Here is a 56,532-nt window from a genome sequence, read left to right on the forward strand (position 1 = left end):
GATCTCGTCACCGCGCGGCGCAACGCCTACGTCGCGGCGTTCTCGCTTCNGGCTGCCATGGGCCGGGCCGAAGCACGCGATCTGGGCCTTGCCGACGAAGGCGTGCTGTACGATCCCGTGGCCAATTACGACCGCGTTAGCGGCAATTGGTGGGACTGGAGCCGCGATCCCGATCCCGAAGCGATGAGTGCTTCGACCGTCGCGATTCCCGCTGCCGACGCGCAGGTGCCCGAGGAGCAGCCGTTCGAGACGGATGAAATGGCGCCCGAAAGAGAGTATTAAGGTCAAACGCGATTCGGCAGCCGGAGCGATTCGGAGCCCATCGCGGTTCGAAGCGGGCAGTTTCAGGGGATAGGGCAGTGCACCAACCGGGCGAACCATCGGTCGAGGAAATTCTCGATTCGATCAAGAAAGTGATCGCGCGCGACAATCGCGAAGGCGCGATCGCCCAGCGGCGCGAACGCTCGCAGTCCGCCGCGCGGCCCTCCGCAGCGCGCTCCGAACCGATCGAGCCCGTCGATGCCGAAGAGGCGGAAGAAGTGCTCGAGCTCGACGAGGACGCGATGGTTGCGGGCGCCGGGCGCGACGAGGACGAGGATACGCAAGCGCAGGATCGCGACAGCGAAGCGCCGCTCACGACCGAGGCGTTGCGCAATTCGATGCAGGCCAATTTCGCCGCTCTCGCCATGCTGGCCGAACCCGGCGCCAGCCCGCAGATCGTGCGCTCGGGCGAAACCTCGCTGGAAGGGCTCGTGCGCGAAATGCTGCGTCCGATGCTGGCGCAATGGCTCGACACCAATCTGCCGCCGATGGTCGAAAAGCTGGTAAAGGACGAGATCACGCGGATTGCGGGCAAGCGCAGCTGAGCGGTTTTGTCTTTGCCGGGTTCATCCGGCGCGGCTAATATCGCGGGCATGAACACCCTTTACAGGTCGGCGACCCGCTTCGCCCTTTTCGCTGCAGGTACCGCCACTCTCGCTCTCGCGGCACCGGTTCTGGCCCAATCGACAGACGCGGCCAGCGCCGCTCCGATGAGCGCGCAGGACCTCATCACCATGCCGCGCCTCGGCGCACCGACCGTATCGGCGGATGGGCGCATGGCAGTCTATACCGTCACCGAAACGGACCCGGCGAGCTATGCGCGCACCGGGATTCCCTATCTGCTCGACCTTACGCGCGAAGGCGCCCAGCCGGTCCGGCTCGATTTCGGCGGCCCGGTGTCGAGCCTTGCTTTCGGCCCCGACAACGCCCTCTATTTCCTTTCCGATCGCAAGCCGGCCGCTACGAGTGACGAACGCACCCGCGTCTGGCGCGCCAGCGTGACGCCTGCGGGGCGGGTCGGGACGCCCACGCTTGTCAGCAGTTTCGACACTGCCGTGGACGGTTTCTCCGTCTCTCCCACAGGAGACAAGCTCGCAGTGTGGGCCGAAGTTGCGCGCGGATGCCCGCAATTCGGCTGCGAGACCGATGGGACCGCGCATCTGACCGGTCCCGGCGACGGGCGACTCTATCAGGGCGACGAAGGCTTCGTGCGCCACTGGGATAGCTGGGAAACCCCCGGCACGGTCAGCCGCGTCTTCGTCTTCGACCTGGCGCAGGGGAAGACGACCGGCACAGGCATGGCTGTCGACGGCCCGGTCGGCGCAGGCGGGCCGAACGGCGATACTCCGACCAAACCGTTCGGCGGAGGCGAGGATATCGCCTGGGCGCCCGACGGCTCCGGCATCTATTTCGTCGCGCGCGAGGCGGACGGGACCGAGCCGCTGTCGACCAATCTCGACATCTGGTTCTCGGACCTTTCCGGCACAGCACCGGTCAACCTGACCGAGGCAAACGAAGCCTACGACGCGCTGCCGACGCCGTCGCCCAACGGCCAGTATCTCGCCTATGCCGCCATGGCGCGCCCGACCTACGAGGCGGACCGGATGGTGGTGATGCTGCGCGATGTGAAGACGGGCGTGGTCACACCGCTGACGCAGGATTTCGACCGCAGCTTCGGCACGCTCGCCTGGACGCCCGACAGCCGGTATCTGATCGCCACCGCGCAGGACGTGCTCGACACGCCCGCCTTCCGCATCGATCCGCAGACCGGCGCGATCGACAGGCTCGACCTGATGGCGGGCAATGAAGCGCATATCGGCAATGTCACGCCGCTGGTCGATGACCGGCTGCTGTTCACGCGCGATTCGATCGGAGCGCCTGCCGAACTGTTCCTTTCGCAAGGGTACGGCCAGGCCGAGCCTTTGACCGAGGTCTCCGCCCAGCGCGTGGGCGCACTCGCCCCGGTGGAGGTTGAACGATTCAGCTTCAAGGGCGCGAACGGCGATACGGTCTGGGGCCAGATCACCAAGCTCGCGGACCGGAGCGGACCCATGCCCGCAATCCTCTATGTCCATGGCGGGCCGCAGGGATCGTTCAACGATGGCTGGTCCACGCGGTGGAACCCGCGCGTCGTCGCCAGTCAGGGTTATGCCGTGATCTCGGTCGATTTCCATGGCTCCACCGGATACGGCCAGGCCTTTACCGACAGCATTCGCCGCGACTGGGGTGGAAAGCCGCTGGAAGACCTCAAGAAAGGCCTCGCCGCCGCGCTGGAACTTGACCCGCAGATCGATGGCTCGCGCGCCTGCGCCATGGGGGCGAGCTATGGCGGATACATGATGAACTGGATCGCGGGCCAGTGGCCCGACCGGTTCGATTGCCTGGTACAGCATGACGGGTTGTTCGACATGCGCAGCTTCTATTACGCGACCGAAGAATTGTGGTTTCCGCGCTGGGATTTCGGCGGTTCCTATGCCGAGCAGGCTGAGCTCTACGAGAAGTGGAATCCGGTCAATTACGTCGACAAGTGGCAGACCCCGATGCTGGTGATCACGGGCGAAAAGGACTTCCGCGTGCCCTATACGCAAGGGATCCAGAGCTTCACCGCCTTGCAGGAACGCAATATTCCCAGCCAGCTCCTCGTCTTTCCGAACGAGAACCATTGGGTGCTGAACGCGAAGAACTCGCTGCAATGGCATAACACCGTGTTCGCCTGGCTCGATCGCTGGCTGAAGCCTGAGGCCACGGTTTCCGAATGAGTCGCGACGACAAAAGCGACAAGCAGCTGCGCAAGGCGGAGCGCGCCCTGTCCAAGATCGGCGGGGAGGCGGTGGAGCGCCACATCTTTCTGTGCGCGCTCGCCGAAAAGCAGAAATGCTGCTCGCGCGAGGAGGGCAAGGCCGCCTGGAGCTTCCTGAAGACGCGATTGAAGCAGTTGAAGCTGGCCGGTCCGAAGAGGGGCGAAGGCCCGGACGCGAAAGGCGGGGTCCAGCGCACCAAGGCGGACTGCCTCCAGGTCTGTGCCATGGGGCCGATCGCGGTCGTCTGGCCGGACCGCGTCTGGTATCACTCCTGCACGCCCAGCACGCTCGAACGGATCATTCAGGAGCATCTGATCGGCGGCGTTCCGGTGGAGGAATTTCGCCTGCGTGGGCGCGACTGATTCTAACCTTTTGCAGGGCTAACGCGAAATTAACCATCATGGGCGAAACCTGTTTCTCGCAAACAGGGAGGGCCGGGATATGGCCATTGCGAAGACAGCGTCCGTCACCATCGCCGAAATGCGCGAATTCGCCAGCTTCACCGCGGCCGAACAGCGTTACATCCGCCGCAGTCTCGATATCGGGCTGGGCCGGTGCGACGCCTTTCGCGTCTGGGGCCGTAATGCGCGCGAGAATGCCGCGATCCGAAGCCAGTACGTCGCCTATCAGGAATTGAAGGCGCTGCGGCACGCGATCCCGTCCGAAACCGGCTTCGATGCGATCGAGGGCTTTATCGGCAAGTTGACGCGTGTGGCTGCCTTCGACCTGGCGCAGGAGCGAATCGACTGCTTCTCGAGCTTCCGTTTCCTCTATGAACGCCTGCTCGGCGCCGAGGCGCGGCCATGGCTTCCCAGCGCCTTCTGCGCCGCCGCCGCGCTGCCGCAGATCCAGCCCAAGCGCCGCAAGCTGCTGCTCCAGTCGTTGAGCGAAGCCGCGGCAACCGCGCCCGGCTGGTCCGACCGTGCGCCCGGTTTCTACCCCGAATATATCGCGGAGGCTGCCGCCTGAAGGCCGGGCGCCTCAGCTAAGAACGGCGCCTCAGCGATAAAGGGCGTCCAGCCGCTCGCCGTAGCGCTCCTTGATCTTGTGGCGGCGGATCTTCATCGAGGGTGTCATTTCCTCGTTCTCGATCGTGAAGGGTTCGTCCGCCAAGACGATCTGGCGAACCTTTTCGACCACCGAGAGATCCTTGTTCACCCGGTCCACCGCCGCGCGGATCGCGGCCTTGAATTCGGGCAGGTCGGCCACCTGCTTGCAGTCGAACTTCTTGCCCTGCGACTGGCACCATTCGAGCATCCATTCCGCGTCGGGAACGATCAGGCCGACGATATAGGGCCGCTTGTCGCCCACCACCATCGCCTGGCCGATCTCGGGCTGGAGCGTGAGCATGCCTTCGACCTTTTGCGGCGCGACATTGTCGCCCTTGTCGTTGACGATCATGTCCTTCTTGCGATCGGTGATGACGATGCGGCCCTTATCGTCGAGATGGCCGATATCGCCGGTGTGCAGCCAGCCATCCTTGATCGCCCGCTCGGTCTCGGCATCGTTATGCCAGTATCCGTGCATCACCAGCTCGCCGCGCACAAGAATCTCTCCGTCCTCGGCAATGCGGACTTCGACGCCGCGCATGGGCGGGCCGACGCTTTCCATCGCGATTCCGGCACGCGGGCGATTGCAGCTGATGACCGGCCCGGCCTCGGTCTGGCCGTAACCCTGAAGCAGGGTCAGCCCCATGGAATCGAAGAACACGCCGACTTCGGGATTGAGCGGCGCGCCGCCCGAGACCATGGCCTTGAGCCGTCCGCCGAATTTCTGGCGGATCTTGGGACGCAACAGCTTCTCGTAGACCAGATTGCGCGCGCCATCGCCGAGCTTGCGCTTGCCGTCCGCCCGGCGCTGGCCGAGCGCGAGCGCGCCTTCCATCAGACGCTGCGCCGCACCCCCCTGTTTCGCGATCTGCTTCATGATCCGCGTGCGCAGGACTTCGAACAGGCGGGGGACGACGACCATGATCGTCGGCCGCGTCTCCTCGATATTGCTGGCGAGCTTGTCGAGACCTTCGGCGTAATAGATCTGCGCGCCGACCGCGATCGGGAGATACTGCCCACCCGTATGTTCGTAAGCGTGGCTGAGAGGCAGGAAGCTGAGGAAACGTTCGTCTTCGGTAATGCCGAAATCCTCGAGCAGGATCGCGCCTGCGCCAGCCGCATTGCACAGGATCGCGCCGTGATGCTGGAGGACGCCGCGCGGCGCGCCGCCGGTGCCGCTGGTGTAGATAATGCAGGCCGTGTCGCCGCGCCCGATCTGCCGGAGCCGCGCATCGACCGCCGCGCGCGCCTTCGCCGCGTCCCCTTCGGTCATGGTGCTCCATCCGTGGCAGTCGAGATTGCCGCCTTGATAGCCGCGCACAGAATCGATCGGGATGATGTGGTTGGCGATGCCGGTGCGGAAGATCGCGGGGATCAGCGGCTGGGCCAGCTTATCGGTAGAAACGATGACCGCCTTCGCACCCGAATTGTCCAGGATGTGCTGGTGATCGCGTTCCGTGTTTGTTGTGTAGGCGGGAACGGTGATGCAGCCCGCCGCCATGATACCGAGATCGGCGATGCACCATTCGGGCCTGTTTTCGCTGACCAGCGCGACCCGGTCGCCACTTTCCAGGCCCAGTCCCCGCAAGTTTTCGGCGAGAAGGCACACACGCTCGGCCGCCTCGCGCCAGCTGATCGTCTGCCATGTGCCTTGCCTTTTCGCGCCGAGGAAAGGTTGATCGCCCTTCTCGTCGGCACGTTTCAGAAACAGCTCGACCAGATTGTTGGCGGCATCGATATCGTCCAGCACCAAAGGCTTCTCCCTCTCACTCGCGTACAGTGTCGAAGCGGCTCGGCCCGGGCCTGTTACCCGTTCGCGCGATCCCCCCAGCGGCGGCGGGTTTACGAAGAAGGCTGTGCGACGGCAAGGGCCCCTACGGCAGGGGCGTCGCGCGCGGTATCAGCAGGACATCTTCCAGCCGCGGATCGCGCGCCGCTTCCCAGATCGTGCCTTCGCGCTTGATGGCGCCGGCCTTAATCGGCGCCTCGCGCACCGAAATGTCCGTATGGCCGAGCGCCTGGAGTGCGGGAATGCGCCGTTCGAGCCAGCTGCCTTCTTCGACAAGGACGCTGTCGCCGAATGCCATGGTGAAGGGAAGGGCCAGCGCCTGGCGCGAGGACAGGCCGAAATCGATCACGCCGATGATGGCGCGCACGGTCGTCACCGGGATGGTCGATCCGCCTGCCGCTCCGACGGCCAGCACCGGGCGTCCTTCGGGATCGAACACGACGGTGGGTGCCATCGAGCTGCGCGGGCGCTTGCCCGGCTCGACACGATTGGCGACCGGCTTGCCGTCGATCGTTGGCGAGCGGCTGAAATCGGTGAGTTCGTTGTTGAGATAGAAGCCGTTCGCAGTCAGCCCCGAACCGAACGCGCCTTCCACGGTCGAGGTGTAGCTGATCATCGTGCCTGCCGCATCGACCGCCGCGATATGCGATGTGCCGCGTTCTTCGGGCTCGTCCCCATCGGCCAGCGCGTTCTGCGCCCCGCGCGGCATCCCAGGGCGCGCTTCGTCCATGGTCCGGTCGGGAGAGATCAGCGCACTGCGCTCGGCCAGATAGGCGCGATCGAGCAGGCCATCGACCGGGACCGAGACGAAATCGCTGTCGGCGATGTAGAGTTCGCGATCGGCATAGGCGAGGCGCTGGGATTCCAGAAACAGGTGCCATGTCACCGGATTGCCGAGACCGAGCGCGGCGAGATCGAACCGTTCGAGCTGGCCGAGGATCTGCAACACCGCCACGCCGCCCGATGATGGCGGCCCCATTCCGCAGACGCGGTAGCCGCGATAGGAACCGCACACGCCGTCACGCACTTTCGCCTGATACGCGGCGATGTCGGCTTGCGTCATGGGATCGGGACGGGGTGTCTCGCTGGCCACGGTTTCGGCGATCGCGCTTGCGATCGGCCCGCGATAGAAAACCTCGCGGCCACCCTTCGCGATCGCTTCGAAGGTGCGGGCGAGTTCCGGATTGCGCACCAGCGTTCCCGCCGGGAGCGGGCGGCCCTGATCGTCGTAGAACAGAGCGCGCCCACCTTCGTTCGCCGCGGCGCGATCGCGCGACTGGGTCAGCGATTGCGCGAGGCGGACGTTTATGGGAAATCCGTCCCGCGCCAGTTCGATCGCCGGTTCGAACAGGACTGCCCAGGGCAGCGTCCCATGGCGCGCATGCGCTTCGGCGGCGAGCGCGATATTGCCCGGTACGCCCACGCTGAGGCCGCTCAGCACGCTGTCCATGAAGGGTGGGACCGATCCATCCGCATTCAGGAACCAGTCGGGCGTCGCCCCCATCGGGGCCGTCTCGCGCCCGTCGACGGTCTCGACCGATCCATCCGCCGCGCCGCGCACCAGGAATCCGCCACCACCGATCCCGCTGCTTTGCGGTTCGACCACGGTAAGTGCGAGCATGGTGGCGATCGCGGCGTCGGTGGCGCTGCCGCCGCGTTTCAGCATCGCCATGCCTGCGGCTTCGGCGCGCGGATCGGCGGCGCTTACGCTGCCGATGAAGGGCAGGTCAGCCGGACTGGCCGCCTTCTGCGCATTCACGGCGGAAGCGCCGGTGAGAAACAGGATGGCGGCGAGGCTGCGAGTGGCGGGTTTGATCATGCCTGCTTTGCTATTCGCTTTCGACCGCTTCGGCAATCGAGGCGAATCCGTCGCGGCGCATGAGCTTTTCCAGGCCGCGCACCATTTTGCGCGCGAGGCCGGGCCCTTCGTAGACGAGTGCGGAATAGAGCTGCACCAGGCTCGCGCCTGCGCGGATGCGGGCCCAGGCGTCTTCGGCATGTGCAATGCCGCCGACGCCGACGAGCGGAATTGCTCCGCCCGTCGCCTTGCGGAAATCGCGCACGCGCTGGAGAGCGAGGTTGCGTAACGGGGCACCGGACAGGCCGCCCGTCTCTTCGCGGTGCCGCGAGACGAGATCGGGGCGCGAGATCGTGGTGTTCGATACGATCAGCGCGCCGAGGCCCTTGTCGATGGCGATTCGCGCGATGGCGTCGATATCGGCAGGTTCCAGATCCGGCGCGACTTTCAGGAAGACCGGCGGGGGCGGCGTGTCCGATCCGGGGCGGCAGACCTCTTCCCGAGCATCCATTACGCCGTCGATCAGGCCGGTGAGCGCGCTTTCGTCCTGCAATGCGCGCAGGCCGGGCGTGTTGGGGCTGGAGATATTGATCGCCAGATAGCTTGCCAGCGGAGCCATCAGCCGCGTCATCGCCGCGTAATCGCCGACGCGATCGGCGCTGTCCTTGTTGGCACCGACATTGATGCCGACGATCCCGCCGCGTGTCCGCCGCGCAGACAGACGCTGTGCCGCTTCGGCCCCGCCGCGATTGTTGAATCCCATCCGGTTGATGACCGCGCGATCCTCGGCCAGGCGGAACAGGCGAGGCTTCGGATTGCCTTCCTGCGGGCGCGGCGTGATCGATCCGACCTCCACGAAACCGAACCCCATTCCCAGCATGGCGTCGGGCACTTCGCCATTCTTGTCGAAACCGGCAGCCAGACCGACCGGATTGGGAAAGGTCAGCCCGGCGACCTCTGTCGCCAGCGGCCCGGGGGCGGGCTTGCGACCCGGCGGCAGATGTTTCAGCGCCGCCACCGTCAGGGTGTGGGCACGCTCTGGATCGAGCGCGAAGATCGCGGGGCGCAGGAGATCGAACAGCATCTCTGGCGCTATGGCGCGTTCACCGAATCGTGTCGAGACGATGCGATTCGAACATCAAAAAACCGCCAAACGATATCATTTGATACCTTGACGCGCTGCAACTTGTCGCATCTGTCCTATTCGAGCCACACACTTACGCGTAAACCGGAAATGCGACCCGAAGGGCTCGGCGCTTCTTGCGACGGGTTCTCACCTTTGAGGGGCGGCCTTCCGATTTCGGCAGGGCCGCCCTTTTTTTGGCGCTCGTCCAAATCGTTACCGTCCGCTTTCGGCTGGCCAAGACCCGCTCCGACGCGCTAGCGCCCCGGCAACGCAAGTTTTGGGAGAGTTTGACGATGGCTATTTCGACGAAACGGTCGCTGCAGGGATATCTGGCCGGTGTGTGCGCGCTGGCGCTTGGCGGATGCGCGACGGCGATGAACGAAGCGCCCGCCGCAAACGGCGCGGTCGCCGCTCCTGCCGCCCCGCGCGCGAGCGCCGATATCGGCACTTTCTTCGAAAATTACGATCAGGCGCAGCTCGCTTTGTCGCCCCTATCCAAAGCCTATCGCGGCATTCGCGACGAGGATTACGGGCGCTGGGGCGATTTCTCCGATGCTGCGACGATCGCCGAGGAGCGACTTCAGCAGACGACTGCGGCGACCATGCGCGCCGAATACGCGCCTGCAAATCTCTCGCCGCAGGATACGCTGTCCTACCGCCTGTTCGACTATCAAGCGAAGAACAGCGCGATGCTGTTTCCCTTCCGCGAGAACGGATACGTCTTCGACCAGATGAACGGCGCGCAGAGCCAGCTGCCCGCTTTCCTCATCAACATCCATTCGGTCGCCAATGCGGATCAGGCGGCGGATTACGTCAGCCGGATCGAAGGGCTCGGTGCAGTGCTCGATACGCTTACTGCCGAATCGCGCGAACGGGCGGGGGCGGGCGTGATGCCGCCCGATTGGGTTTATCCCTATGTCATCTCGGACATCGAGAACCTTCTCGAAGACGGGCGCGAGAACGCCATTCTGGAAGATTTCCGCGGCAAGGTGGAAAAGCTCGAGCTGGGTGAAGCGCAGAGCGGAGCGCTGATCGCGCGCGCCGAAACGGCCTGGAGCCAGAGCGCGCGTCCCGCCTACCAGCGCCTGCTCGCCGAAATGCAGCGCCAGCAGACGATGGCGCCGACCGATGACGGGATCTGGCGTTTCGACGACGGGGCGGCCTATTATTCGGCGCTGCTGAAGAACTACACCACCACCGATCTCACCGCCGACCAGATCCACGCGATCGGCCTGCGCGAGGTCGAGCGTATCCATGGCGAGATGCGCACGATCATGGATCAGGTCGGGTTCGAAGGCGATCTCCAGGATTTCTTCGAATACACCCGCACCGACGATCGCTTCTTCTACGATACGCGCGAAGCCTATCTGGCGGATGCGGAGGCCAAGCTGGACGCGATGGAGGCCCGCCTGCCGGACTTCTTCAATACGCTGCCGAGCGATCCGCTGGTGATCAAGCCGGTCGAAGCGTTCCGCGAAAAAAGCGCGGGCAAGGCCTTCTACCAGCGCCCCGCGCCCGACGGATCGCGGCCGGGGACCTATTACGTCAATCTCTACAATCTCAAGGACATGAGCAAGAACGAGCTCGAAGCGCTCGCCTATCACGAGGGGCTTCCGGGCCACCACCTCCAGCTCTCGATCCAGACCCAATTGGGCGATGTGCCGCCCTTCCGCCGCTTCGGCGGAGTCACTGCCTATAGCGAGGGCTGGGGGCTCTATTCGGAGGAATTGGGCAAGGATATGGGCTTCTATACCGATCCCTATTCCGATTTCGGACGGCTCGGGATGGAACTATGGCGGGCGGCGCGCTTGGTGGTCGATACCGGCATCCACCACAAGCGCTGGAGCCGCGAGCGGGCGATCCAGTACCTCACGGACAACACGCCCAACCCGCCCGGCGATATCGAGAAGGCGATCGAACGCTATATCGTCTATCCGGGGCAGGCGACCGCCTACATGATCGGCAAGCTCAAGATCATGGAACTGCGCGACCGGGCGCAGACTGCGCTGGGCGACGATTTCGACATCCGCGGCTTCCATGATGTGATTCTGAAAACCGGCCCGGTGCCGCTGGCGATCATGGAAGAGAATGTCGACGCCTGGATCGCTGAAGAAAAATAGGCGGAAGCTTTGTTTTGCGAACCCGCCTCCGCTGGGGCGAGTTTTTGTGTTTCGAAGCCACCTCCGTGGCTTCGTCCTCGGTGCTGTTCCTCCCTTCGGTCGGGCACCTGCGGGGCGGGCGCGTGCCCTTGCGGTCCGCTGGTCGCGGACCGGACCATTCCAGGCCCAAAGGCTTGGTCGCGGAGCACGGGCCGTAGGCCCGCAAGCGCGACCGCGCGTCCGCAGCGCCGATAGGCGCGAGGATTTCGCATCCCGGCGGGGATGCGAAACACAAACATAATAACGACTCGCAACAAACCGTTTTCGGTTGAAATCGGACCGCATTGCTCCGATTTGGCCAGCATGCGCCTCAGCAATCTCGCCGACTATGCCGTCGTCACCATGCACGCCGCCGCGCGTCATTGCGGTGGCGGGCGGACGAGTGCGGCGGAATTGGCGGCGGAAACCGGGCTTCCGGTCCCCACCGTGCAGAAGCTCGTCAGCAAATTGAGCGCGGCGGGTTTGCTGCGTTCGGTGCGCGGGGCGGGTGGCGGATTGCAGCTCGCGCGACCGGCCGCCGCGATCAGCGTCGCCGATATCGTCGAGGCGGTGGAAGGCCCGATCGCGCTGACCGCCTGCGTCGAAGGGCAGGATTGCACGATCGGCCAGGATTGCAGCCTGCGCCCCCACTGGCCCGTCATCAACGGCGCCCTGCGCGGCGCGCTCGCCGGAATACCGCTCACCCAATTGGCCGACGCGCCTGCCTCTCACGCGTCCAAGACACACGCTCCGAAAGAACTGGCATGACCGACACCGTAGACCTTCAGGAACCCGTTCAGGATCAGGACGCCCGCGATGCCGCGGCGCGCGCCGCCGAATACGAATTCGGCTGGCATTCGGACATCGACACCGAATTCGCGCCCAAGGGCCTGAACGAAGACACTGTCAAATATATCTCCGCCAAGAAGAAGGAGCCCGAATGGATGCTCGACTGGCGGCTGAAGGCCTTTCGCCTGTGGCAGGACATGGAAGAGCCGGACTGGGCGAAGCTCGGCTATCCCGAGATCGATTATCAGGATGCCTATTATTACGCCGAGCCCAAGGCCAAGCCGAAGCTGGAATCGCTCGACGAGCTCGATCCCGACATCAAGGCGGTTTACGACAAGCTCGGCATCCCGATCGCGGAGCAGGAAGTGCTCGCGGGCGTGGAAGGCGCGCGCAAGGTCGCGGTGGACGCGGTTTTCGACAGCGTCAGCGTCGCCACCACCTTTCGCAAGGAGCTGGAAGCGGCAGGCGTCATCTTCCGCTCCATCAGCGAGGCGATCCGCGAATATCCCGAGCTGGTGAAGAAATGGCTCGGCAAGGTGGTGCCGCAGCGCGACAATTATTTCGCCACGCTCAACAGCGCGGTCTTCTCGGACGGCACCTTCGTCTACATCCCCGAAGGTGTGCGCTGCCCGATGGAGCTCAGCACCTATTTCCGCATCAATGCGGAAAACACCGGCCAGTTCGAGCGCACGCTGATCGTGGCGGAAAAGGGTAGCTATGTCAGCTATCTCGAAGGCTGCACCGCGCCGATGCGCGACGAGAACCAGCTGCACGCCGCCGTCGTGGAACTGGTCGCGCTGGACGATGCGGAGATCAAGTATTCGACCGTCCAGAACTGGTATCCCGGCAATGCGGAAGGCAAGGGCGGGATCTACAATTTCGTCACCAAGCGGGGCCTGTGCCAGGGCGCGCGGTCCAAGATCAGCTGGACCCAGGTCGAAACCGGTTCTGCCGTCACGTGGAAATATCCCAGCTGCGTCCTCAACGGCGAGGACAGCGTGGGCGAATTCTACTCGGTCGCGGTGACGAACAATCATCAGCAGGCCGACACCGGCACCAAGATGATCCACAACGGGCGCGGTTCGCGCTCGACCATCATCTCCAAGGGGATTTCGGCGGGCAAGTCGAACAACACTTATCGTGGGCTCGTGCGCGTGGCCGCCAACGCCGACAATGTCCGCAACCGCACCGAATGCGACAGCCTGCTATTGGGCGACAAATGCGGCGCGCACACCGTGCCCTATATCGAGGTCAAGAACCCCAGCGCCCAGATCGAGCACGAGGCGACTACCTCCAAGATTTCGGACGACCAGCTGTTCTATGCCCAGCAACGCGGCCTCGGCGAGGAAGAGGCGATCGCGCTGATCGTCAACGGCTTCGCCAAGGAAGTGATGAAGCAGCTGCCGATGGAATTCGCAGTCGAAGCGCAGAAGCTGCTGGCGATCTCGCTCGAGGGGAGCGTGGGGTGATGTTTCTTTTGCTTATGAGTGTCCTGGGTATGGCCCAAGCCGCCACCGTTTCGACGGTAGAGGAAATAGAAGAGACGGAGAGCAGCATCGTCACCGTCTCGCGCTCGCTGGACGTTCCCGACGAGATCGTGCCCGCGGTGATGCCATACATGATGTGTGTCACTGCCAAGCAGTACGATACGGTACAATCCGACGGCGAGCCCATCGATCTTACTGATCAGCCAGAAAACTGCGATCAATTGCGAACCGATGCCGTTGAGTACGGAGCCGAATTGTATCGAAAGCATGGCGTCGGCGACAATGAAGAGAACAGAAGGAATCGCGTTTTAGCATTTTTGGATGAGTTCGACGATTTCCAGGCTCCTTACAAAGCTCCGATGGCTGAACCGGTGACGGAACAGGACTGATGACAGAGACCGACCGCAAGACCCTCCAGCTCCGCGATCCGTCGGAAACCGACGACACCGCTCCCGCGCTCAAGAAGAAGGGCCGTGGGTGGGAGATTTCGGACAAGCGGCTCGACGTCCTGCACGAACAGGCGCGCGAGCTGCGGCGCCATTCCTCCGAAGCGCACAAGGCGCTCGCCGAGAAGTTCGCCAAGGCGGATATGGGCCGCTATACCTTCAAGCGCTTCGCCGTGGTCGGCAGCGCGATCGTGGACTTCAACTGCCACAATCTCGGCATGGCGATCATGATCGACGAGGAGGGCGCGGATGAAGCGCTGGCGAAACGTCGCGACAAGAGCCTCGAATCGGTCGGCATCCGCGTCATGCGGATCGCCGCCTCCGACATCCTGACGGACATCGACAGCGTGCTCCAGCGCATCACGCTCGGCATGCGCAGCCGCATTGCCGACAAGAAAGAGGCCGCGCGCGCCCATGCCGCGGCCAATCCCAACCAGCATTATTCGCGGCCCCGCAAACCGGGCCCGCATCGCGACCAGACGAGATAACAGACATGCTCGAAATCAAAAACCTCCACGCCGAAATAGACGGCAAGCAAATCCTCAACGGCCTCTCGCTCAGCGTGAATGCGGGCGAGGTCCATGCCATCATGGGCCCCAATGGCGCGGGCAAGTCGACGCTCGCCTATGTGCTCGGCGGAAGGCCGGGATACGAAGTGACCGGCGGCAGCGTGACATTCGCGGGCGAAGACCTGCTCGATCTGGACCCGCACGAGCGCGCGGCGGCGGGACTTTTCCTGGGCTTCCAGTATCCGGTCGAAATCCCCGGCGTCTCCAACGTCCAGTTCCTGCGCGAGGCGCTCAACGCCCAGCGTCAGGCGCGCGAAGAAGAGCCGCTGTCGGGCGGCGAATTCCTGAAGCACGCCAAGGAACAGGCGGCTCTGCTCAAGCTCGACATGGAAATGCTCAAGCGGCAGGTGAATGTCGGCTTTTCGGGCGGCGAGAAGAAGCGCGCCGAGATGGTCCAGATGGGCATTCTCGACCCGAAACTGGCCGTTCTGGACGAGACCGATAGCGGGCTCGACATCGATGCGCTGAAGACCGTGGGGAACGGGATCAACGCGATCATGCGCAAGCCCGACAAGGGCGTTCTGCTGATCACGCATTACCAGCGCCTGCTCGATTACGTGAAGCCGGACTTCGTCCATATCCTGTCGCAGGGGCGGATCGTGAAGACGGGCGATGCCGACCTGTCGCAGCGGCTCGAAGCCGAAGGCTATGACGCGGTGATGGCGGAGGCGGCGTGAGCGAAGCGATCATCCTCCCGACGCGGAAAGACGAAGCCTGGCGCTATTCGAACACGGACGCGCTTTCAGGCATGGACCTCGGCACGTTCGACCAATGGCACGATATCGACGTGGCCGAAGGCGAAACCTTTCGTGACACGATCGTTATCGCCGATGAAGGCGATGCGGTCAGCGATGCCACCGAACTGCGCCGCCTGCGCATCAACGTGCGCAAGAATGCCACCTGCGAAATATTCGGCGTGATCGCTTCGGGCCGGTTGGGCCGGGTCGAAATGGTCGTTTTGGTCGAAGAAGGCGGGCACTTTGAGTTCGGCGGCGTCACGCTCGGCGGGCGCGACACGACGCGCGAATTCGTCACCCGCATCGCGCACGATCACCCGAACGCTACCAGCAATCAGGTGGTGCGCGGCGTCCATTGGGGGCAGGGCACCGGCAATTTCCTCGGCCGGATCGACGTTGCGCGCGATGCGCAGAAGGTCGATGCCAAGCAGGACTTCAAGGGTCTGCTGCTGGAAAAGGGCGCGAGCGTGAACTCGGTCCCCCAGCTCGAAATCTATGCCGACGATGTCAAATGCGCCCACGGCGCCACGGTCGGCCAATTGGACGAACAGGCGCGCTATTACATGGCGGCGCGCGGCCTGCCGCCCGAAACCGCGCGCAAACTGCTCGTCCGCGCCTTTCTCGGCGATGCCTTCGTGGCTCTGGAGGACGAGGAAGAGAGCGAGCGCCTGATGGATGTCGCACTGGGCAAGCTGGACAAGCACCTGTGAGCGAGGCGGCTGTCCTTACAGGCAAGGCGGACTTTCCCGGCCTCCTGACGGCGGACGGCAAGCCGTGGCACTATCTCGACACCGCCGCGTCGTCGCAGAAGCCGCAAAAGGTGATCGACGCGATGACGCGCGCGCTGGGTGCGGATTATGCGACCGTGCATCGCGGCGTCTATGGCCGCAGTGCGCAGATGACGCTGGGTTACGAAGCGGCGCGGCGGCGTGTGGCGGACTTCATCGGCGCGGATAGCGACGACGAAGTGGTCTTCGTGCGCGGGGCGACCGAGGGGATCAACCTTGTCGCCCAGAGCTGGGGAATGGCAAACCTGCGCGAGGGCGACCGGATCGTCCTCTCCATGCTGGAACATCATTCCAATATCGTGCCATGGCAGATGATCGCGGAGCGGACCGGTGCCGTCATCGACGTCTGCCCGCTGACCGAGGATGGGCGGATCGATCTCGGCGCGCTGGAGGATATCCTGACTCCGCGCACGAAGATCGTCTCGCTGGCGCATGTCTCGAACGTGCTCGGATCGGTGCTGGACGCGCGCGCCGCCGCCGATCTGGCGCATTCCGTGGGCGCGAAACTGCTGCTCGACGGGTGCCAGAGCGCGCCGCGTATGGCGCTCGACATGACAGCGCTGGGCTGCGATTTCTACGTCTTCTCCGGCCACAAGCTTTACGGGCCGACCGGGATCGGCGTGTTGTGGGGCCGCAAGGATCTGCTTGAAGACATGCCGCCCTGGCAGGGTGGCGGCGCGATGATCGAAAAGGTCGAATTCGCGCGCAGCACCTATGCCCCGCCGCCGCAGCGTTTCGAAGCGGGCACGCCGATGATCACCGAAGCGATCGCGCTGCATGCCGCCATCGACTATGTCGCCGAACAGGGCCCGGACCGGCTGTTTGCGCACGAAGCCGCGCTGGCGAAGACGCTGCGCGAGGAATTGCGCACGCTCAATTCGGTCAAGCTGTTCGGGCCGGAGGAAAGCGCGGGAATCGTCTCTTTCGCCATCGAAGGGGTTCACCCGCACGATCTCGGCACCATATTGGACGAAGAAGACGTCGCGATCCGGGCTGGACATCACTGCGCGCAGCCCCTGATGGAGCATCTGGGCGTACCCGCCACCGCGCGGGCCAGTTTCGGCCTCTATTCCGACGATAGCGACATCGCCGCGCTGCTTCGCGGTATCGATCGCACTCTCAAGATTTTCGCGTGAGACCAGATATGAGCACCACCGACACCGATCAGGACCAGGATTTCATCGCGGCCCCCTCGCCGACCGAACAGATCGTGGCGCCCTCGCCGACGGAGCAGGTCGTCGCGCCTTCGAAGCCGCCGCGCGCGCGTGTTTCGGACGCCGTGGATCCCGAGGAAAGCGTCGGCGCCAAGCTGGAGCGCAAGCGCGACTATCTCGAAGGCTTTCTCCAGAAGAAGCCCGAAGGGGTGAATGCGGGCGAACCGGGCGGCGAGCTGTACGAGAAGGTGATCGCGGCGCTGAAGGAAATCTACGATCCCGAAATCCCGGTCAATATCTACGATCTCGGCCTGATCTACGGAGTCGAGGTGGGGCCGGACAGCGACGTGATCGTCACGATGACGCTGACGACACCGCACTGCCCGGTGGCCGAAAGCATGCCGGGCGAAGTCGAACTGCGCGCCGCCAGCGTGCCCGGCGTGCGCGATGCCGAAGTGAATTTGGTCTGGGATCCGCCGTGGAGCCCGGAAAAGATGACCGACGAAGCGCGCCTCGAACTGGGAATGCTATGACCGAGACGAAAACCCGCCCGATGCCCAAGGCCGCCGTCATCCTCACCGAAGCGGCCGAGCAGCGCGTCGCCGATCTGATGGCGCGCGCGCCCGACGATGCGATCGGCGTCAAGCTGTCGACTCCGCGCCGGGGCTGTTCGGGCCTCGCCTATTCGGTCGATTACGTCAGCGAGGAAGCGAAGTTCGACGAGAAGATCGAAACCCCCGGCGGCACTTTTTACATCGACGGGGCGAGCGTGCTCTATCTGGTCGGCAGCACGATGGACTGGCGCGAGGATGATTTCACCGCCGGATTCGTATTCGAAAATCCCAACGCCAAGGGTGCCTGCGGCTGCGGTGAAAGCTTTATGGTATAAGCGCGCAGCAGCGCCTCAACGCCTGAGCGCGGTCACGCAAGCGGCGCGGTCCACGTCCAGCCCGTCGCTTGCCCGGCGGGCATCAATATAGGTGGCGGTCGGCTCCGCGCCCTGGGTCAGCGGATAGAGATAGACGTCGAGGACGCAGGCCTGTCCGGTGAATTGCAGCTTCACAGCATCGCCTTCGCGCACTTGCAGGCGGGGCGGACCGAACAGATTGGCGAGTGCGCTCGCATTGCTTCCGATCACGCCTTCGAGGCCGGGCATATTCATCACCCGCGGGGGGATGAAAGCGCCGGGCTGGGTGCCAGGTGTCGGCTGCGGCACTGTCATCGGCGGCGGGCTGGTGGGCCGGGGACGCTGTGTCTCGGATGGCGTTCCGGTCGTGCCCGCAGGCGGGGTCGCGACGCAGCCCGAAAGGGCGAGGCCCAAAAAGACGGCGGGCATCGCCATATGAGAAAATTCAAACCGGCGCATGGCGCGGCCTCCCATGGATCAGATGCGTGGCGCTCGCCGCGCCGACAACCGGGGCGAGCAGGTTGAGAAACGGAATGGCGAGTAGCGCCGCCACGATACCGCCCAGGACAAAGCGCGTGATCGCGCCGATGGCCGGGCCGCTATCGCTTCCGCGCGGAGAATGACGCAGGGCCACCATTTCGGTCAGTTCGCGTCCCAGAAGCAGCGCGTTGACGAACCAGAACAACAGCGCGGTGCCGATGCCCGTTACCAGCAGCACCAGCGCGAAGGGCAGGGCGATCAGGTTGAACAGGATCGCGCGCCCTGCGCCGCGTACGCCATTGGCGATGTCTTCGCGCAAGGGCAGCGTCCGCGCGGCTGCCGCGGCTTGCGGATAATGGCGCGCCTCGACCGCCTGGACGATCTCGTCCGCGAAAAGCTGGATCACGGCCAGCGCGACCACGCGAAACAGGAACCACGCCGCCAGCAGGCCGAGCACCAGAGCGACCAAACCTGCCAATCCATCGCTGTAATCGGCAGGGAGATTAGCGACGATCCAGTCCTCGATCGCGGCATCGAGCGCCCACCACAGGGCCGCGCCGAGCCCTGCGAAAATCGCCAGCGTCAGGCCTGCGGACTTCGCGAGCACGCGCAGGATCGCGCGGTCGCCGAGCTGGGCGATCGACAGGGCGAGGGCCCGGGGCAGGCTCGTCATTGCAGGCTCGTCATCAGCGGCGCGGAGTGGAAGAGGCGTAGCGCCAAGTCAATCGCGCCCTTGGCCTCGATCCGCCGAACCGCTAACCGCGCGCGATACGATGAATTTTCTCGCTGGAGCATCCATGACCGATACCGCCACCCCGACCCAATACGACGTCATCGCCATTGGCAACGCCATCGTCGACGTAATGGCCCCGTGCGAAGACGCGCTGATCGGCGAACTCGGCCTCAACAAGGGCGGGATGACGCTGGTCGATACCGCGCGGGCGGACGAACTCTATCAGGCGATGGGTCCGGCCAAGGAAATCTCCGGCGGATCGGCGGCCAACACGCTGGCGGGGATGGCGGCTCTGGGCGCGAAATGCGCATTCGTGGGCCAGGTGGCGGACGATCAGCTGGGCGAAGTCTTCACGCACGACATCCGCGCCATCGGCGTCGATTACGAGACGCCCTCTCGCCCTGCCGAGGGCAGCGAGGACAGCCTGCCCACCGCGCGCTGCCTCATCTTCGTGACGCCCGATGGCGAGCGGACGATGAATACGTTTCTGGGCGCGACCCAGTTCCTGCCCGCCGAAGCGCTCGACGACGATCTGATCGCCAGCGCGGGCATCCTCTATCTCGAAGGCTATCTCTGGGATCCGGAAGAGCCGCGCCGTGCCATGCGCCGCGCGATCGAAGTTGCGCGCAAAGCGGGCCGCAAGGTCGCCTTCACGGCCAGCGAAAGCTTCGTGATCGATCGCCACGGCGACGATTTCAGCGCTCTGATCGACGAAGGACAGATCGACATCCTGTTCGTCAACGAAACCGAACTGGCGACGCTGACGGGCGAGGCTGATTTCGACGCAGGCCTCGCCAGTCTGAGCGGCAAGATCCCCACCGTCGTCGCGACGCGCAGCGCCAAAGGTGCAGTCGCCGTGCAGGGGGAAACCCGCGCGGAAGTCCCTGCCGAACCGGTCGACAAGGTGGTCGACACTACGGGTGCGGGCGACCTCTTCGCGGCAGGTTTCCTCACCGGCCATGCGCGCGGCGAGAGCCTCGAAACCTGCCTCACCATGGGCGCGGTCTGTGCGGCGGAAATCATCTCGCATTACGGCGCGCGCAGCGAAGCGGATCTGAAGGCGCTGGTGGCGAAGCGGCTCGGGTAAGCTCTCGCTCGCAGATCTCGACCGGCACAGCCTCGCCATGACCGACTTCACCGTCACGATAAACACCCTCTACGTGGTGCTGTTCGGGACGGCTGTCATGTGCGTGGCGGCCCTGCTCGCCGGGATGCGGCGCAAGCGCGCGCTTGCCTGGCTGTTCGGGTCGATCGCGATCGGGACGCTCCAGGTCTGGACGATCGGCCTGTCGCGCGGGCCCCTGTTCGACATGGCGAGCGCCACGCTGCTGGTCCCGCTGGCGCTGATCGGCTTCGCCCAGGCGCTGCGCCAGGTCTATCGCCAGCCCTACGGCTATTGGCGCTGGCGCAGCGCGGCTTTCGGCCTGCTGATCGCCGCTTTTGCCGGGACCGTTCTCGAAGTCCCGTATGTGCTCGCTTACGCCGCGATGGTGAGCGGTTTCGCGATGATCGAATGCGAGCTTGCCTATCGCGTATGGAAGGTGAGCCGCAAACGTTGGCTGGATTGGGCCCTCCTCGCCGTTCTGATGGGCGTGGTGGCGGTGGAAGCGAGCCGACTTGTCGTGGTCCCGTCGATTCTCGGGCTCGACATGGGTTTTGCCGAGCTGCGCACTTCGGATGTTGATCGCACCTATCTCGTCGTATTGGGCGCGCTCGAACTGCTGGCCATCGTGCTGATAATCGTGCGCGTGGCGGCCTGGGCGCTGGCGGATATCCGCTTCCGGGCGGAACGCGATTACCTCACCGGGCTCTACAATCGCGGGACGTTCGAATATCTCGCGCTCGATTCGATCCGGCGCGAACCGGGCGTGCTGATCCTCGCCGATCTCGACCATTTCAAGCGCATCAACGACCGCTACGGCCACGATATGGGCGATGGGGCGATCTGCGTCTTTGCAGACGTGCTGGAAAAGGCGACCGAGCGCCGCAGCGTGTGCGGGCGGATCGGCGGAGAAGAATTCGCGCTGCACCTGCCGCTGGCGACGCTGGAAGATGCGGCCGACATCGCAGAGCGGCTGCGCGGGAGCTTCGCCCAAGCCTGCCGCGAAAGCCTTTCGGTCGAAGAGGATCTGAGCGCGAGCATGGGCTGCGCCGAACATGCGGCGGGCGAGGATCTGTCCGCGATCATGCAGCGCGCCGACGAAGCGCTGTATCGCGCCAAGGAAAAAGGGCGCAACCGTGTCGAACTGGCGGAACGGTTGGCGGCCTGACGCTGCGGCGCCCGGTCAGCCGCGTTCGCGCCGCACCTCGCGCTGGCCGATATCGCGGCGGCAGAAACCTTCGGGGAAATCCACCGCGTCGACCGCGCGATAGGCCGCGGCCTGAGCCTCGCTGGCGGTCCCTCCGAGGGCGGTCACGTTGAGGACGCGGCCGCCATTGGCGGTCAGGGTTTCGCCGTCGCGGGCAGTGCCTGCGTGGAACACCTTGGCCTCATGCGCTTCCGATTCGCCAAGATCGATCGTGCCGCCCTTTTTGGGTGTGCCGGGATAGCCTTCGGCCGCCATCACCACCGTCAGCGCGAAATCGTCGCTGAAGCGCGGCGGTTCGATCTCCCCCAGCCGCCTTTCGGCGCAAGCGAGCATGATCTCGCCGAGATCGCTGTCCAGCCGCATCATCAGCACCTGGCATTCGGGATCGCCGAAGCGGACATTGTATTCGATCAGCTGCGGGCCTTCGCTCGTCAGCATCAGCCCGGCATAGAGCACGCCCGAAAACGGCGTGCCCGCCTCGCGCATCGCTGTCACGGTCGGCTCGATGATGGTGCGCATGGCCTGCTCCTGCAGATCGGCGCTCAGCACCGGGGCGGGCGAATATGCGCCCATCCCGCCGGTATTGGGCCCCAGATCGCCTTCGCCCGCGCGCTTGTGATCCTGCGCGGTGCCGAAGGGGACGATGTGGGTGCCATCGGTCAGCGCGAAGAAGCTCGCCTCCTCGCCCGTCAGGAACTGTTCGATCACCACTTCCGCGCCGGCCGCACCAAACTTGCCTTCGAACATGTCCGACAGCGCGTGCTGCGCATCCTCGCGCGTTTCGGCGATCACCACGCCCTTGCCTGCGGCCAGCCCGTCGGCCTTCAGAACGAAGGGCGGATCGAAGCGTTTGAGCGCCCCCCACGCCGCCTCCAGCGAGGTCGCGCGGATATAGCGCGCGGTGGGAATATCGGCCCGCTCGCACAGATCCTTGGTGAAACCCTTGCTCCCTTCGAGCTGCGCGGCGGCTTTCGACGGGCCGAACACCGGAACGCCGGCATCGCGCAAGGTATCGGCAAGCCCTTCGACCAGCGGAACTTCCGGGCCGACGACCACGAGGCCGATCCCATTCTCGGCGCAGAAGGTCTTCACCGCTTCCTGGTCGCCTATGTCGAGGGCGACGAGCTGCGCATGATCCGCTATCCCCGGATTGCCCGGCGCGGCGAACAGCGTGTCGCCTTCGCCAGCCAGCAGCCGGGATTGCGCCAGCTTCCATGCCAGCGCATGTTCGCGCCCGCCCGAGCCAAGCAACAGGATATTCATGGCCGATTACCTCTCAGACGATAAAACTGACGGCGGGCTGGTAGCGCGGCAGGCGGACGGCGACAACGCCCAGGCCTATTCGATCAGCGAGATATCGAATCTGTTGAAGCGGACCGTGGAGGATCGCTTCGGCTTCGTGCGGCTGCGCGGTGAATTGTCGGGCGTGAAGCGGGCGGCTTCCGGCCATCTCTATTGCGCGCTCAAGGACGAGAAGGCGGTGATCGACGGTGTTATGTGGCGGGGCAATACGCAGCGCCTGCCCTTTAAGCCGGAAGACGGGCTGGAAGTCGTCGCGACGGGCAAGCTGACGACCTATCCCGGACGCTCGAAATACCAGATCGTGATCGAGCGGATGGAACTGGCGGGCGAGGGTGCGCTGCTGGCGCTGCTCGAAAAAACGCGCGCGCGATTGGCGGCGGAGGGTCTGTTCGACGAGCGACGCAAGCGCCCGCTTCCCTTCCTCCCGCGCACGATCGGCGTGGTGACATCGCCGACCGGCGCGGTGATTCGCGACATTCTGCACCGGCTGGCGGACCGGTTTCCCAGCCGCGTGATCGTCTGGCCGGTGCTGGTGCAGGGGCAGGGCGCTGCCGAACAAGTTGCAAAGGCGGTGCAGGGCTTTTCCGGCATGGATGCAGGCGATCCGAACCGGCCCGATCTCGTCATCGTGGCGCGCGGGGGAGGCTCGATCGAGGATCTGTGGAGCTTCAACGAGGAGATCGTGGTCCGCGCCATCGCCGAATCGACGATCCCCACGATCAGCGCGGTCGGGCACGAAACCGATACCACGCTCGCCGATTTCGCCGCCGATGTCCGCGCGCCGACGCCGACCGCGGCTGCGGAACGGGCCGTGCCGGTAAAGGCGGACCTTGCCGCCATGCTCGCCGATTTGGGCCATCGCCAGCGGCAATGCGCGGCCCGGCCGGTCTCGCTGGGGCGTGAACGGCTCGAGGCGCGCGTACAGCGCATGCCGAAGCTGGAAGCGCTGCTGCAGCCCAAGGCGCAAAGGCTGGACGAGGCAGGCGAGCGTTTGCGGCGCGGCCTGCTCGACCGCGCGGCGGCGGGGCGACAGCGGCTAGGCGAATTGCGGCTGACTCCGTCGGTGTTGCAGCGAAACCTGCGCGATGCCGAACGCGATCTTGCCGCGCTGCGGTTGGCGCCCGCGCTGGTCGAGCGCCGGATAAGCGATTCGCGCGAGAGACTGGCGGGCACGGTGCGCGTGATGCGCTCGCTCGATCCCGATGCCGTGCTGGCGCGCGGCTATGTCCGGGTGACGGGCGCGGATGACAGAACGCTGACGGACCGGGCGGATGCGGCGAAGGAAGCCGTGCTGACGTTGAAATTCCGCGACGGCGATCTGGCGACCGTTCCCGCAGGATCGCCCGCCTCCGCCCCATCCGCCCCATCCGCGGCGCCCGCCAGGCGTCCCAAGCGCCGAACCGCCGCTCCGCCCGGTCAGGAGGATTTGTTCGGATGAGCGCGGCTTGCTAGGGAGCGGTCCATGTTGATGTCATCCCGAGATCGAAGCGGCGGCGGCGAAGCCCGGCTGCATTACGGCCCCAACGGCTTTCGCGTCCTGCGCGCGGGCACCCACGTATTCTGCGCGGTCAGCGGACAGGCGATCCCGCTGGAAGAGCTGCGCTATTGGAGCGTCCACCATCAGGAAGCCTATGCCAGCGCCGAAATGGCGACCAAGCGGATGGCGGGCGAATGACGAGGCGGTGCGGATCGTGACCATCGCTCTGCGTGGGCGCGGGGCGCTTGCGGCTGCGGTTACTGCGATTGCGCTGGCCGGGTGCGTGGCGAACGAAAGTGCTCCGCCCGTTACCGAGACGGTCCAGCCGGTGCGGGTCACGCCCACGCCGTCTCCTAAACCTTCCCCGCCTCCATCTCCAACGCCTGCGCCGAAGCCCACCCGCGCTCCGGTCTTCACCTTCGACGGCGAACTGACGCAAGGCGGCTGGATTCGCGGCACGGCGCCGGGCAATACGGTGTCGGCCAAGCTCGACGATCAGGAGCTGATCCTCGACGAGGAGGGGCGCTTCTTCGCTGCATTCGATCGCGATGCGGGGACGCAGGCGAAGCTCACTGCCACTCTGGCCGACGGGCGCGTGATCGCCAGCCCGGTCACAGTCTCGCCGCGCGACTGGAATATCGAGCGCGTGAATGTCGCGCGCACGCCCGGCGGCGCTTCGCAAGCCTTCATGGCGCGGCGCAATCCAGAATTGGAAGCCATCTATCTCTCGCGCCAGAAGCGCACGGGGGCTGAAGGCTGGCGACAGGATTTCGTCTGGCCGGTGAGGGGGCGGATTTCCGGCCGCTTCGGATCGCAGCGCATCTATCGGGGCGAGCCGGGCAGCTACCACTCCGGCCTCGACATCGCGCAGCCGACCGGCACGCCCTTCGTCGCGCCGGCGGATGGCGTGGTGGTGCTGGCGGTCGAGGATTACTCGCTCGAAGGGCAATTGCTCATCATCGACCACGGGCAGGGGCTCAACAGCGCCTTCCTGCACTGTTCGCGCATTCTGGTGCGTGAGGGCGAGCGGGTCACTCAAGGCCAGCATATCGGCGATGTCGGCGCGTCCGGGCGCGCCACCGGGCCGCATCTCCATTGGGGGCTCACCTGGCACGGCGCACGGCTCGATCCGCTGCTCTTCGTCGACCGCTAGGGAAGCCGGTTGCGCCCCCTGCGCGCCTTCCTCGCCGTGGCCGTGGCGCTCGGTCTGGCACCGGGAACGGTGTGGCGCAGCGACGTGCGCCCGATCGATCCGGGCGCGGCCATCGTGTTCACGCCAGCGGATATCGCACCGGACGCACGGCGGCAGGGGCCTCTGCTGCTGACCGGGGCGTGGGCGCTGTCGAGCATGAGTCGCGGCCTCGGCGGGTATTCGGCGCTGATCGCGCGCAGCGACGGCTCGTTGTTGGCGGCCAGCGATGCGGGCGGGTTGCTGGCGATCGAGCGTCCGGGGACGCGGGCGATGGAGGCACGCTTCCTCGCTATTACCGGCAGTGCCGAAAGGGACAAGCGCGACGCGGATGCGGAGGCCATGGCCCACGATCCGGCAAGCGGGCGGATCTGGGCAGCCTATGAGGGCAGCAATGCGATCGAGGCGCTCACGCCCGATCTGGCGCCGATCAGCCGTGTCGAACCCGCAGCCATGGCCGATTGGCGCTCGAACTCCGGCCCCGAATCCTTTGCGCGGCTGGCGGACGGGCGCTTCGTCGCGATCGCCGAGGTCGTGCGCGCGGGCGAGACGTTTAATCGTGGTGTCGTTTTCCCCGACGATCCCACCGCAGGCGCGAAGGGCGAGGAGTTCCGCTTCGCTGCGCCCGAAGGGTTTCGTCCCGTCGATATGACGCAAGTGCCCTCGGGCGAGGTAATGGTTCTGCTCCGCCGGATCGAATGGGGCCTGCCCCCGCGTTTCGTCAACGCTATCGTGCGGCTCGATCCGGCAGGTCTCGAACCGGGCACCGTCTGGCGGCCCGAAGAGATGCTGTCTCTGCCGCGTGGTATGCCGAACGACAATTTCGAAGGGATTGCAGCGACCGGACCGGCTGATGGCAAGGCCGGGGGAGAGTCCATCCTCTGGCTGATTTCGGACGACAATTTCTCCGCATTTCAGCGTTCGCTGCTGGTGCGCATTGTCTATTCCGGCCCGGCGCAGACACGCGTAAAGGGCGCCCGGAAGCTCCGAGCGCCCTTTACGCAGTCGCTAAGTCAGAAAAGCGAGCGGCGCCTCAGGCGGCCGCGGCGGTCGCCTTCTTGAGCTCGCGCTTCACCTTGAGCGCGCGATCCGACAGCTTGGTGTCGCTGGTCTTCATCAGCCAGTTGTCGAGCCCGCCATTGTGCTCGACCGAGCGCAGGCCGTGCGTCGAAACGCGGAACTTGAAGCTGCGATCCAGCTTCTCGCTCATCAGCGTGACGTTCTGCAGATTCGGCAGGAAGACCTTCTTGGTCTTGTTGTTGGCGTGGCTCACATTGTGGCCGACCTGGCGGCCCTTGCCCGTCAGTTCGCAGATGCGCGACATGATCAAATCTCTCGTTCGAATGGATGCGTGCGGAAACTGGCCCGCAGGCGATCAAATAACACCGGTATCCCCGGAAAGCCGCGCGCATAGCCAGCGCATGGCGAATCGTCAAGCGTTTGCCGGGCGCGGGCCGACGAGCTAGGCACCGGTCACGATGAGCGAATGGCCGACCCCCGAACCGATGGCAAGGGCCCTGGCGCTCGCGCGCGAGGCGGCACGGGCGGGTGAAGTCCCGGTCGGCGCGGTGGTGATCCATCGCGGGCAGGTGATCGGCGAAGGTCGCAATGCGCCGCGCCGCGATCACGATCCGACCGCCCATGCGGAGATCGTCGCCATCCGCGCGGCGGCGCAGAAGCTCGGCAACGAGCGGCTCACCGATTGCGATCTGTGGGTCACGCTGGAACCGTGCGCGATGTGCGCGGGCGCGATAGCCCATGCCCGGATCGCGAAGCTCTACTACGCAGCCAGCGATCCCAAGGGCGGCGCGGTCGAACATGGCGCGCGCGTGTTCGACCAGCCGCAATGCCTCCATCGGCCCGAAGTCTATGCGGGGATCGGCGAGAGCGAGGCAGGCGCGATGTTGCGGGAATTCTTTCGCGCGCGGCGCTGAGCAGCGCCGACGGCTAGAGCCCGCGCCAAATTTTGACCTCCGAATCGTCCGCCGGGCCGAGCCGCTGGCGATCGCAGGGCGTCGGCAAGAAGCGCCGGTCGTAGCAGAGCCGCAATTCTTCCAGCCATCCGCGTTCGTTCAGCTTGATGCCCACCGCATCGGTACGCCAACCGCGATTGGCGGCGACGAACCAGTCGCGCACATCGCCCGCGCTGAGATCGGGTTTGCGCGAGAGGCGGTCGAAATCGGGCCAGCGCAGCGAATCGAACAGGATGTTGCTGACGTGGTAATAGGTTTGCGGCTGGCGCGTCATGCAGGCGCCGTGCTTGGCCCATTGCCGGGCGACGAGGCGCGCGGACGGACTGCGGCAGAGCTGGCGGGCGACGGTCTGCGCCGAAGGGCGTGCGCGTGTGGCGCACCATTGCGGCCAGCTGCGCGCACCGTCGGGCCACAGGCCGTGAAGGACGAAGCCGAATCGTCCTGCGCGGCCCGAACATTGCCGCGCCTGCCTGCGATCGTTCTCGCGCATGCGGCAGAATTCGGGCGACCAGCTCAGCGCCAGCGTATAGCCGGTGACGGGCACGCTGCGTACCGGCCCGTCGCGCTTGATCGCCGGAACGCTGGCCGTGCGGGGTAGCGAACACTGATAGGCCTGAGCCGATAGCGGTGCGGCAAGCAGCAGCGAACCGGCGAGGCAGACAGCGCGCAAGAATCGCGAGCCGGACCTACTCCGTGCGAGATCCGTCATCGTCGCGCTTCGCAGCCAGCCACGCGGTCGCCTCGGGCTGAAACAGGAAATAGAGCGAGGCGATTACCATCAAGGAGCTGATTATTCCGAAGATCAGATTCAGCGAGGCGATCTCCCCACTGGCCAGCGCCGTCCCCAGCGACAGCAGGCCCCATGCGACGAACAGCACGATGATCCATTTGACGAAGCCGATCCGCAAAACGGACACCAGAAACCACAACGCGACATTGATCGCCACGCCGACCAGCATACTACCGATCAGCAATCCGTTCGCAGCGCCTTCCAGTCCGCCCGCGGCAAGCTCCGCATTGGCCTGGTCGGCGATCGCTCCGTAATTCAACGCAAAGCCCAGCAGGCCAACGGCCACCGAGCCGAGATAAAGCCAGTCGAATTTTTTGATTGCTGCCGGTTTCATGCGTTTTGCCCTCCCCTTCGGACCGCAGTGATGGCGCGAATTTACAGGGGCGTAAAGTCGAGACCGATATCGGCGGCGGGTGCACTCTGGGTGAGGCGGCCGACCGAGACGTAGTCGACGCCCGTCGCCGCTTTGGCGCGGATCGTGTCGAGCGCGATGCCCCCGCTCGCTTCGGTGGGAACGCGGCCCGCCACGAGCGAGACCGCTTCGCGCAGAGTGGGCGGCTCCATATTGTCGAGCAGCAGCCGGGTCGCACCCGCCTCCAGCGCGGGTTCGATCTGGTCGATCCGGTCGACCTCGCAGATGATCTCCGCAACGCCCGCATCGACCGCGCGGCGCACCGCCTCGCCGACGCTGCCTGCGACAAGGACGTGGTTGTCCTTGATCATGGCGGCATCCCACAACCCCATGCGGTGATTCGACCCGCCGCCCATTCGTACCGCGTATTTTTCGAGATGGCGCAGGCCGGGAATGGTCTTGCGCGTGTCGAGCAGAGTGCAGTCGGGATTGTCCATCGCCGCGACGTATTCGGCCACCATCGTGGCGATGCCGGAAAGGTGCTGGACGGTGTTGAGAGCGCTGCGCTCCGCCGTCAGCATGGCGCGGGCATTGCCGGTGAGGCGCATCAGATCGGTGCCGGGCGCGACCGCCGCGCCTTCTTCGACAAGGATCGCGATCTCCATATCGGGGTCGAGCGCACGGAAGAACGCGGCGGCCACCGGCAAGCCCGCCACGCGGATCGGATCGCGACTGTCCATCACGCCCGAAAAGCGCGCCTCGGCGGGAATGACGCTTTCACTGGTAACATCGCGTCCGCCATCGGGGAGGCCTTCGCCCAGATCCTCCGCCAGCGTCTCGCGCACGAAACGGTCGAGGTCGAAACCGGGCAGGCTCCAGTCGGGAAGGCTCATTCGGTTTCTCCTTCGGGGACCGGATCGGGATGTTTCACCACGCCGCGCTGTTCGCTCATGATCGCCCAGCCGGTCAGGAACAGGCCTGCCAGCAGCGGACCGACGACGATCCCGCTGAGGCCCAGCGTGGCGATGCCGCCCAGCGTGGTCAGCAACACGACCCAATCGGGAATGCCCGTGTCGCGGCCCACCAGAATCGGACGAAGGATATTGTCCGCCATTCCGATCACGCCGACGCCCGATCCGATGACGACCGCCGTCTGCCAGTATTCGCCGATCGCGGCGAGGTAAATGGCAACCGGAATCCACACGATGGCCGGGCCGAGCGCGGGCAACAGCGAGAAGATCGCCATCAGCACGCCGAACAGCGCAGCGGCGGGCATGCCGACGATCGCGAAGGTGATCGCGCCGAGCGCGCCCTGCACCAGGCCCACGACGACCGAACCCTTGATCGTGGCGCGCACGACGACTGCGAACCGCTCCGCCAGCGCGTGCGCCGTCTTGGGTTCGAGGGGGAGCGCATCGCGGATCGCGGGGCCGATCCGCTGCCCGTCGCGCAAGAGGAAATAGAGGACGTAGAGCCCGACGCCGAGCGACAGCACGAACGAGAACGCGCTGCCCCCGATGGACAGTGCAGAACGACCGGCAATCACCAGCGCTTCCTCGGTGAATTCCGATACGCGCTGCTGCAACACGCGGAAATCGCCGTAACCAGCGCCGTCGATCATGCGCTGCCAGCTGAAGGGGAGCGCATCGTGGACCCGGTCGAAGGCGGCGGCGGGATCGATCTGCTGGCTCTGTATCGCCAGATAGAGCCGCGTCGCCTGATCGACGACGATATTGCCGATCCAGATCGCGGGCACGATCACTACGATAGTGACGATGAGAAGTGTCAGGATGGCCGCGCGATTGCTGCCTCCCAGATTGCTCTGCAACGTCAGGAAGAGCGGCTGGAAGATGATCGCGGCCAGGGCGGCCCACAGGATCGCTGAAGCGAAGGGCCAGGATACCCAGATCAGACCGACGGTCACGAGCGCGAGGAACAGAATGAATCCACCGCGCTCTATGCGTGGACGATGCGCATGACTGCGCCGCGTCACATCATCGCTCATGCGGTCTGCCCCCCAGATCGTGCGGTTATCAATGGACGAAGCGCGCGACGACATCGCGATAGCTGCGGCTGACCTTCACTTCGGCGCCCGATTCGAGGACGAGGAAACATTCGCCATTGGTGTGCGGCTTCACCTGCCGGACCTGGTCCAGATTGACGATGGTCGAACGGTGGACGCGCTGGAACTTGCGCGGATCGAGGCGGCGTTCGAGATCCTTCATCGTCTCGCGCAGGATCAGCGAATTGTCGCCGGTATAGATGCACATGTAATCGCCCGCGGCCTCGATATGCTCGATCGTGCCGACTTCGACGCGGAAGATCTGGCCGCGATCCTTGACGTTGATGAGCTTCTCGTACCGCCCGGCGGCATCCGCGTCCTCGCCGGTGAATTCCTCGGCCGCTTCTGGCGCGACCTCCGATAGCACGTTCATCAGCTTTTCGGCCTCTTCGGAGGATTTCTTTTCTGACAGGCGCACGCGCACGCGCTCGATCGTGTCGGCCAGTTTGTCCTCGTCCACCGGCTTCATCAGGTAATTGACCGCATTGGCCTCGAACGCGCGAATGGCGTGTTCCTGAAAAGCGGTGACGAACACGAACAGCGGCGGATCGATTTCCATCACCCCCTGCACCACCGAAAATCCGTCGAAACCGGGCATCTGGATGTCGAGGAAGACGAGATCGGGCTTCTGCGTCTTGATCGCGCGGATCGCTTCGCGCCCGTTCTGGCAGGTGTCGATCACTTCGACGTCCTCGAACGGTTCCAGGCGAACCTGGAGGCCTTGAATGGCGAGTTTCTCGTCGTCGACGATGAGCGTGCGGATGGTCATGCTGGGGAGGCTTTCTCAGGGGGCAGGGCAGTAACCGATGAGGGGGGTATCGGTTGCCGCGCCTGCGGTTTGGAAGAGGATTTCGTGGGCAGGGCCGCGCTGTCTTCGGCGGCTTCGTAGGGAATTTCGATATTGACGGTGAAACCGCCGCTGTCGGGAGAGCGGATTTCGAAGCGATGGTCATCGCCATAGGCCTGGGCCAGCCGGTCGCGGATATTGGCAAGGCCCACTCCGGTCGACGTGGTGCGGCGCGAGCGTTCGAGCATTCCATCGGGAATGCCGCCGGGACTACCGGTTTCCGGGCGCACGGTGTGGTGGATGCCCGGTCCGGTGTCGGTGACCGTTACGCGCAGGCGGCTGCCCGCGATCTGGGCGACCAGCGATATCGTCGCGCCTTCTTCCTGCGGCGATACACCGTATTTGATTGCGTTTTCGACCAGCGGTTGCAGCAGCATCGACGGGATGCAGGCTTCGCTCGCGCCAGGTTCGATGCGAAAATCGGTCTGCAACCGATCCTCGAACCGCATCCGTTCGATATCGAGATAGAGTTTCAGCATCTCCACCTCCTGCTCTACCGTCACCTTGCCGCCCGGTTCGCTCACGAGCGTATGACGCAGGAAGCTGGACAGGCGCGTCAGCATCGCATTGGCGGGCGCGGTCTGTTTCAGCAGCACCAGCGTGCTGATCGAATTCAGCGTGTTGAACAGGAAATGCGGGTTCAACTGATAGCGCAGCATGGCGAGCTGCGCGCTGGTGGCCTGCATTTCCAGCCGCTCCAGCCGATCGGCCTGTTCCTCGACCTGGAGGAAGTAATTGATCGCGAAATACAGCGCCGACCATGCGCCCAGAAGCGTCAGCGGCCAGATCAGAAAGCCGATATAGAGCGCGACGAAATCGCCATCGAAACTGGCGCGGGTAAGGCTGGTGACCCATGCGATGATGAAAGTGAAGATTCCCACGCCCACGAAGAGGACCAGCACGGTCGATGCCCAGGTGACGAGCGGACGGACCGAGATCAGCCGCTGGTAGATGACCGAGAGGACGAGGCTGATCGAAAAGCCCGTTACCGCCTCGATCGCGACATTGACCAGGAAGCTCCAGTCCTGCCCCCCCACCAGGCCCGTGATCGCGCGAAGCAGGAAGGCGCCGCCCCAGCCCGCGCTCTGGAGCGTCCAGAACGCGCGGTTCTTGTCCGCGAAGAACGGGGTCGGCTGGATGGGCAGGACGGCCATTATGCCCTCGCTTTAGACCATTTGCCGCAAGGCTGACCAGCCGCAAGCCTGCGCCTTTCCAGCCGGAGCGAGCGAGAGATGCGGCGGAAGCGGTCGAAAGGGCGCTTCTTGCCGTGCCGGAACCGATCCGAAACACAGTGGCGGCCAGCCGGACGCATAAGGCGACAGCCGAATTCCCCCTAGTCCGGTATCGCCATCCGCACGAACCGCCGCGACCAGTCCGCCTCGCCATCCTCGGCCAGCGCGGCTTCCAGCGTCGCGATTTCCGCTTCGATGAATTCGACGCGTTCGTCCCAACCGTCATGGCTGCGATCGCGCAGCAGGCCGCCGCCATATTTGGGGCCCCAGCGCGCCATGAAGCGAGCGGCGGCGCGCGGATCGTAACCGGCATTGTAGAGCAGCCACGGCATCATCCGGTCGGCATCGCGCTCGGTCAGGCGGACGAGGCCCTGGCTGCGTCCAACCCTGTCGAACATCTTTCGATGGCCGAGAAGATTGTGCGCCAGTTCGTGCGCGACTGCGGCGGCGAACTGGTCTTCGGGATAGGAGAATCCGGCGAAACCGCGACCGAAGATGACGCGGCTGCCATCCGCGACGGCGCGCTTGCCTCCGTCCAGCACTTCGAAGCGGCTGGGGCAGGCGGGCACGCCGGTCACGGTCGCTTCTCTCGGCAACTCGCCCTTGGCGACCCAGCCGATCCGGATCGGGCCTTGCGCCAGCGCCTCGTCCAGCGAGGCGTTGATGTCCACCATCCGCTCCCAGCGCGGATCGCTCGGCGGATATGTCTCGGCGAGGAGAGCGCCGTTCAGATGGAGCAAGCCGGCATTGCGCGTAAGGCCCGCTGCGACTGCGGGCGATTCCGGCGCCAGCGCCTGGACCGCGATATCGCCGGCCAGATCCAGTTCGGCCCGCACCCGATCGGGCTTTCCGTAGGCAGCGGCATCGTGGAACAGCGCGCCGATCGCGGGCCGGGCATCGGCGCAATAGGGGGCGTTCGCCGTCACGAGCTTCCAGCCGATGCGGAAGAGCTGGATATCGCGCGCCTGCAACGCCTCGATTTCGGTCAGCTCATCGGCTTGCGCCCGAGCGGGTGCCGCTCCGACCAGCGCGAGAGCCAGAACGAGCGCTGCGCCAAGCCGCATCAGCTGTTATCCGCCGCGGCGGTGTCCTGCGCCAGCGCGTCGGCCAGCGCCTCGTAACCCACCGCGCCTTCGAGCACGCGACCGCCCGCGACCCAGCTCGGCGTGCCGGAAAAGCCCAGCTGGCGCGCGAAGCCCATCGTGCGGGCGAGTTCGGCGGTTACTGCATCGCTTGCAGCGTCGGTGCGAGCGCGTTGCAGGTCCAGTCCCGCCTGTCGCGCGGCCTGCTCTACCGTCTCGGGAGTCGGTGGGCCGAGCGCGAACATGGCCTTGTAGAAAGCTGGATATTTGCCCTGCATCGCTGCGGCGAGGGCCATGCGCGCGGCCTCTTCGCTGCCCTCGAAGATCGGCCATTCGCGCACCACCACCTTCACTTGTGGATCCTCGGCGATCAGCCGGGCGATGTCCGGCTCGCTCGCCTTGCAATAAGTGCAGCCGTAATCGGTGAACTTGACCAGCGTGCGCGTGCCTTCGGGATTGCCGAGCACTGCGCCGGGGAAGGGTTCGGTGACTTCGTCCGCCACGCTAGCCAGCCGATCCTGGGCCTGCTGCGCCTGGAAGGCTTCGGCCATTTCCGGCAGAATGTCCGGATTGGCGACGAGATAGCTGCGCGTCTGCGAATGGCCCAGCCCGGTAACGGACCAGAGCGCCGCCCCGGCAAAACCGGCCACCAGCGCGATCAGCGCCGTCAGGAAATATTGCCGCATAAATTCTTGGCCCCTCAGCGCTTGTCCATCTGCTGTTCCAGCAGCGCGCGCGCCTGCATGCCGACATCCTGCGCGCGCAGCCAGTCCGGCGATCCGTTCGGCAGGCCCGCCTCCGCCGCCTGCGCGCTGCGCAGCGCCATCGCGTACTGGCGGCTCATCACCTGCTGTTCCGCGCTGGCGAGGCGCGCGCGGGGCAGGTCGCCGCGAGCCGCATAGACCATGCCGAGCTGGTACCAGGCGAACGGATTGTACCGGTCGCGCGCCACCGAAGCCCGCAGCACCTGCTCCGCCTCCTCGAAGTGATCCTTGTCCTCGGTCGCGATCAGGGCATGGCCGAACATCGAAGAGATCAGCGGATCGGCCAGCGTCAGCTCGGTCGCCTTGCGCAGCGGTTCGAGCGCTTCTTCCGGCCGCCCCGATTCGAGCAGCACCTGCCCCTTCAATTCGAGGAAATACGGATCGTCCGGCGCGCTAGCGAGCAGCGATTCGGTTTCGGACAGAGCGCGATCGACCTGCGCGGACTTATGATAGGCATAGGCGCGGGCATAGCGCGCGGGCAGGGTCTGGTCGGTCTGCGGATAATCGCGCAAGGTGTAGCGCGGCTCCGCGATATAGCCTTTCAGCTTGGCCTTCACCCGCGCGAACTCGCTCTCCCATTCGGAATTGAGCGGCGCATCCCAGGCCGGGTCTTTTTCATACACGCCGCGCAAAGTCGCGATGCGATCGCCCGAAAGCGGGTGCGTGCGCGTGAACGCCGCATCGTCGGACTGGCTGTAGCCATAGCGGTATTCGCGGTTCTGCAATTTGCCGAAGAAGCTCAGCGATCCGCGCCCGGAAATCCCGGCATCGGACAGATATTGGGCGCCCGCCATGTCGGCGCTGCTTTCCTGCACGCGAGTGAAGGCTAGGAACTGGCCCAGCGCCGCCCGCTGCCCCATCATCATCGCCGCCATTGCGGCTTCCCCCGCCCCGGCCAGCGCGGCACCGATCCCGGCGAGAAGGGAGAGCAGGGTTATCCCGCTCGCCGCCTTCATGCCCTCGCCGTAGCGCACGATGTGGCCGCCGGTGATATGGCCCAATTCGTGCGCGATAACGCCTTGGACTTCATTGGCGGTGTCCGCCGCATCGATCAGGCCGGAATGGATATAGACCGCCTGCCCGCCCGCCACGAAGGCGTTGATACTGGGATCGTTGATCAGGACGATATCAACATTGCCGGGTTCGAGCCCGGCGGCTTCCACCAGCGGTTCCGAAATGTCGCGCAGGAACGCTTCGGTCTCCGCATCGCGCAGGATCGACTGGGCGGCGACGGGCTGCGCGCTCGCGAGCGTGAGCGCGACGAAGGCGAGCAGGAAGGAGAGAGCGCGCATGGCGAGCGTGCTAGCGGGTTTTGCCCTGAACCGGAACTGAAGCCTGCCCTTGCGGCCCCGTGCGGTTCGCCACGAAGGCGAGAATCGGATCGAGCACCTTGTCGCCCTGCGCGAAGGGTTTGGAGAGGCCCATCACGATCCCGGCATGGCTCATCACGTCGAATTCGATCAGCTCGACCGCGCCGCCAGCCGCTTCGATGGCGGCGGCCAGATTGCGCGCATTATAGGGGCGCACGGTCTCGTCGGCGGTTCCGTGCATCAGCAGGAGCGGTGGCGCACCGGCGAGCGTTTCGCGTGTGCCATAGGCGATCGGCTGAGTGATGCGTCCGTCGGCGACATGGCCGAAGGCGTTCTTCGAGGATTCGGTGTCGAAGGGATAGAAATCGGCCGGTCCCGCCAGGCTGACGATGCCTGCAACGCTGTCGCGCGGGACGCCTGCCGCGCGCAGGAATTGCGGATCGAGTGCGAGCATCAGGACATTATATGCGCCTGCGGAATGGCCGATCAGGATCGTGCGCCCGGCATCGACATTCATCTCGTCTGCCCGGCTGCGCACCCAGGCAAGGCCAGCGGCACTGTCCTCCAGCATGGCGGGATAGCGCCCTTCCGGCACCAGCCGATAGCCGACCAGAGCCGTTGCGATTCCTCGCTCTCCCAGACTGCGCGCGACGAAGCGGTAATCCTCCGGCGCGCCCGAATTCCAGCCGCCGCCATGGATGAACACGGCGAGCGGGAAGCCGCCCGCAGGCGCTTCGCCTTCCGGCACCCAGATTTCGGCACGCTGCGCTTCGGCCGGGCCGTAGTTGCCCCGTGCCGCCAATTCGACATCGCGATCGCGAGGAAAGCGCGCGTCGATCCAGTCGAGCGTGCCTGCCGATCCTGCCGCCACGGCCCAGCGCCACAGGGCAAAGCCCCCCAGCGCCAGCAGCGCGATCACGATCAGGGTCCAGCCCATCTTTCCCGGTCTCCGCCGTGTTGCGCTCATATCGCCCCCTCTTCCGCCGCGACCGTATCGCCTTTTCCGGTCCGGTCCACCATGCGAACGATCTCTTCCGCCTCGCCGTCCTGCGACAGCCCGATCGAGCCGAGAAACTGGTGGCCGGTCTCGTAATCGTCGCCGAGCCACAACGGCACGTTCGCCGATTCGATCGTCGCCTTCGCCTCGCGCTCTTCGGGCGTGAAGGGATCGCCCGCGCGGCGGATGAAGACCGCGCGAATGCGACCGGGATGGTCGGCCACGACCTTGGCGAAAGCCACGAGATCGCCCTGCGTATCGTCACCGATCAGAGCGAAGCGCATATCGGGATAGGTTTCGATGATCCGGTGGATCGCTTCCGTCTTATGCGCGCCATGGCTGCCCGATCCGAAGGTTTCGCGGTTCAGCCCCCAATCGCGCAGCATCAGCGGGCCGAGCGGCAATTTGCGGCTCTTCATGAAGGCGACGAGATAGGAAAACAGGTTCCAGGGGCTGGAGCTGACATAGAAGAAGGGATGGTGCGTCGCGGGCAGGCGCTCGCCCGCCGAACCGTCCCCTTCCATCAGAACCGCGCCGCCGCCCAATGCCGTGTAGAACACGTCCGCCTGGGGTACGAGCAGGCGCTCGTCGGGCATCTGCATCAGGACGCGCCGCCAGTTGCGGGCGATGGCGCGCAGATTGCCGCTAATGCCGGTTTCGATCACCGTATCGTCGATATCGCTGATGACGCCCAGCGCAGCATCGCGCCCGGGAACGAGCACATGCCCGTCCACCGCCTGTCCGCCCTCGCGATTGTCCCAGTGAAAAGTGACCACCTCCCACACCGTGGTTTCGGACAGGTCGGCGGGCGGATCGAGCGCGATGTCGAAATGGGCATAGCCCTCATCGTCGGTCAGGGCGCGATGGCGGTGATTTCGTCCGTCGGCGTGGCGCAGTTCCAGCTCGACCGTCACGTCCGCCACTTCGCGCGAAGCGAACTGGGCGATCATGGTGCGAAAGGCCTGCCAGCGCCCGCTGGCCCGGAACCGCGCACTTGCGTCGCGCTTGCCCGAACGAAGGGCGCGGCATGAAATCGTCAGGCGGTCGCGATTGCGAAAGCCGAAATAGGGCTGGATGCGGATCGGAGGCGCGCGAAACGGAGCGATGGGCATGAGGCGGCGCTAGCGGCCTGCGCCAGCGCTGTTAAGTCTTCGCGCCTTCGAGTTTCGCGAAGAGCGCCGTCAGGCGAGCTTGCGCGCAGCGCGCTCGATCAGCGCGATATCCTCGGGCACTTCCCCGATCACATCGAGCGTCCCGGTCTCGTCCCTGCGGATCACGACGAGCGCGAATTCCGGGCCGTCGGGCGCGAGGTCGGCCAGATCGATCGGGTCCATCCGGCGGAGGATTTCCGCCAGCTCCGCGCGCACCGCAGGCGCGTCCAGCGCGGGCTTGCCCGCTTCTTCGCGGCGCAGGCGGCGTTCTTCGCGCACCACGCCCTTGAGCCCGCCTTCGGCTTCCATGAGGAATCGGGCGAGCGAGCCGCGTGCAAGCTTGGTGCGATGGGCATGCGACAGCACTGCGGCATATTCGGTCAGGCGGGTCTTGTCGTAATCGGCGCCGAAGACCAGTTTGACCACCGGAGTCATCGGCGCGCGATCCTGCACGGTCAGGCCGTTATCGGCGATGATTTCGGCAAAGCCTTCGGGATCCGATTGCGCTTCCAGGCTGAAATCGTAGGCGCGCCCGACAGCGTTGTAGAGGGCGGTCCGGCTGCGGTCTTCGCTCGACTGTGCGGCATGGGCCAGGTCGCGCGCTTCGGCGAGGCAGTCGTAAAGGCCTTCAGGTTCGCTGTGGTCCAGCTCGACGGGCGCCGCCTCTTCGAACGGCTCGACCACCGGTTCGGGCTCGTAGGCCTGGGGGATCGGCGCCGCGGAAGGCTCGGGGAAGTCGCCCATGGTGTTCTGGGACGGCATGATCACTTCGCTCGCGCGCCGCGTGCCGCGCGACACCAGCGAGGCGAGGCCTAGACCGACGCCATCGTCGGCCAGCGGATCGACGACATCGTCGACATCCTCGTAATCGGGTTCGTCCCATTCCTCGGCCAAGCCGTAATCGCTTGCGCGCTCGCCTATCGCCCAGCTTTCACTGTCGTCGCTTTCAGCCTCTTCGCCGGACGGATCCGGCTCGTTTTCCGCTTCTGCCGCGTAATCGGGTGTGGGCAGAGCAGGGCGCTTGATGCGGGCGGGCCGATCTGGCGAAGCGGTGCCGAAGGATGGGCGAGGAAGCATATCCACCGCGGCGTCGGGTTCGTCTTCGCTCTCGTCTTGGCTCGGGGCAAAAGTGCCCAGTTCGAGCACGTCGTCGGGCGCTTCGTTCGGCAGAGAAACCCCTTCCAGGGCCTGGCCGATTTCCAGCAGCAATTCGTCGGCCATCGCCTGGTCGGCGAGTTCCTTCCAATTGATGACGCCGTAGATGAAGTCGATCTTCGCAGGCTCGCCCGTGGCGCGATTGTCGTCCGGCTCGCTTGAATAGGGAAGCAGGATACCGCGATAAAGCGCGGTGTTGCCACGCTCGTTCAGAAACTCCGCCTCGAACCCGATGGGGGCCTGGTTCGCGAGGATCTGCATGTAATGATCGGTAATCCGGCTCAGCAGCGATCGGCTGGGCACGTCCGACAGGCGCGCCATTGCGTCATCGGCGCTACATTCCTTGGCCAGTTCCGCTCCGATATGGCGCAGCACCGGATCGTCCAGCCCGTCGGAGAAATCGAGCAGCACCGAATAGGGGCCGAAATCCTCGATCGATTCGGGGTCGAGCGTGTCGATCGAGGGAAAGGCGTTGTCGCCAAGCTGGCTCGCCCAGAGATTGTAGGCGCGCACCTGCATGCGGCGCTCGTCCTGTCCGACCGGGCTGGGCGGCCCGAAATCGTCGCTGTCGTCGTCTTCGTAGGCGCTCTCGTCGTCGAGATCGAAGGGATCGGCGAGCGGATCGCTGTGCCGATCGGGTTCGAAGCCCCCGTCATGCGCGCCGAATTCGCCGCCAAGCCTGTCCATCGCCGGTACCGCCCCAATTCCATTGCAAATCAGGGTCCGCTTGTGGCGCGTGCGTGGTAAAGATACGATTAAACATGCCGGGGGCGAAAGCGTCGGCCCGTGTCGCTTCAGAGCATATACCGCATCTTGATCGGCAGAGTGCGCGGCGCGCGATCGATCTGGACCGCCGCATCGTCGAAAACCGGCGGGCCCATCTGCACTTTCGCATCGCGCGAGAAGCCGAATCCCTCCTTGGGCATCATGCCCAGCGCCCGATCGGCCTTGCCGTTCGCGTTCTCGTCATGGAGCAGCGCCACGGCATAACGGCCCGGTATGACATCGGCGAAACGCACGGTGACCGTGCCGCCATGCGCGTCCACGATCGCGCTATAGGCATGCGCATCGCCGCGGCATTTGGGAAAGCGCGCCGGATCGCGAGTCATGCAGGCTCTCACCACGCCCTTCGCATTGCGCAGATCGCTGATCGCAAGCGTGACGGTGGTGCCCGTGTCCGCCGTCGCCTGCGGCGCCGCACCCGCCACGAGACATGCCGCCAGCGGAAGCGCCGCCAGTCTAAGGCCGCTCCGCGCCGTCATGCGTTGGGACTCAGGCCCCGATCGGTCCCGCACAAGCGATCCCAGAAGCGAAAATACAGTCCGTAATTGCATCGATACTCTTCATGATGACGCTGGTGATGGCTCGCCGTTATCAGCCACCCGCCTAATTTCGAATGAACCAGACGGCGCGGAAACATCTCCCACCCCATATGGTTGGTCACGCCCATCACCGTCATCACGCCGAGCACCACGCCCAGCATCGCGACATGGATCGGGATGAGGAAGACCAGCGCCGGGATCACCACGGCCCCGGTCAGCGCCTCGTAAGGGTGGAAGCTCATCGCCGCCCAGGCGGTGGGCGGGCGGCTTGCATGGTGGACCGCGTGCATCTTTCGAAACACCTTGGGGCGGTGCATCCAGCGGTGGGTCCAGTAGAACCAGGTGTCGTGCGCGAAGAGGTAAAGCAGCACCGAAACTGGCGCGTACCAGAGCGGATAGGCGCTCCAGTCCTCGTAGATGCGCGTCCATCCCCGCTCCTGCCAGCCCCAGGCGACCAGGCCCGCTGGTATGCCGAAAACGGCCGCCGATACCAGCGACCAGCCGATCTCGCGCCGCATCTGCGGGCCGAGCCGGTCGTGGATGCCCGGCACCCGCCGCGCGCTGATCCAGGCGAACAGGCCGCTCGACGCGAAATAGCGCACAGCGACGATCGCGGTCATCGAAAGGACGGAGAGGAGGATGGCGAGCGACGTCACGGCGCCGCTATGCCGCAATCCTGCCGTAACGAGAAGGGCTTGCGCCGATTCGTCAGGCGATGTCGCCGGTTCCCCACGGTGCGCATTCGGGATCGGCGGCAACGGTGAGGCGCCGCAGCGCCGTGCGCGACAAGCGCTCGATCTCCACCTTGCGCCGCGCTGCGGCCAGCGGATTGAGCGGCGCGGGCCGCAGGATTTCCGCATCGTAGCCATCCGCCACGATCACGCCGCAGCAATCGGGTCGATAATCCTCGCTGTCGAGCGGGCTGCGATCGAGGCCCGGCGGGACACCCCAGAAGAACCGGTCGCAATGGTCGAGATAGTCGGGCCATTTCCCATCGCCGAGCAGATCGCCGCGCTGCACCTTGACCTCCACGATCACGACCCGGCCTTTCGCATCGACACCCATCAGATCGGCGCGCCGCCCGTTGCGCAGCGGCATTTCGGGCAGGCACCAGATGCCGTTGCGCGCAAACAGCCGCATGATCCCGCGGCACACATCGCGCGCGATCGGAGCATCGGCTGAATCGTCGAGCGGGGTGTTCGAGCGCTCCGGCGATCGGGCGAGGGCGGCTGATTCGGGCATGGCGCTTTGGCTGGAACAAAATGCGAACCAGGTCAAGCGCGCGTGAGGCTATGCCGCCAGCCGGTCGGGCTCCAGCACGGCCAGGATCGCAGCCCGCGCGCCATGGAATTCGCGCCACAGGGTCAGGGCCGCAGGCGTTGTGTCGGCCCCGGTTCCTGCCGCCACGATCAGCGCGCGCAGGCCGGTCTGCATGACGTAGGCCAGATCCTCGATCCCGGTCGCGATCTCTTCGCCGCGCCACCCCGCCACTTGCGATGCCCGCGCCGGGAATTGCGCGATGGCGGGATCGAAGCTTTCGTGGCCAAGCTGCGCGAGTTCGGCAACGGCATCGGCCGCCGCGTGCACCGCTTCCCACCGCGCGGCGAGCAATTCGGCACGCGCGGTGTCGGCTCCGCCATCGGGGGCGGCGCCAAGCGGCGGAAGCATGGTCGCTCCGGCCAGATCGAATTCGTGATTGATCGCGGACATGGACGAAAGAGTAGCGCGAACAGGCTTACCGAATTCCTAAGAGCTGATTCGCCGGGGCCGATCGGCGGCCAGGGCACGAAGCCTCTGGCGCCCAGCCCCCGCCTTTGCTAGAGGCCCGCCGCTCGGCACCCGTAGCTCAGCTGGATAGAGCGCTGCCCTCCGAAGGCAGAGGCCACAGGTTCGAATCCTGTCGGGTGCGCCAGCTTCATTCGATGGTTTGGACGTTTGCGGCTGATTGTTCATGCAGTCGGAACCCTGATATATCCTTTCAGGACGCCTCCCCTTCGTTTGAAGCGCAGCAGGTTCAGCGCAAGTGCGAGCAGGCAAACTGCCCAGAAGATCGCGACGAACGGCGCTCCATTTCCCATGGCCAGGCGCGACAACAGCGTCGCAGCGACTCCGGCGGGTACTCCGACTACAAAGCCCCACCACGCCGCGCGAAGAAGTTCCGATGGCCTTGCGGCCCGTTCGCGCTTGTCGAGCCAGATGAACGTGCCGGTCGCGACCACCACCGTCATCGCCAGGCCGAAGAGAATGTAAGCGATCTTGACCGGCAGCCCGCCGTAATTGCCGAAATGGAGATTATAGGTGGACGCGGCCAATTGTTGCCCCACCGTCCCATCCGCCAGGCCGACGGTGCCGCGAAACTCGCCCTTGCCGGAAAAGGCATAGTATTCGCCGAAGATCAGGCGCCGGGGATGTTCGGCGATAATCTGGACGTGCTGGCCCGCAGTGCCCGGATCGTGCAGGATCACGTAATAGGGAATGGTCTGCGGGAATTCGCGCTCCATGAAGGCGAGTGCAGGCGTGACGTCCGCGATCGGCGCGGGCGCAGGATCGCCTTCGGGCTCGGCGCCGAATACCGGAGCAAGCGCCGCTTCGCTGTCGCCACCATAGCCGCTCGACGCAAGACCGACCCCCGAAATGTAGAACAGTCCGATCATCGCTCCTGTGAGCGCAATCGCCAGAGCGAAGGGAATGGTCCACACTGCCAGCCGGTTGTGCCAGTCGAGCGTGGCGACAGCGTCCGCCCTGCGCGCACGAAGCCGGAAGGCGTCGCGGAAGATGCGCGGGTGGGCGACAATACCGGAGATGGTGAGCGCGACCAGCATGGCGCCGAAAAGTCCCACGAGCGACATTCCGATCACTGCGGGCAGATTGAGGCGATAATGCAGTGCCAACAGAAACTCGGCCCAGGCGTTTTCTTCCGGCATCGCGATGGCGCCGCTCCGGTCGATATGCACCGCTTGCGTATCGGTGGTGATCGTGGCGCGCGGCAGATCCCGGGTTGGCAGATGGACGTAGAGATGCGTGGTGGTCGGGCGATCGCTTTCGGCGGCGAGCACGTTCTCGATACCGCGCTGAACGCTGGCAGGTGCGATGGCGGTCATTTCAGGCGCGTCGTGCTGTTCGAGCCTTTGCCACTCTTCGTACAGGACGATCGCGGTGCCGGTGGCGCAGATCAGATAGAGCAGTGCGCAGCAGATCAGGCCCAGCGCCGAATGCGCCGAGATCGCCTTGCGAACGGTCTGTTTGGATAGTGCGATGGTCATACCGTACCGTTCTGGAGCAGGAGGAAGGGTGCCGAAACGGCGGCAACGCCCATCACCAAGGCGCATTGCCTTATGCGCCGCGACATCATCAGCAGCGCGAAGGAGAGGATGGGCCAGGCGATCGGAACGGTTGCGAGGACGGCGACATTGCCATCCGCCTCCGCGCCTCCGGCCATCAGGACCATGGCTCTCACGGCGAGCGCCAGCAGCACGCTCGCGGCCAATGAAATCGGCCCGGCAAGCGCGAAGGTGACCAAGCCCGATCGCCGTTCGGGGGCGGTCTCTTCGATAGTCCGGGGGCTGGTCCTGGCGATTTTCGCCCGCCCCTTTGTCGCCCTCCCTTTGCGTGCCGGCTTGGCCGCCGCAAAAGCGAGCACGACGAATGCGGCGAACATGATGACGAGCACGGTGGCGGCGATCCCCCACTCTCCCGCAGCGGCGTCGCCTGCGAGAACCGCGGCCAACAGTGCGCCCCAACCGGCGATGTTCCACGCTCTCGAACGGGCAGGCCGTTCCCAGGACAGGCGCAGGACGGCTACGCCGGCGATTGCCAGCGCAGCCGCCATCCAGAGCAGGGCATCGCTTCCCATCAGAAGCTGACGCTCAGCGAGCCGTTTATGCTGCGCTTCTCGCCGGGAAAGCAGTCCCCCCGCACGAGGCAGACCGCGAAATACTCTTCATTGGTGACATTGCGCGCAGTCAGACGAAACGCGAACCGGTCGAATTCGTAGCCGAGCGACAGATCGCCCACTGTCCGCCCATCCGTCCGATACGTCAGCAGAGTGCCGTCGAGCGCCGAAATGCCGTTGCTCTCGTTTCCGGCGACATAGCGGATACCGCCGCCCAGGCTGAGGCCGTCCAGCGCGCCATCGAAATTATAAAGGGCGAATAGCGAGGCCTGCCAATCTGCAATCGAAGTCAGGGCGAAACCGTTCGGATCCTCTGCGTCGAGATAGCTCGCATTGGCATCCAGCCTGAGCCCGCCGATCAGCGCATTGCCTTCGAACTCGATTCCGCGAACCTTGGATATCCCTTCCTGCTGGCTGTTGCCGCCCAACAGCGAAGCAGGGTTCGGCAGGTTGGACACTTCGATATCGAAACCCGACAGCGTGACGAGGGTGTTGATGCCGGGGGGCTGCCATTTGATACCCGCTTCGTATTGGCGCCCTTCCTGCGGCAGCAATTGCCGGTTCGTAAAGGTATCGATGCCGACGACCGGTTCGAAGCTTTCGGCATAGCTCACATAGGGAGAAATGCCCGCGGGGCCGCGCCACAGCAGGCCGAAGCTGAGGCTGGTGGCGTCGTCCTCTTGCGTGGTGCCGTTCTCCACCCGATTTTCGACGCTGTCGAACCTGACGCCCGCATTGGCGACGAGCGAGCCCCAGTTCAGCTGATCCGAAATGTAGAAACCGGTCGAATCGACGTAATTGCGGGGCCTGTTGCGCTGGAATTGGCGGACCTCGTCCACGCTGAGCACATTGCGGTACTGCGGGTCGAAGGCGTTCAGCGTGCCGCCATTGAAGATATAGGCAGTGTCGGAATCGGTGAACACGTCCTGGCGCTGGACGCCGACAAGCATTTCATGCCGGATCGGGCCGGTGGAGAATTCGCCGCGCAGGCGGGCATCCACCGCGAGCTGTTCGCTGCGATTGTCCGCGAGGTAATAGGTCCAGGCGCCGTCGCCATTCGCGTCTATGCGAGGGACGCCATTGCCCTGGAAGGCTATCCAGGCTTGCCGATAATCCGCCTGCGAATCGACGAAGCGACCGACGGCCTCGAAAGAGAACGCATCGCTCAGGCGCTGTTCGAGAAGAAGTGTCAGCGCGAAGCTGTCCGTATCGTAGGCGTTGAAGCCGGGCGCACCGTGATAGTCGTAAGGATCGATTTTCTGTCCGCTGGCGGAAGGGAACAGCGTCCCCGTAACCGGCAGGAACTGATGCGCGGTGTCGGACCGCTGTTCGGAATAATTGGCGAGGATCGTGAACTCGGTACCGGTTGCGGGGCGCAGGGTGAGCGCAGGCGCGATGACGAGCTTGTCGTCATTGACCTCATCGATCTGGCTATCGGCATCGCGCAGGATACCCACGAACCGGAACTGCGCCTGATCCTCAGCACCGGGCACCGCAATATTGATATCGGTCGCGATCTGCTTGCGATCGAAGCTGCCGTAATCGAAGCGTAGCTCGCCCTTGGTTACGCCATGCGGGCGCTTGGTGACCACATTGATGATACCGCCAGGCGAACCCGCGCCGTAGAGAACCGAGGAGGGGCCTTTCAGCACTTCCACCTGCTCCAGCGTGTAGATGTCCTGCCGGGTCGTGTTGTAGAACCCGAACAGGTATTGCAGATTGTCGCGATATTCGGGTGCATCGAGCCCGCGCACCTGCGCAAAATCGCCACGGGTGGAAAAGCCGAACGGTTCGGCCGTAACGCCGGCCGAATAGGTCAGCGCATCGTCCAGCGACTGGGCTCCTTTTTCTTCGAAATCCTGTTCCGTCTCGATCGAAATGGACCGGGCGGTCTCGACGATCGGAGTATCCGATTTGGTGGCCCCGAAATCGGTCAGCCTACCCGTAACGATGATCGTTTGCTGATCGGCGTCGTCGTCGGGATCGCCAGTCTGGGCAGATTGATCCTGGGCTGCAACGGACGATGCGGAGGCAAGCGCGAAAATTGCCGTCGATACGAGGAAAAGCGGTTTCAAAATGAGCTCCCTGAATGAAATCTGACCGCCTGCTAGTGCGAGTCATTCTCATTTGCAACTGTAGTGATCCTACGGCCATCGATTTTGTCGGGGCTTGGTAAGGCTGCTGGTTCCCGCTAGCCTTGAAGAATGGCGGGCGGACAAAAGCTTGCAGCGAGGAAGGGGAGGCTCATGGCCCATTACGGCGATATGCAGAATGCCATCTACAATGCCGGCCTCAGAGGTGTTCTACCCGATTATCCGGTCGATTTCGCTACGCTGGAGGCTCGCGCGCAAAAGGCGCTTTCCCCTTCGCTGCTGAATTACGTGCAGGGCGGCTGCGGCGACGAATACACGCAGGATCGCAATGCGGAGGCGTTTCGCCATTGGGGCATGGTGCCGCGCATGCTGGTCGATTGTTCCGAGCGCGATCTGTCGATCGACCTGTTCGGCCTGAAGCTGCCATCGCCGATCTTCATGGCTCCGATCGGTTTGAACGGCGAAGTGACGCAGGATCGCAGAGGCGATCTGGCCGCCGCACGCGCTTCGGCCGCTACCGGCGTGCCATTCTGCGCCTCGACCCTTTCGAACAGCCCGATGGAAGAGGTTTGCGCGGCGGCCGGTGACGTGCCCGGTTTCTTCCAGCTCTACACCCCCAAGAACGAGGATCTGACGGCCAGCCTGCTCACGCGTGCGAAGGACGCAGGCTATCGCGCGATCGTCGTCACTCTCGATACATGGGTGACCGGCTGGCGCCCCCGCGATCTCAATTCGGCCAGTTTCCCTCAGCTGCGCGGCAAGGTTCTGCAAAACTATTTCAGCGATCCGGTCTTTCGCAGCCTTCTCGACCGCCCGCCCGAAGACGATCCTGCGGCCGCCATCGCGATGTGGACGAAGGTGTTCGGCAAGGTGCTGACCTGGGACGACATCGCATGGTTCAGAGGCCTGACCGATCTGCCGATCGTGCTGAAGGGTATCTGCCATGGGGAGGATGCGAGGAAGGCCGCCGATCACGGGGTCGATGCGATCTATTGCTCCAATCACGGTGGCAGGCAGGCGAATGGCGGTATCGCCGCGATCGACATGCTTCCCGACGTGGTCGAGGGCGCAGGCGATACGCCGGTGCTGTTCGATAGCGGCATCCGCTCCGGAACCGATGTGGTCAAGGCCATCGCGCTTGGAGCGACGGCGGTCGGCATCGGTCGCCCCTACACATACGGCCTGGCGATCGGCGGAGATGCGGGCGCGGCGCATGTGCTGAATTCCATCCTGGCGGAGGCCGACCTCCTGATGGCCGTGAACGGTTATCCCGATCTTGCAGCGGTGCGATCCGCCGGAGCGTCTCTGAGCCTAGCCCGGTAGATCGTCATCGGCAGCCGATCTCGGGGGCGATCTCGGGGGCCGGATGCGGGCGCGGCATTGCAATTGGGCGCGAAATCGGGTCTGTCGCGGCGGGTTTCAGGCACGAACGGTTCGATGAGCAGCTCCATCCACGAATTCGGCGACAGGCCGGACGCAGATCGGCCAGGCGCGGCTGCGATCGGGCGTGCTCCGCGTGGACCGGACAAGGCGAACGCGAGCGCCCCGCGTGTCGGCGTGATCTACAATCCGCGCAGCCACCGCAACAAAGGGCAGGATCTGGCGCTGGGCGATCGCGAGCGCGTGATGCTGGCGACGCCGGAAAAGCGCGGCCAGATATCCTCCGTCCTCGAAGATTTCGCCAAGAACGGCATCGATTACCTGATCATTAGCGGCGGCGACGGTACGGTGCGCGACGTGCTGACATGCGGTGCAGAAGTGTTCGGCGACGATTGGCCGGTGCTTGCCGTGCTGCCCAAGGGCAAGACCAACGCGCTCAATGTCGATATCGGCGCTCCGGCGAATTGGTCGCTGGCCGAAGCCATCGACGCCTTCGAGACCGGCAGTCGGGTCACGCGCCGCCCGCTCGACATCAGCGCGCTGACGGGTGAGAGCGAGCGCCTGCCGGTACGCGGGTTCATTCTGGGCGCAGGCGCCTTTACGCTGGGCGTGCGCGCTGGGCAGGACGCGCATTCGATGGGCCTGTTCGACAGTCTCGCCGTCGGCATGACAAGCGCTTGGGGCGTGGTGCAGGGGATGTTCGGGGCGAACGACAATCCCTGGCGGCGTGGAGTCGAGATGACGGTCCGGCTATTCCCCGGAGGCGAGAAATTGGCGCATTCGGGCCATGGCGATCCCTCGCGGCGGATGATCCTGATGGCATCGACCCTGCACCGCATGCCGCTGGGTCTGAAGATGTTCGGCACGAAGCGCAGCGGGCTTAAACTCGCCGTGCTCGACCGGGCGCGGCGGCGGATGATGGCCAGCCTTCCGTTGATCCTGGCGGGCTGGCGGCCCGGCTGGCTGGAGCGCGGGGGCTATCACCAGCGCGATGTCGAGGCGTTCGAATTCGAGATCGGCGATCAGTTCATTCTGGACGGAGAGGCCTTTCCCGCCGGGCGCTACAGAGTCGCCCAAGGGCCCGAACTGACCTTTGTAAGCGCGTGAGCGACACGCTCCATGGGCGGGTCGCGGCAAGCCTTGCGGCGGATGTGCGCGGCGAAGTGGCCGGGTTCGCACAGGCGCTCGCCCGTGAAGCCGGGGCCGATGTCGTGCTGTTCTACGGGTCGAACCTGCGGACCGGATCGCTCGACGGAGTGCTGGATTTCTATCTGCTTCTGCCGGGCCGACAGCAGGAAAGGATCTGGCCGCGCGTCGGCTATCACGAGCGTGAGATCGAAGGCATGGTTTTGCGCGCGAAGACGGCGACACTGTCGCTCGAACAATTCGCGAAGGCCGCCGCAGGCCGATCCCGCGACACCACGATCTGGGCGCGATTCGTCCAGCCGAGCGCGCTGGTCTGGGCCAGGGATGAGGGTGTGCGCGGGCAAGTCGTCGAGGCGGTAGCGAGTGCCGCCGTGACTGCAGGAACGCTCGCCGCGGCGCTCGGCCCGGCAAAAGGGCCAGCGAACACCTATTGGAAAGCGCTTTTCCGCGAGACCTATGCGGCCGAATTCCGGGTCGAGCCGCCGGGCCGGGAGGATTCGATCCTCGCTGCGAACGAAGCGCATTTCCACGGCCTGCTGCCGCTCGCCTGGGAGGCTGCGGGCATTGCGTTCGAGCGGTCGGGCGATGAGCTCGTCCCGCATGTCGAGGCCGCGGAACGGCGCCGCATTCTCCGCTGGTGGACCACGCGCAGGCGGCTCGGCAAGCCGCTCAACATTCTTCGGCTCGCCAAGGCCACCACCACTTTCGACAATGCGGCGGCCTATGGCGCGTGGAAGCTGGAGCGGCACACCGGCATCGCGCTCGAAGTCACGCCCTTCCGCGCGCGTCACCCTTTACTGGCGATGCCCGGCGCGGCTTACGAATTGTGGCGTGCGCGGCGCAAAAAACGCACCGGATAGCGGCGCGCCTCAGCGGTAGCGCATGGTGATCGAAATCGATTCGACACCGCGCCCTACATCGAAGCCGACCTTCTTGTAGCTCGGCTTGCCGAGATTCCAGATGTTGAGCGACGGGTTGTTCGACATCGCTCCACCATCGGTCGACAGGTCGGTCTTGCCGTTATTGTTGACGTCGTGCCGCACGGCGATGCCGTAATGGCCCGATGCGGGCAGCGGCATGCAGACGCGCATCGAACCGGCGCGCGCAGGCAATTCGATCCGGTTCAGCCAGCGGCCCGATTCGAGCCAGTCGTCCTTCGTCGCGCGATAGGACTGGATGCGCATCGTGCCGCCGCCGGGCTTGATGCCGGTTATGTTGACCCACACGGCGGAGCCCGCATTGCAGCGCGCCGGATCGTGGCGCAATTCCTGCGCATATTGCGCCATCGCGGGCGTTGCCGAACCGAGCGCCATCAGCGCGACAGCGCCGGCGCCACAGAGGGCCGAAAGCTTGGTCGATTTGGGTAAAGCCATGGTATTTTCTGTCCGTTCATGTCGCGCGCGCCGGTCGCTCGGAAGAGCGGTACGAGACCGGTTATGCGCTGGATATGGCCCGGCAATAGTCTTCCGGCGCTTAATTAGGGCTGAATTTGCCCGCGAACACCCCTCTTGCGGGGGGTGCTGTTCGGTGGATAAGGTGAGGCCTAACGCTTGTCGTTTGCCGTCTTGCCCCCCTATCGAGCGCGCACGCCCGCGTATCCGGCGTAATCGGCCCATCGGCCGGGTCGCCGGATCGATCAAACACCGTCTGTCGAGTTCGCCATGGCCGCGCCGCTCATTTCCCCCTCCATCCTTTCCGCCGATTTCGCACGGCTGGGCGAGGAGGTGCGCGCGATCGACGCTGCGGGCGCGGACTGGATCCATGTCGACGTGATGGACGGGCATTACGTCCCCAATATCACGATCGGCCCGGCAGTGGTCAAAGCCTTGCGGTCGCACACCGACAAGCCGTTCGACGTCCATCTGATGATCGCGCCGATCGATCCGTATCTGGAAGCGTTTGCCGAGGCCGGGGCGGATATCATCACCGTCCACCCGGAGGCGGGGCCCCATATCCACCGCACGCTCCAGGCGATTCGCGGGCTGGGGAAGAAAGCGGGCGTCGTGCTCAATCCGGGCACGCCGGTCGAAGTGCTCGACAATCTGATGGACCTCGTCGACCTGGTTCTGGTGATGAGCGTCAATCCCGGCTTCGGCGGGCAAAGCTTCATCCATTCGCAGCTGGCCAAGATTTCGGCGATTCGCGATCGCATCGACAGGACCGGGCGGGATATCCGGCTGGAGGTCGATGGAGGCGTCAACGCCGAGACCGCGCGGCTGTGCGTCGAGGCGGGGGCGGATGTGCTCGTCGCCGGATCGGCAACGTTCAAGGGCGGGGCCGAGTGCTATGCCGAGAATATCGCCGCGCTGAAGGCCGCCGGGGGCGAGGCGGCGTGAGTGACGGCTCGCTGAAAATGCGGCGAGCCGGGCCGGACGATGCGGCATCCGACTCGTTGCGCGAGAAGGCTCCCACAATGGAGCGCGAACAGAGCGCCTTTCCCTTCGACGATGTCGCCGATGACGAGCCGCATGCGCTGGCCGGTGCCGATCCTGTGGAGCGCGAACCCGTCGCCGATACCGCTCCGCTCGAATCGAGCCGGGCGCTTGCGCTGGCCGATTTCTCCGTGCCGCGCACCGGGCCGCTCGATGCGATCCTGCGGTGGGCTTACCGCGTCGGCATGTCGCCCTCGCTTCTCGCCTCCCCCTTGCGCAAACCATCGAAGCCGCGCCTTCTGGCGACGGTGGACAGCCCACTATCGGGCGAGAACGGCCTTGGCGATCGCGGGGCGGGCATGGCGCTCAGGGCGGGCCATTTCCTCGTCAATGGCGTGCGCGCTCCGATCGCGCAGATGGATTTTGGCCCCGGTGCGCGCCTGACGCCGCCTTTCGCGCGCAGCGTTCACGGCTTTTCCTGGCTGCGCGACCTATCCGCCTGCGCTCCGCGCGAGCATTGCGTTGCGGTGGCGGAGCGTGTGCTTGGCGCCTGGCTCGATGCCAATCCCGAAGGCACCAAGGGCCCGGCCTGGACGGTTGAGCGTGCGGGCCAGCGCCTGATGGCCTGGCTGATCCACGCGCCGAACGTGCTGGTGGGCGATCGACCGGCGCTGCGCCCCCGATTGCTCGAAGCGATGGCGCAGACCGCACGCTGGCTGGATCGTCATGTCGAATCGGCGGAGGATTGCTTCGGCGCGCTGACCGGCTGGTGCGCGATCGTGGCCGCCGGTCTGCTGCTGCCCGATGGGCGCGCGCGGCGCGTCTATGGCGAGGCGGGCATGCTGCGCGCTTTGGGCGAGGCGGTGAGCGACGATGGCGGCGTGTTGTCGCGCAGCCCGCTGGCGCAGATGGACGCGATCGCGCTGCTTGTCGATTTGGCTGCCTGTTATAATGCGGTCGGCCGTGCGCCGCCGCGCGCTATCGAGACGATGCTCGGCCTGCTGGTGCCGCCGCTCCTCACGCTGCGGCATGGGGATGGCGGGCTGGGATCGTGGCAGGGCGCGGCGGCAACGCCCGCCGCCACCATAGAGGCGCTGATCGCGGCGAGCGGCGTGCGCGCCCGACCCGCAAGGGATACCAGCCATTGGGGCTATCAGATGGCCAGCGCGGGCCGCAGCGTGCTCCAGTTCGACGCCGCGCCGCCGCCGCGCCCGCGCCACGCCCGCTTCGGCTGCGCCTCCACGCTCGCGTTCGAATTCTCGCATGGCGACCAGCGCATCGTGGTCAATTGCGGCGGGGCGGAGCTGGCGGGCGGGCAAGTGCCGGTGCGGATCGAACAGGGCCTGCGCGCCACCGCGGCCCATTCGACGCTGGTGCTGGACGATGCCAACAGCACGGCGATCCTGATCAAGGGCCAGATCGGCAAGGGCGTGGAAGAAGTCGATGTCACGCGCAGCATGGTCGAAAGCGGCAAGCGCAAGGCAGAACGGCTGGAGGCGAGCCATGACGGCTATGCCTCGCGCTTCGGCCTGATCCATCGTCGCATCCTGATGCTGTCGAGCGATGGCGGCGAATTGCGCGGCGAGGATATTCTCGAACCCGCAAAGAAGCGCGGCCAGCGCGGGAAGATCGGCTTTGCGATCCGCTTCCATATCGGCCCGCATATCGAATTGCGGCTGGCCGAGGACCGGCGCGGCGCCGGGCTCGCTCTGCCCGATGGGAGCTATTGGCAATTGCGCCTCGGCGGTGTCGAAGGCGAGCTGGGTATTGAGGAGAGCCTGTGGGTCGATGGCGAAGGCCGCCCGCAGCCGATCCAGCAATTGGTGATCGAGGGTCTGACCTCGCGCGGCGGGGGATCGTTCCCCTGGCTGCTCAAGAAAATGGGATAGATTTTGTGACGGACGTGACAATCAAACGGGCGCTGTTTTCGGTGTCCGACAAGAGCGGATTGGCGGAACTGGGCAAGGCCCTCGCGGCGCGCGGCGTCGAACTGGTGTCGACCGGTGGCACGGCGAAGACGCTGCGCGATGCGGGGCTCGAGGTGAAGGACGTGTCCGAAATCACCGGCTTTCCTGAGATGATGGACGGGCGCGTGAAGACGCTGCATCCCAAGGTGCATGGCGGCCTCCTCGCAGTGCGCGACGATGCCGATCACGCCGCCGCAATGGACGAGCACGGGATCGGTGCGATCGATCTCGTCGTGGTCAATCTCTATCCCTTCGAAGCGACCGTGGCCAAGGGTGCGGAGCGGGACGAGGTGATAGAGAACATCGATATCGGCGGGCCGAGCATGGTGCGCTCCGCCGCGAAGAATCACCGCTTTGTGACCATCCTGACCGATCCCGCCGATTACGACACGCTGATCGAAGAGCTGGAAACGCAGGACGGCGCGACCGGCACCGATTTCCGCAAGCGCATGGCGGCCAAGGCCTTTGCCGCGACCGCCGCCTACGACGCGGCGATATCGCAATGGTTCGCCTATGCCGATCAGGGCGAGATGTTCCCGGCCAGGCGCGCCATGGCGAGCAGTCTCGCGGGCGAATTGCGTTATGGCGAGAACCCGCACCAGAAGGCCGCGCTGTATGTTCCCCAGCGCGTCGTCGCCAAGGGTCTGCCCCAGGCCGAACAGGTCCAGGGCAAGGAGCTTAGCTACAACAATTACAACGACGCCAATGCGGCGCTGGAGCTGGCGGCCGAGTTTGCGGGCGGCGATCCGGCCGTCGTGATCGTCAAGCACGCCAACCCCTGCGGCGTGGCGCAGCGCAAGAATTTGCTCGATGCGTGGACCGACGCGCTCCATTGCGACAGCGTTTCGGCGTTCGGCGGGATCGTGGCGACCAACGTGCCTTTGGATGGCCCGACCGCCGAAGCGATCTGCCAGATCTTCACCGAAGTCGTGGTCGCGCCCGGCGCGGACGATGCGGCGCGCGCAGCCTTTGCGAAAAAGAAGAATCTGCGCCTCCTCATCACCGATGGCCTCCCCGATCCGCGCCGCCCAGGCGTGACGCAGGTGGTGATCGCGGGCGGGCTGCTGGTACAGACGCGCGACAATGGTGCGATTTCGGAAGAGGATCTCAAGATCGTCACCAAGCGCCAGCCGAGCGAGCAGGAGCTGAAGGACTGCCTGTTCGCCTGGACCGTGGCGCGCCACGTCAAGTCGAACGCCATCGTCTATGCCAAGAACGGCGCGACCGCCGGGATCGGCGCAGGCCAGATGAACCGCCGCGATTCCAGCCGCATCGCCGCGATGAAGGCGAAGGAAGCAGCGGAAACCTACGACTGGGCCGAACCGCGCACCAAAGGCAGCGCGGTCGCTTCGGACGCGTTCTTCCCCTTCGCCGATGGCTTGCTGGCGGCAGCGGAAGCGGGCGCGACCGCGATCATCCAACCGGGCGGATCGATCCGCGACGAGGAAGTGATCGCCGCCGCCGACGAGCATGATCTGGCGATGGTCTTCACCGGGATGCGCCACTTCCGGCACTGACGGCTCGCTTTGCCGGGCCGGACGCTCGCTTCGCCGCGCGTTCATCAAACTTGCAGATTTTATTAAGCCGGTGGAAATCGCCGGTCGCGTATCCACATGGGCAAGACGCAAGAAAGATAAGAAACATGCCCCTCTTCACCTCCGACCTCTATCGCAATTTCGGCATCGGCTTCCTGCTCGGCGGGATTGCCGTGGCGCTGACCAATCCCGGCCTCGGCCAGGCCGTCACCACGCTGTTCGCATGAAGATTCGCTCCTCGCTCCTCGCCGCCGCGACTCTGGCTCTCGCCGCCTGCGGAACCGCCAATGCCGCCGAAGTGGTCGCCGCTCCGCAAGCCGAGCGCACCGCCAAGGAAAGCGGCCTCAAGACCGCGATCTTCGCGGGCGGATGCTTCTGGGGTGTCGAAGGCGTGTTCAGCCATGTGAAGGGCGTGAAAAGCGCGGTGTCCGGCTATCACGGTGGGACCAAGCGTCAGGCGAATTACGATCTCGTCTCTTCGGGCATCACCGATCATGTCGAAGCAGTGAAGGTCACCTACGATCCTTCGGTTATCCGCTACGATCAATTGCTGCGCATCTTCTTCTCGGTCATCGCCGATCCGACGCTGAAGAACCGCCAGGGCCCCGATCGCGGCGCGCATTACGATGCAAAGCTGGTCCCGATGTCGGGCGAACAGCTCGCCGTCGCCAAGTCCTACCTCGCCCAGATGAAAAAAAGCGGCAAATGGTCGAAGCCGATCGTGACGGACGTCGTGCGCGCGCAAGCCTTCTATCCGGCGGAAACCTATCATCAGGATTTCGCGGCGAAGAATCCGAACCACGGCTATATCCAGCGCTGGGATGCGCCCAAGATCGCGGCGCTCAAGCGTCTCTATCCCGGCGTCTACAGCGCAAGCTTCCAGCGCGACTGAGGCGGGCCGCACGCCGCCGGTCCGGCTTGCAGGCGGGAGCCGCGCGGCCTACCTTCCCTGCATGACGCATCACAACCACGGACATGAAGAGCACTCCGGCGAAGCGCTGACCGAAGCCGCGCGCGGATCGCTGACCGAAGCGGGCGAACAATGGACCGGCATGCGCCAGGCCGTGTTCGAAGAGCTCGCCCGGCACGAAATTCCTGCCTCCGCCTACGATATCGCGGACAATCTTTCGAAAACGCGCGGCAAGCGCGTGGCCCCCAACAGCGTCTATCGTATCCTCGACCTTTTCGTGCGTACCAATCTCGCCAATCGCATCGAAAGCGCCAACGCCTATCTCGTCAACACCCATCCCGGCTGCCGCCACGACTGCATTTTTCTGATCTGCGACGATTGCGGGCGCGCCAGGCATCTGGATGACGGGCGCGTCACCGGGGCTCTGCGCGAGGCAGGCCATGATGCGGGCTTTGCCGATGTTCGCCCGGTGGTGGAATTGCGTGGGTTATGCGACAATTGCGCTGCGTGACGAAAGGCTGAGCGCCGCGTCATTTCCCGCTCACGAATTGCTCATGCCGCGCCGTTAGCACCCGTTATCGACAGGGCCGAATGGCGGGTATAAGGGTGGGTGTTATGAATTCACCGCCCAAGACCCCCCTGCTCGACACTGTCGATCTTCCCTCCGACCTTCGCCAGCTCAAGAAGGACCAGCTTCGCCAGCTGTCCGACGAATTGCGCAGCGAGATGATCGATGCGGTCAGCACCAGCGGCGGGCATCTCGGCTCGGGCCTCGGCGTGGTCGAATTGACCGTGGCGATTCATTACGTGT

General features: G+C 65.1%; 57 protein-coding genes, 1 tRNA gene and 1 pseudogene (1 of these 59 only partly in view). 32 read left to right on the plus strand and 27 right to left on the minus strand.

Annotated elements, in window-relative coordinates; all coding sequences use genetic code 11:
* The 5 genes and pseudogenes from A3736_RS17670 to A3736_RS11100 form a co-directional block, all read left to right on the plus strand.
* Positions 1-282, plus strand: a pseudogene (locus A3736_RS17670) (hypothetical protein); the annotation flags it as partial.
* Between the two features lie 77 nt (positions 283-359).
* The gene (locus A3736_RS11085) at positions 360-866 is read left to right on the plus strand and encodes a DUF2497 domain-containing protein (protein ID WP_067682951.1); all 507 of its coding nucleotides are present in this window, start codon (positions 360-362) and stop codon (positions 864-866) included.
* A gap of 48 nt (positions 867-914) precedes the next feature.
* A complete protein-coding gene (locus tag A3736_RS11090; RefSeq protein WP_067682953.1) occupies positions 915-3,080 on the plus strand; it encodes a S9 family peptidase in 2,166 nt (721 codons plus the stop codon).
* Entirely contained in the window at positions 3,077-3,484 is a 408-nt protein-coding gene (locus A3736_RS11095; RefSeq protein WP_067682955.1) for a ferredoxin, read from the plus strand. Before A3736_RS11090 ends, A3736_RS11095 begins: the two co-directional genes overlap by 4 nt.
* 79 nt (positions 3,485-3,563) lie before the next feature.
* On the plus strand, positions 3,564-4,091 hold the full coding sequence (locus A3736_RS11100; RefSeq protein WP_067682957.1) for a hypothetical protein: 528 nt from the start codon (positions 3,564-3,566) through the stop codon (positions 4,089-4,091).
* Positions 4,092-4,121: 30 nt separating this feature from the next.
* On the opposite strand, the gene A3736_RS11105 is transcribed toward A3736_RS11100, so the two are convergent.
* The 3 genes from A3736_RS11105 to A3736_RS11115 form a co-directional block, all read right to left on the minus strand.
* Positions 4,122-5,924: a long-chain fatty acid--CoA ligase gene (locus tag A3736_RS11105; RefSeq protein ID WP_067682958.1), complete on the minus strand. Its 1,803-nt coding sequence runs from the start codon at positions 5,922-5,924 to the stop codon at positions 4,122-4,124.
* Positions 5,925-6,045: 121 nt separating this feature from the next.
* Positions 6,046-7,779, minus strand: coding sequence for a gamma-glutamyltransferase (gene ggt / locus A3736_RS11110; RefSeq protein ID WP_067682959.1), 1,734 nt, complete (start codon positions 7,777-7,779; stop codon positions 6,046-6,048).
* Positions 7,780-7,789: 10 nt separating this feature from the next.
* The gene (locus A3736_RS11115; RefSeq protein WP_067682960.1) at positions 7,790-8,842 is read right to left on the minus strand and encodes a quinone-dependent dihydroorotate dehydrogenase; all 1,053 of its coding nucleotides are present in this window, start codon (positions 8,840-8,842) and stop codon (positions 7,790-7,792) included.
* A gap of 335 nt (positions 8,843-9,177) precedes the next feature.
* Here A3736_RS11115 and A3736_RS11120 point away from each other — a divergent pair, with 335 nt between their 5' ends.
* The 10 genes from A3736_RS11120 (at position 9,178) to A3736_RS11165 (ending at position 17,881) form a co-directional block, all read left to right on the plus strand.
* Positions 9,178-11,004 carry a DUF885 family protein gene (locus tag A3736_RS11120; protein ID WP_067682962.1) on the plus strand — a complete coding sequence of 609 codons (1,827 nt, stop codon included), beginning with the start codon at positions 9,178-9,180 and terminating at the stop codon, positions 11,002-11,004.
* Positions 11,005-11,346: 342 nt separating this feature from the next.
* Entirely contained in the window at positions 11,347-11,790 is a 444-nt protein-coding gene (locus A3736_RS11125) for an SUF system Fe-S cluster assembly regulator (RefSeq protein ID WP_067682964.1), read from the plus strand.
* Positions 11,787-13,280, plus strand: a complete 1,494-nt coding sequence (sufB, locus tag A3736_RS11130) for a Fe-S cluster assembly protein SufB (RefSeq protein ID WP_067682966.1) — start codon at positions 11,787-11,789, stop codon at positions 13,278-13,280. The genes A3736_RS11125 and sufB overlap by 4 nt, the downstream gene beginning before the upstream one ends.
* Positions 13,277-13,687 carry a hypothetical protein gene (locus A3736_RS11135; RefSeq protein ID WP_156502092.1) on the plus strand — a complete coding sequence of 137 codons (411 nt, stop codon included), beginning with the start codon at positions 13,277-13,279 and terminating at the stop codon, positions 13,685-13,687. The genes sufB and A3736_RS11135 overlap by 4 nt, the downstream gene beginning before the upstream one ends.
* Positions 13,687-14,232, plus strand: a complete 546-nt coding sequence (locus tag A3736_RS11140; RefSeq protein WP_067682970.1) for an endonuclease domain-containing protein — start codon at positions 13,687-13,689, stop codon at positions 14,230-14,232. Before A3736_RS11135 ends, A3736_RS11140 begins: the two co-directional genes overlap by 1 nt.
* Positions 14,233-14,237: 5 nt before the next feature.
* The gene (gene sufC / locus A3736_RS11145; protein WP_067682972.1) at positions 14,238-14,990 is read left to right on the plus strand and encodes a Fe-S cluster assembly ATPase SufC; all 753 of its coding nucleotides are present in this window, start codon (positions 14,238-14,240) and stop codon (positions 14,988-14,990) included.
* A complete protein-coding gene (locus A3736_RS11150; RefSeq protein WP_067682974.1) occupies positions 14,987-15,760 on the plus strand; it encodes a SufD family Fe-S cluster assembly protein in 774 nt (257 codons plus the stop codon). Before sufC ends, A3736_RS11150 begins: the two co-directional genes overlap by 4 nt.
* A complete protein-coding gene (locus A3736_RS11155; protein ID WP_067682976.1) occupies positions 15,757-16,974 on the plus strand; it encodes an aminotransferase class V-fold PLP-dependent enzyme in 1,218 nt (405 codons plus the stop codon). Before A3736_RS11150 ends, A3736_RS11155 begins: the two co-directional genes overlap by 4 nt.
* An 8-nt stretch (positions 16,975-16,982) precedes the next feature.
* The gene (locus A3736_RS11160) at positions 16,983-17,525 is read left to right on the plus strand and encodes an SUF system Fe-S cluster assembly protein (protein WP_082851451.1); all 543 of its coding nucleotides are present in this window, start codon (positions 16,983-16,985) and stop codon (positions 17,523-17,525) included.
* A complete protein-coding gene (locus A3736_RS11165; RefSeq protein ID WP_067682978.1) occupies positions 17,522-17,881 on the plus strand; it encodes an iron-sulfur cluster assembly accessory protein in 360 nt (119 codons plus the stop codon). The genes A3736_RS11160 and A3736_RS11165 overlap by 4 nt, the downstream gene beginning before the upstream one ends.
* A gap of 15 nt (positions 17,882-17,896) precedes the next feature.
* Here the strand turns inward: A3736_RS11165 and A3736_RS11170 are convergent, their stop codons facing one another.
* Entirely contained in the window at positions 17,897-18,334 is a 438-nt protein-coding gene (locus tag A3736_RS11170; RefSeq protein ID WP_067683141.1) for a hypothetical protein, read from the minus strand.
* Positions 18,335-18,344: 10 nt separating this feature from the next.
* Complete coding sequence (locus A3736_RS11175) at positions 18,345-19,052, minus strand: EI24 domain-containing protein (RefSeq protein ID WP_197465585.1); 708 nt, start codon at positions 19,050-19,052, stop codon at positions 18,345-18,347.
* A gap of 124 nt (positions 19,053-19,176) precedes the next feature.
* Here A3736_RS11175 and A3736_RS11180 point away from each other — a divergent pair, with 124 nt between their 5' ends.
* Together A3736_RS11180 and A3736_RS11185 are read left to right on the plus strand one after the other, a co-directional pair.
* Positions 19,177-20,199 carry an adenosine kinase gene (locus A3736_RS11180; protein WP_067683145.1) on the plus strand — a complete coding sequence of 341 codons (1,023 nt, stop codon included), beginning with the start codon at positions 19,177-19,179 and terminating at the stop codon, positions 20,197-20,199.
* 37 nt (positions 20,200-20,236) lie between these two features.
* Positions 20,237-21,382: a GGDEF domain-containing protein gene (locus A3736_RS11185; protein WP_067682980.1), complete on the plus strand. Its 1,146-nt coding sequence runs from the start codon at positions 20,237-20,239 to the stop codon at positions 21,380-21,382.
* A 15-nt stretch (positions 21,383-21,397) separates the two neighbouring features.
* On the opposite strand, the gene purD is transcribed toward A3736_RS11185, so the two are convergent.
* Positions 21,398-22,684 (minus strand): phosphoribosylamine--glycine ligase, encoded by a 1,287-nt coding sequence (purD, locus tag A3736_RS11190; RefSeq protein WP_067682982.1) that lies wholly within the window; start codon positions 22,682-22,684, stop codon positions 21,398-21,400.
* On the opposite strand from purD, the gene xseA reads away from it, so the two are divergent.
* Genes xseA through A3736_RS11210 form a run of 4 tightly spaced genes read left to right on the plus strand, consistent with a single transcriptional unit; the run spans position 22,683 to position 26,451 of the window.
* Positions 22,683-24,161: an exodeoxyribonuclease VII large subunit gene (gene xseA / locus A3736_RS11195; protein ID WP_067682984.1), complete on the plus strand. Its 1,479-nt coding sequence runs from the start codon at positions 22,683-22,685 to the stop codon at positions 24,159-24,161. The genes purD and xseA overlap by 2 nt on opposite strands.
* Before the next feature lie 24 nt (positions 24,162-24,185).
* Positions 24,186-24,398 (plus strand): DUF2093 domain-containing protein, encoded by a 213-nt coding sequence (locus A3736_RS11200; protein WP_067682986.1) that lies wholly within the window; start codon positions 24,186-24,188, stop codon positions 24,396-24,398.
* Between the two features lie 16 nt (positions 24,399-24,414).
* Positions 24,415-25,353, plus strand: a complete 939-nt coding sequence (locus A3736_RS11205; protein WP_233999359.1) for a M23 family metallopeptidase — start codon at positions 24,415-24,417, stop codon at positions 25,351-25,353.
* 9 nt (positions 25,354-25,362) lie between these two features.
* Positions 25,363-26,451, plus strand: coding sequence for an esterase-like activity of phytase family protein (locus tag A3736_RS11210; RefSeq protein WP_067682988.1), 1,089 nt, complete (start codon positions 25,363-25,365; stop codon positions 26,449-26,451).
* Here A3736_RS11210 and rpmB read toward each other — a convergent pair.
* Positions 26,423-26,713: a 50S ribosomal protein L28 gene (rpmB, locus tag A3736_RS11215; protein ID WP_067682990.1), complete on the minus strand. Its 291-nt coding sequence runs from the start codon at positions 26,711-26,713 to the stop codon at positions 26,423-26,425. The genes A3736_RS11210 and rpmB overlap by 29 nt on opposite strands.
* Positions 26,714-26,867: 154 nt before the next feature.
* Between rpmB and tadA the strand changes: the two genes are divergently transcribed.
* On the plus strand, positions 26,868-27,323 hold the full coding sequence (tadA, locus tag A3736_RS11220) for a tRNA adenosine(34) deaminase TadA (RefSeq protein ID WP_067682992.1): 456 nt from the start codon (positions 26,868-26,870) through the stop codon (positions 27,321-27,323).
* Between the two features lie 13 nt (positions 27,324-27,336).
* Here the strand turns inward: tadA and A3736_RS11225 are convergent, their stop codons facing one another.
* The 16 genes from A3736_RS11225 to A3736_RS11300 form a co-directional block, all read right to left on the minus strand.
* Positions 27,337-28,032 carry a ribonuclease T gene (locus A3736_RS11225; RefSeq protein ID WP_067682994.1) on the minus strand — a complete coding sequence of 232 codons (696 nt, stop codon included), beginning with the start codon at positions 28,030-28,032 and terminating at the stop codon, positions 27,337-27,339.
* Between the two features lie 16 nt (positions 28,033-28,048).
* Positions 28,049-28,486, minus strand: a complete 438-nt coding sequence (locus tag A3736_RS11230; protein WP_067682996.1) for a hypothetical protein — start codon at positions 28,484-28,486, stop codon at positions 28,049-28,051.
* 41 nt (positions 28,487-28,527) lie between these two features.
* On the minus strand, positions 28,528-29,397 hold the full coding sequence (gene nadC / locus A3736_RS11235; RefSeq protein ID WP_067682998.1) for a carboxylating nicotinate-nucleotide diphosphorylase: 870 nt from the start codon (positions 29,395-29,397) through the stop codon (positions 28,528-28,530).
* Entirely contained in the window at positions 29,394-30,509 is a 1,116-nt protein-coding gene (locus tag A3736_RS11240; protein ID WP_067683000.1) for an AI-2E family transporter, read from the minus strand. Before A3736_RS11240 ends, nadC begins: the two co-directional genes overlap by 4 nt.
* Before the next feature lie 28 nt (positions 30,510-30,537).
* Complete coding sequence (locus A3736_RS11245; RefSeq protein ID WP_067683002.1) at positions 30,538-31,335, minus strand: LytTR family DNA-binding domain-containing protein; 798 nt, start codon at positions 31,333-31,335, stop codon at positions 30,538-30,540.
* On the minus strand, positions 31,332-32,567 hold the full coding sequence (locus A3736_RS11250) for a sensor histidine kinase (protein ID WP_067683004.1): 1,236 nt from the start codon (positions 32,565-32,567) through the stop codon (positions 31,332-31,334). Before A3736_RS11250 ends, A3736_RS11245 begins: the two co-directional genes overlap by 4 nt.
* Positions 32,568-32,746: 179 nt before the next feature.
* Positions 32,747-33,709, minus strand: coding sequence for a hypothetical protein (locus A3736_RS11255; RefSeq protein ID WP_067683006.1), 963 nt, complete (start codon positions 33,707-33,709; stop codon positions 32,747-32,749).
* A complete protein-coding gene (locus tag A3736_RS11260) occupies positions 33,709-34,413 on the minus strand; it encodes a DsbA family protein (RefSeq protein WP_067683008.1) in 705 nt (234 codons plus the stop codon). Before A3736_RS11260 ends, A3736_RS11255 begins: the two co-directional genes overlap by 1 nt.
* Before the next feature lie 14 nt (positions 34,414-34,427).
* Positions 34,428-35,783, minus strand: coding sequence for a M48 family metalloprotease (locus tag A3736_RS11265; RefSeq protein ID WP_067683010.1), 1,356 nt, complete (start codon positions 35,781-35,783; stop codon positions 34,428-34,430).
* Between the two features lie 10 nt (positions 35,784-35,793).
* A complete protein-coding gene (locus tag A3736_RS11270) occupies positions 35,794-36,738 on the minus strand; it encodes an alpha/beta hydrolase (RefSeq protein WP_197465586.1) in 945 nt (314 codons plus the stop codon).
* Between the two features lie 26 nt (positions 36,739-36,764).
* Positions 36,765-37,910: an App1 family protein gene (locus tag A3736_RS11275; RefSeq protein WP_067683014.1), complete on the minus strand. Its 1,146-nt coding sequence runs from the start codon at positions 37,908-37,910 to the stop codon at positions 36,765-36,767.
* Between the two features lie 69 nt (positions 37,911-37,979).
* On the minus strand, positions 37,980-39,791 hold the full coding sequence (locus A3736_RS18280; protein ID WP_067683016.1) for a hypothetical protein: 1,812 nt from the start codon (positions 39,789-39,791) through the stop codon (positions 37,980-37,982).
* 107 nt (positions 39,792-39,898) lie between these two features.
* Positions 39,899-40,366 carry a DUF2141 domain-containing protein gene (locus tag A3736_RS11285; RefSeq protein WP_067683018.1) on the minus strand — a complete coding sequence of 156 codons (468 nt, stop codon included), beginning with the start codon at positions 40,364-40,366 and terminating at the stop codon, positions 39,899-39,901.
* A complete protein-coding gene (locus tag A3736_RS11290; protein WP_067683149.1) occupies positions 40,363-41,046 on the minus strand; it encodes a sterol desaturase family protein in 684 nt (227 codons plus the stop codon). Before A3736_RS11290 ends, A3736_RS11285 begins: the two co-directional genes overlap by 4 nt.
* 88 nt (positions 41,047-41,134) lie before the next feature.
* Positions 41,135-41,668, minus strand: a complete 534-nt coding sequence (locus A3736_RS11295; protein WP_067683020.1) for an MmcB family DNA repair protein — start codon at positions 41,666-41,668, stop codon at positions 41,135-41,137.
* Between the two features lie 48 nt (positions 41,669-41,716).
* Entirely contained in the window at positions 41,717-42,136 is a 420-nt protein-coding gene (locus A3736_RS11300) for a hypothetical protein (RefSeq protein ID WP_082851454.1), read from the minus strand.
* A 125-nt stretch (positions 42,137-42,261) separates the two neighbouring features.
* On the opposite strand from A3736_RS11300, the gene A3736_RS11305 reads away from it, so the two are divergent.
* Positions 42,262-42,338: transfer RNA gene (locus tag A3736_RS11305), tRNA-Arg, on the plus strand.
* 37 nt (positions 42,339-42,375) lie between these two features.
* Here A3736_RS11305 and A3736_RS11310 read toward each other — a convergent pair.
* The 3 genes from A3736_RS11310 to A3736_RS11320 are packed head-to-tail and all read right to left on the minus strand — an operon-like array spanning position 42,376 to position 46,393.
* Positions 42,376-43,689 (minus strand): PepSY domain-containing protein, encoded by a 1,314-nt coding sequence (locus A3736_RS11310; protein ID WP_067683023.1) that lies wholly within the window; start codon positions 43,687-43,689, stop codon positions 42,376-42,378.
* Positions 43,686-44,279, minus strand: coding sequence for a hypothetical protein (locus A3736_RS11315; protein ID WP_067683025.1), 594 nt, complete (start codon positions 44,277-44,279; stop codon positions 43,686-43,688). The genes A3736_RS11310 and A3736_RS11315 overlap by 4 nt, the downstream gene beginning before the upstream one ends.
* Positions 44,279-46,393 carry a TonB-dependent siderophore receptor gene (locus tag A3736_RS11320; protein WP_067683027.1) on the minus strand — a complete coding sequence of 705 codons (2,115 nt, stop codon included), beginning with the start codon at positions 46,391-46,393 and terminating at the stop codon, positions 44,279-44,281. Before A3736_RS11320 ends, A3736_RS11315 begins: the two co-directional genes overlap by 1 nt.
* 171 nt (positions 46,394-46,564) lie before the next feature.
* Here A3736_RS11320 and A3736_RS11325 point away from each other — a divergent pair, with 171 nt between their 5' ends.
* The 3 genes from A3736_RS11325 (at position 46,565) to A3736_RS11335 (ending at position 49,797) form a co-directional block, all read left to right on the plus strand.
* Positions 46,565-47,734 (plus strand): alpha-hydroxy-acid oxidizing protein, encoded by a 1,170-nt coding sequence (locus A3736_RS11325; protein WP_067683029.1) that lies wholly within the window; start codon positions 46,565-46,567, stop codon positions 47,732-47,734.
* A 114-nt stretch (positions 47,735-47,848) separates the two neighbouring features.
* Positions 47,849-48,898: a diacylglycerol kinase family protein gene (locus tag A3736_RS11330; RefSeq protein ID WP_067683032.1), complete on the plus strand. Its 1,050-nt coding sequence runs from the start codon at positions 47,849-47,851 to the stop codon at positions 48,896-48,898.
* Entirely contained in the window at positions 48,895-49,797 is a 903-nt protein-coding gene (locus A3736_RS11335) for a hypothetical protein (RefSeq protein WP_067683034.1), read from the plus strand. The genes A3736_RS11330 and A3736_RS11335 overlap by 4 nt, the downstream gene beginning before the upstream one ends.
* A 9-nt stretch (positions 49,798-49,806) precedes the next feature.
* Here A3736_RS11335 and A3736_RS11340 read toward each other — a convergent pair whose 3' ends face one another.
* Positions 49,807-50,310 carry a DUF2141 domain-containing protein gene (locus tag A3736_RS11340; protein WP_067683036.1) on the minus strand — a complete coding sequence of 168 codons (504 nt, stop codon included), beginning with the start codon at positions 50,308-50,310 and terminating at the stop codon, positions 49,807-49,809.
* 288 nt (positions 50,311-50,598) lie between these two features.
* Here A3736_RS11340 and rpe point away from each other — a divergent pair, with 288 nt between their 5' ends.
* The 6 genes from rpe to dxs all read left to right on the plus strand — a co-directional run.
* Positions 50,599-51,273: a ribulose-phosphate 3-epimerase gene (gene rpe, locus A3736_RS11345; protein WP_067683038.1), complete on the plus strand. Its 675-nt coding sequence runs from the start codon at positions 50,599-50,601 to the stop codon at positions 51,271-51,273.
* A 77-nt stretch (positions 51,274-51,350) separates the two neighbouring features.
* Complete coding sequence (locus A3736_RS11350) at positions 51,351-53,198, plus strand: heparinase II/III family protein (protein WP_067683041.1); 1,848 nt, start codon at positions 51,351-51,353, stop codon at positions 53,196-53,198.
* Between the two features lie 5 nt (positions 53,199-53,203).
* Entirely contained in the window at positions 53,204-54,793 is a 1,590-nt protein-coding gene (gene purH / locus A3736_RS11355) for a bifunctional phosphoribosylaminoimidazolecarboxamide formyltransferase/IMP cyclohydrolase (protein ID WP_067683043.1), read from the plus strand.
* Positions 54,794-55,034: 241 nt separating this feature from the next.
* On the plus strand, positions 55,035-55,703 hold the full coding sequence (gene msrA / locus A3736_RS11360) for a peptide-methionine (S)-S-oxide reductase MsrA (RefSeq protein WP_067683048.1): 669 nt from the start codon (positions 55,035-55,037) through the stop codon (positions 55,701-55,703).
* A 61-nt stretch (positions 55,704-55,764) separates the two neighbouring features.
* On the plus strand, positions 55,765-56,232 hold the full coding sequence (locus A3736_RS11365) for a Fur family transcriptional regulator (RefSeq protein ID WP_067683050.1): 468 nt from the start codon (positions 55,765-55,767) through the stop codon (positions 56,230-56,232).
* Positions 56,233-56,336: 104 nt separating this feature from the next.
* Positions 56,337-56,532 carry the start of a 1-deoxy-D-xylulose-5-phosphate synthase gene (dxs, locus tag A3736_RS11370; protein ID WP_067683052.1) on the plus strand. The gene runs 1,727 nt beyond the window's last position, so only the first 196 of its 1,923 coding nucleotides appear in the window; it begins with the start codon at positions 56,337-56,339; its stop codon lies off the right edge, out of view.

This window comes from Erythrobacter sp. HI0063, from assembly GCF_001635685.1.
Lineage (GTDB): Bacteria > Pseudomonadota > Alphaproteobacteria > Sphingomonadales > Sphingomonadaceae > Qipengyuania.

Coding starts and splice junctions, on each gene's coding strand:
- msrA (WP_067683048.1), top strand. CDS start 55,035: ATGAAGATTCGCTCCTCGCTCCTCGCCGCCGCGACTCTGGCTCTCGCC.
- A3736_RS11315 (WP_067683025.1), bottom strand. CDS start 44,279: ATGGGAAGCGATGCCCTGCTCTGGATGGCGGCTGCGCTGGCAATCGCC.
- A3736_RS11245 (WP_067683002.1), bottom strand. CDS start 31,335: ATGACCATCCGCACGCTCATCGTCGACGACGAGAAACTCGCCATTCAA.
- A3736_RS11295 (WP_067683020.1), bottom strand. CDS start 41,668: ATGCCCGAATCAGCCGCCCTCGCCCGATCGCCGGAGCGCTCGAACACC.
- A3736_RS11120 (WP_067682962.1), top strand. CDS start 9,178: ATGGCTATTTCGACGAAACGGTCGCTGCAGGGATATCTGGCCGGTGTG.
- A3736_RS11090 (WP_067682953.1), top strand. CDS start 915: ATGAACACCCTTTACAGGTCGGCGACCCGCTTCGCCCTTTTCGCTGCA.
- A3736_RS11160 (WP_082851451.1), top strand. CDS start 16,983: ATGAGCACCACCGACACCGATCAGGACCAGGATTTCATCGCGGCCCCC.
- A3736_RS11260 (WP_067683008.1), bottom strand. CDS start 34,413: ATGCGGCAATATTTCCTGACGGCGCTGATCGCGCTGGTGGCCGGTTTT.
- purD (WP_067682982.1), bottom strand. CDS start 22,684: ATGAATATCCTGTTGCTTGGCTCGGGCGGGCGCGAACATGCGCTGGCA.
- A3736_RS11240 (WP_067683000.1), bottom strand. CDS start 30,509: ATGAGCGATGATGTGACGCGGCGCAGTCATGCGCATCGTCCACGCATA.
- A3736_RS11255 (WP_067683006.1), bottom strand. CDS start 33,709: ATGCGGCTTGGCGCAGCGCTCGTTCTGGCTCTCGCGCTGGTCGGAGCG.
- A3736_RS11285 (WP_067683018.1), bottom strand. CDS start 40,366: ATGACGGCGCGGAGCGGCCTTAGACTGGCGGCGCTTCCGCTGGCGGCA.
- A3736_RS11100 (WP_067682957.1), top strand. CDS start 3,564: ATGGCCATTGCGAAGACAGCGTCCGTCACCATCGCCGAAATGCGCGAA.
- A3736_RS11200 (WP_067682986.1), top strand. CDS start 24,186: ATGTTGATGTCATCCCGAGATCGAAGCGGCGGCGGCGAAGCCCGGCTG.
- A3736_RS11170 (WP_067683141.1), bottom strand. CDS start 18,334: ATGGCGATGCCCGCCGTCTTTTTGGGCCTCGCCCTTTCGGGCTGCGTC.
- rpe (WP_067683038.1), top strand. CDS start 50,599: ATGGCCGCGCCGCTCATTTCCCCCTCCATCCTTTCCGCCGATTTCGCA.
- A3736_RS11115 (WP_067682960.1), bottom strand. CDS start 8,842: ATGCTGTTCGATCTCCTGCGCCCCGCGATCTTCGCGCTCGATCCAGAG.
- A3736_RS11325 (WP_067683029.1), top strand. CDS start 46,565: ATGGCCCATTACGGCGATATGCAGAATGCCATCTACAATGCCGGCCTC.
- A3736_RS11365 (WP_067683050.1), top strand. CDS start 55,765: ATGACGCATCACAACCACGGACATGAAGAGCACTCCGGCGAAGCGCTG.
- A3736_RS11125 (WP_067682964.1), top strand. CDS start 11,347: ATGCGCCTCAGCAATCTCGCCGACTATGCCGTCGTCACCATGCACGCC.
- A3736_RS11330 (WP_067683032.1), top strand. CDS start 47,849: ATGAGCAGCTCCATCCACGAATTCGGCGACAGGCCGGACGCAGATCGG.
- ggt (WP_067682959.1), bottom strand. CDS start 7,779: ATGATCAAACCCGCCACTCGCAGCCTCGCCGCCATCCTGTTTCTCACC.
- A3736_RS11180 (WP_067683145.1), top strand. CDS start 19,177: ATGACCGATACCGCCACCCCGACCCAATACGACGTCATCGCCATTGGC.
- sufC (WP_067682972.1), top strand. CDS start 14,238: ATGCTCGAAATCAAAAACCTCCACGCCGAAATAGACGGCAAGCAAATC.
- A3736_RS11230 (WP_067682996.1), bottom strand. CDS start 28,486: ATGAAACCGGCAGCAATCAAAAAATTCGACTGGCTTTATCTCGGCTCG.
- A3736_RS18280 (WP_067683016.1), bottom strand. CDS start 39,791: ATGGACAGGCTTGGCGGCGAATTCGGCGCGCATGACGGGGGCTTCGAA.
- A3736_RS11300 (WP_082851454.1), bottom strand. CDS start 42,136: ATGTCCGCGATCAATCACGAATTCGATCTGGCCGGAGCGACCATGCTT.
- A3736_RS11265 (WP_067683010.1), bottom strand. CDS start 35,783: ATGCGCGCTCTCTCCTTCCTGCTCGCCTTCGTCGCGCTCACGCTCGCG.
- A3736_RS11165 (WP_067682978.1), top strand. CDS start 17,522: ATGACCGAGACGAAAACCCGCCCGATGCCCAAGGCCGCCGTCATCCTC.
- A3736_RS11175 (WP_197465585.1), bottom strand. CDS start 19,052: ATGACGAGCCTGCCCCGGGCCCTCGCCCTGTCGATCGCCCAGCTCGGC.
- rpmB (WP_067682990.1), bottom strand. CDS start 26,713: ATGTCGCGCATCTGCGAACTGACGGGCAAGGGCCGCCAGGTCGGCCAC.
- A3736_RS11140 (WP_067682970.1), top strand. CDS start 13,687: ATGACAGAGACCGACCGCAAGACCCTCCAGCTCCGCGATCCGTCGGAA.
- A3736_RS11340 (WP_067683036.1), bottom strand. CDS start 50,310: ATGGCTTTACCCAAATCGACCAAGCTTTCGGCCCTCTGTGGCGCCGGC.
- A3736_RS11095 (WP_067682955.1), top strand. CDS start 3,077: ATGAGTCGCGACGACAAAAGCGACAAGCAGCTGCGCAAGGCGGAGCGC.
- nadC (WP_067682998.1), bottom strand. CDS start 29,397: ATGAGCCTTCCCGACTGGAGCCTGCCCGGTTTCGACCTCGACCGTTTC.
- xseA (WP_067682984.1), top strand. CDS start 22,683: ATGGCCGATTACCTCTCAGACGATAAAACTGACGGCGGGCTGGTAGCG.
- A3736_RS11250 (WP_067683004.1), bottom strand. CDS start 32,567: ATGGCCGTCCTGCCCATCCAGCCGACCCCGTTCTTCGCGGACAAGAAC.
- A3736_RS11290 (WP_067683149.1), bottom strand. CDS start 41,046: ATGACCGCGATCGTCGCTGTGCGCTATTTCGCGTCGAGCGGCCTGTTC.
- sufB (WP_067682966.1), top strand. CDS start 11,787: ATGACCGACACCGTAGACCTTCAGGAACCCGTTCAGGATCAGGACGCC.
- A3736_RS11270 (WP_197465586.1), bottom strand. CDS start 36,738: ATGGGCTGGACCCTGATCGTGATCGCGCTGCTGGCGCTGGGGGGCTTT.
- tadA (WP_067682992.1), top strand. CDS start 26,868: ATGAGCGAATGGCCGACCCCCGAACCGATGGCAAGGGCCCTGGCGCTC.
- A3736_RS11275 (WP_067683014.1), bottom strand. CDS start 37,910: ATGCCCATCGCTCCGTTTCGCGCGCCTCCGATCCGCATCCAGCCCTAT.
- A3736_RS11350 (WP_067683041.1), top strand. CDS start 51,351: ATGGAGCGCGAACAGAGCGCCTTTCCCTTCGACGATGTCGCCGATGAC.
- A3736_RS11185 (WP_067682980.1), top strand. CDS start 20,237: ATGACCGACTTCACCGTCACGATAAACACCCTCTACGTGGTGCTGTTC.
- A3736_RS11310 (WP_067683023.1), bottom strand. CDS start 43,689: ATGACCATCGCACTATCCAAACAGACCGTTCGCAAGGCGATCTCGGCG.